This is a genomic window from Pseudoalteromonas luteoviolacea, from assembly GCF_001750165.1.
GTDB classification, from domain to species: Bacteria; Pseudomonadota; Gammaproteobacteria; order Enterobacterales; family Alteromonadaceae; genus Pseudoalteromonas; species Pseudoalteromonas luteoviolacea_G.
The window spans coordinates 230,685-288,355 of sequence record NZ_CP015412.1 but is presented as its reverse complement, the minus strand read 5'-3'; the positions used below and the strand labels follow the sequence as shown (position 1 = coordinate 288,355).

Genomic DNA, 57,671 nt, shown 5'->3' with positions numbered 1-57,671 from the left:
CTTTATAAAAATTACATGTTTAACGTTTACGTCTTCTGAGCCAAGCCAAAGGCAAACTTAGCAATGCCAAGAGGCCAAATGAACCAGAATCACCATCCTGATCATCGTCATCATTTCCTCTTACATCAATTAAGTTAACCGTGACCTCTGTATAAGTCGATACATTGCCCAATGTATCTTGCGCTCTTACACCAAACCTTATTACATTTTGGAACTCAAAATCCAGTTCGCCTTGCACAACAATATCGCCATTGCTGGCAACACTAAACGGCGCATTACCAATCACCATAAATGCATCAACAGGGGATACATCAGGATCTGGATCGAAAAACTCTAATTGGCCTATGATTGTGCCTAAGCCTGCATTTTCCAATACTTCAAAAGTTTGCCCACTTGGGATTGATGGAACACGATCTGGGTTCTGCTCATCATCGGGCACATCAATAACTTCAACTGAAACCTCAACATAGTCAGATTCATTGCCATCAGTGTCGATTGCCTTGACCACAAAAACAAACATTGGTTGTGTCTCAAAGTCTATTGTGTCAGTGACTCTGATGTTACCATTTTCATCAATATCAAATGGCACATTCCCTAATATAGTAAATGAAGCAATTGGTGAGTCATCTGGGTCTGGATCTTCAAACTCCAATACGCCTATTATCGTATCGATAGCTGAATTTTCTGTAACTTCAAACTTCTGCTCATCTTTAATAACGGGCGCCACATCTTCATCACCTAACTCGTCCAATACTTTAATAACGACTTCGGTGTAATCAGAATAATTTCCTAATGAGTCCATCGCGCGAACAAAGAAACTGTATTGACTTTGCATTTCATGATCTAGCTCCATGGTAGCAATGATTTCACCACTAGGCTCAATGGTAAATGGCACTTCGTCTAAAATCATAAAGCTTTCTACAGGCGAAATGCCTGGATCTGGATCAGTAAAGCTAAGCATGCCAATAGACACCCCGGCTTCATTATTTTCCATGATTTCAAAAGTCTGCCCCTGATCAATCACGGGTGCGCGCTCAGGCGCTTCAGTGATGACTAATGAAAATGTTTTCTGACTTTCCAACTCGCCGTCGCTGACTGTTAGTGTCATATCTGCGCTAAACTCAATAAATGGACTGCCAGCAAGCACGCCATCAATAAACGACATTCCGGGTACCGATGGCTCTAATTGAAGCAATAACGGACTGCCCTCTACGTCTTCGACCTTGGAATTAAAGTCAATTTCTGTGAGTTCGCCGATAAATAGCTCAATATTTTCAAGCGGCTCAATGACAGGAGCATCATTGACTGAGTTTACTTTAATACTGACTGCAAACTGATTATCAGGAAGCGTGTCATTTGTTGGCTCTGGCTGAGCATCAGCTGTCATACCTTGGAATATAAATGTGTCTTCACCAAAATAGTTTTCATCAGGCATATACATTACATTCGCATAATCCGCTGACGTCACCACAGCCCCCTGCTCTAACTTATTTTCGCCTAACATCAACATACCGTTTTCAGGAAGCTGCACTATTTCGACCGAGGCAAATGCGCTAGAAAGGTTATCAACAAAAGCCAACCCAACACTCACTTTTGTATCTTCATCTGTTGAAAAAGCCCGTTCAATTTGATTGTTTATAGGCACTTTGTATGCACTGCGCCCGTGGGTAAACGCAAACAGTTCATTGCCTTTGATAGTAAGTTTGACAATATTAGTATTCGCGAGACCTGTGCCGTCAGCCATCCAGTTTTGTCCCCCATCAACGGAAACAAAGACCCCTAAATCTGTACCAACAAATAATCTTTGTGTATTTTGTGGATCTACGGCAATCGTCATCGCTGGAATGTTCGGCAGGCCATTATCACTGGCTTGCCAATTTTGACCGCCATCCGTTGATTTCCATACATGTGTTGCATCGAAATTTGATACGGTGGCATAGATAACCTGATTATCGGACGGATCAAATGCCAGAGAGCTGATCGTTACAGCCGATTCTGGTGTTGCGGTTGTCCATGTCGAAGCTGATGTGGCTTGATCAGCTTGGTAAGACACATAAATAGATCCGCCATTTGTTCCAGCAGCAACGGCAGTTTCAGTATTTGGCGCTATTGCGATTGAGTAAACTGAACCATTTAACGCACTGGATGCCGCAGACCAATTTGCAGCTTGATCATCCGTGCGCCACAGCTGACTACCACCAATCCATAAAACTTGAGGGTTAGAGGGAGCCATTTCAAAGCGTGTAATAAACGGGAAGCCATTATCGCCTGATATACCATTTATCGAACTGGTGAAGTTTTGCCCGCCATTTGTCGATTTGCGTAATGATAAACCTGTGGTCTCTGCAAAGAGGATATTGGGGTCTGTCGGATCTATCGCAGTCCATCCCCCATCACCGCCCAATATTTCAACCCAACTATTAAAGCCACCATCTTCACCAACCAGTGTACCGTTGTCCTGCGTACCGCCAAAGTAGCTCGTTGTGCTGGGTTTAACCGTACCATGATAAAACTGTGTCACAGCATAACCATTATTCAGTGTGGACCAACTCACACGTTGGCTTGCATCTGCATTCGCATTACCGCACACTTCATCAATAGTCAATCGTCCGCCAAGGGCATTATCTGTTCTTTGTATACCACCATCATTTGCCACGTATAAGGTCGTATTATTTACCCCATCATAATCTGGGTGGAATACGAACTCATGGTGATCTGCATGGGCATATTGAGGGTCTGTGGGGCTTAGCCACCAAATACTGGCAGGCACGAACGTCTGGCCTCCATCATCTGAACGGAATGTATCTATCCCCCCTGTCCAAACTACATCAGGATTGATAGGATCAACCGCGATTATATTATCATACCAGCCCTGATTAAATGATTGAGCAGTTCCACCTGTACACAAGTCCAACAAACCAAAATAAGGGTTGCTAAGCAGCAAACTTGTAAACCTATCTGCTGTGTCTCTTGTTACCGTCGTTACCCAAGTAACCCCCATATCGGTAGACTTGTAAACAGCATCCATTGCATGGTCATTGCGATTTGCTGCCAATGCATAAATAATGTTGTTGTCTGACGGTGCTACCGCAATCGTTGTTCGGCCCTGATTTGTTCCCGCGATCACTTGTGTCCAGTTCTCTGCTGCATCAGCACTTCTGTGTACACCTCCGGTGCTAAATGACCCACATGCGGAAAGCAAAACATCGGTGTTTGACTGAGATATAAGCTTAAGATCTGTACAGCCAGCCGAGGCGCCTTGAGGTACGAACTTAGTTTCCCAGCTAGCCCCCCCATCTGAGGATTTATGCACACCCGAACGTGTAGCTGCATAAAGCGTATTCGCATTATTTGGACTAAAAATAATTTTATTGACATATTGAAAGTCAGTATTACTTGCGGTGCTGGACATTTGAGTCCAAGTAGCACCTGCATCTTCAGATTTGAAAATGCCATCACCACGCAGCGCGTCAAAATTGAATAGGCCCTCACCTGTTCCTGCATATAGTATATCTGAATTGCTCGGATCAAATGTCAAAGTGGTCACAGCAAGGTTGGTCGCCAGATCACTCAGAGGCTGCCATGATGCGCCTGCATCCGTTGTTTTCCAAACTCCACCTGCAACCCCTGCCGTATACATAATATCGTGATTGGTCGGGTGGATAATTAAAGTTCGTGTTCGTCCACCAATATTGCCAGGCCCTAGTTCCTGCCACTGCCCTAACTCTTGATTTTGCCCATCCGGTGCGTTTAACTGAGGTGTATAATCCGCAATCACACTATTCGATGGTATGGAAAAATGTGTCATTTGCTTAATTTGCTTCAGAGCTTCTGAATACTTTTCTACTGGTAGTGAGGTTTCACCGACCGGCAGCCTTTGAAGAACATAAAACTCTTGCGCCTCTTTAGGTTTATCATATCGCTTAGGTGACTGTGATTTAGACTGCGCTTTTTTCTCTAGAAATTCTGCTTGACGCTCGTATGGCGTTAATGTTTTCTCTTGCAGTGCGAGATATGCAGCTCCGCCGAGTGCAATCGCCACAGCAACACTAACAGGATGAAGAAGTCTCATTGATTTATCCCTTTTCATATATAAATGATTAGAGTGCCTATCAAGGCAAGAGATCGAGACTTCTTAAATATAACCGCGTGTAATAATCCGCTTCGCTAGATTTTGCATTCAATATGCCATAACCTGAGATCATCACTACATTTAACATCGTTCTTTAAGATAGGTATCCGACTAGAGTGTAGTAATAAAAAACCATTAAACCACAAAAAGTTTGTCAACCCCTCTCCTATGCACTTATAGGGAAAATGCAGGTTCTATACAGGCTTTTGATAATTAACACATTACTTTTAAATACGAAGGGCCGAAAAGGTAGAATAATCAATAAAGAACTATAAGCTTTTGTTAAGTCGCTTAGGGCTAGTTCCCAAAGAGTAACTGCCAAATACTCGGAGGCTCATGCAACTTATGATATTCTTCTCTGAGTATATCAATCTCTTTCAATGCTTGACGTGCTTCAGTAGAGTAAGAGTTTCTGGCAAGCCCTTTGGCTTTTTCTGCTAGCTTGATAATACGATTTAGGCCTTCGATAGATTTTTTTGTCTTTTCTTTGGCAAAGCTCTGGGCCTTAGCCTGTTCAACTAACGCGATAAATTTGTCTAAATGCGTTATCATGACATCTTGCTGTTGTGCTTTGATAGCCAACTTGTACTCATGGCCCATTTTTTTCATAATTTGATTAAGCTCACTTGTCTGTGCACACACAGTAAAGCTAGAAAACAGTAAAACAACAAGAATAAACTTCATAACACTCCCCTCAAAGTTTGGGCTAGTATATATAAATGAGCTTTGTATTCAAGGTAAATAATGTGCAATGAAAAATATGATTTTTATAGTTAAAAAAGTTTTAATATTCATAGTTTTAACTTACATTATTTATTTCCCAGTCACAAATGCACTCGAACAAGAAACAACACAGCCTGTTAAGGTCACGTTTGTCAACCCAGGTTCCAGCGGACTTAACCCCACAGGTAATTTTTGGCTAAACGTTTCAAAAGTAATGAATGCAGTGGCACAAGATACCAATATGGACCTCAATATCTTATACGCTGAGCGCAACCATATACTGATGAAGCAATTAACTAAGCAGGCGCTAGAGTCAGATGCAGATTACATCATTTTGGTTGATGAAAAGCGCGTAATTACAGAAGTATTGCTGAACTCAACTAAAACCCATCCAAATATATTGTTCCTGTTAAACAGTCCAACGCAGCTCGAAATTAACAGACTCACAGCCAAAGGTTTCGGAATAAAAGCCGCAATCTTACCTGATAATTATCAGGCAGGAAAAGAACTCGCTAGAGAGCTAGTTCATTCAACGCAGTCTGCCAGTGGCGTTAACGAGTCATTCTCGATGTTGGCTTTTCTCGGAGATGTAGCAACCAATGCCGCACTTGAGCGAGAGCAAGGTTTACTTAGCTATACCAACCGACTCCCTCACATCAAAGTTATTGATAAAGTTGACGCTCAGTGGTCTAAACAAAGAGCACACGAACTCGCTAGAGGTCTTTTACGAAGATATCGAGATGTCGAGTTAATTTGGTGTGCCAATGATGCTATCGCATTTGGTGTGAATCAGGCTGCGGTAGAACTGGGAGTCAGAGAAAAAATTAATATTGGTGGGATCAATTGGGATAATGGGCATGAAGAGAAGCTAGATGTGTCCATTGGAGGCCATGTCCTCTTAGGTGGCTACTTGCTCATTGAGCTTAAAAAGTATCAGCAAGGTCTAGTAAACTATATTGGCACGCAAAAAGTAGCAATTTTTAGGCCTTACAGCCATACCTTCGAACCAATTTACAAGGCAATACATGAAGATAACTTAAATCAAATAGACTTTTTACAATTTGTCAATCAAAAGAAAAATTACACAATTATGACTCTAAACAAAGAATTAAATTTTTAACCTACTTTTAACCACCACTGAAAAATTTTATTTACCATACCAACACTAAATGAAATTGCATTTCAAATTAAGTTTTAGTTATAGAAATATTAACCTTTTATTTTTTCCGGGCATTTTTTGCACTATTGACAGTTTTTGCAATACCTGTTTTAGTTAAATTGGTTAACAACATGTAACTAGGACAAACAAAATGAAACGTAATATTCTAACAAGCACGAAATATACTTTACTTGCCCTTGGCGTTGCGTCTGCGCTTGGTGCTGCGACTGCACATGCAGCAACATCTGAACGTATGATAGTCACTTTAAAAGAAGAATCTATGGCAAATGCATTCCCAGTCGCATTGTCAGAAGCAGAATTAGTTGATTATAAATCACAGTCGTTAAGCTTATTTGCGAACAATATCAATGCTCAAGCAATTAAAACGCTGCCAAGCATTAACGCTGTAGTTATGGAGTTAAGCCCAGAACAACTATCAGCACTCGAGAAAGATGGTAATGTCGTTACCGTAGAGGTGGATCCAAAACGCTACGTACCAGAGCTTATCGACGCAGAGATTGCACCTTTTGCAGAATCAACACCATATGGTATTAACATGGTCCAAGCGAAATTGGTGAGCGATGCAGCAGCAGCGAACCGTAAAGTTTGTATCATGGATACAGGTTACATGCGCAGCCACGAAGACCTTGTAAGCGCAGGCGTAACAGGTGATGATGGTTACGGCTCAAATGATACTGGTCTTTGGTATAACGATGGTAACGGTCATGGTACTCACGTTGCGGGTACTATCGCCGCTCTAGGCGGAAACGGTACTGGTGTAGTCGGTGTGAATGCATCAGGTAACCTTAAGTTACACATTGTAAAAGTATTTAATGATTCAGGTCGTTGGGCATATGGTTCAGACCTAATTGAAGCAATTAACCAGTGTGAAGCAGCAGGTTCACACATCACTAGTATGAGTTTAGGCGGAAGTGGCAGCTCTACAGCAGAGCGCAATGCATTCGACCAAAGTTATCAGCGTGGCATGCTTCATATTGCAGCAGCCGGTAACGGTGGCAACAGCTCTCTTAGCTACCCAGCATCTTATGATAATGTTGTCTCTGTCGCCGCTGTAGATAGCTCTGAAAATAAAGCCTCATTCTCACAGTACAATAGCCAAGTTGAAATTGCAGGCCCTGGTGTTGGCGTAAACTCTACGTGGAATAACGGTGGCTATAGAAGTATCAGTGGTACATCTATGGCGACGCCTCACGTTTCAGGTGTTGCAGCACTTGTGTGGAGCAACTACCCTAACTGTTCAAATGCTCAGATCCGCGCAGCTCTAAATGCAAGCGCAAAGGACAAAGGCGCAGCTGGTCGTGATACTTCATACGGCCATGGTATTGTTCAAGCAAAAGCTGCATACGATTACTTGGCACAAAGCTGCGGTGGCGGTGGTGACCCAGTTCCAGTAGCTGACTTCTCATTCTCAACAAGTGGTTTAACAGCGACATTCTCAAATACTTCTACGGCAGGTACTTACAATTGGACATTTGGTGATGGTAACGGTAGCTCACAGAGCTCACCTACTCATACCTATGCGCAAGCAGGTACTTACAATGTAACACTCAAAGTAACCAATTCAGCTGGTGACTTTGATTCAATCGTTAAGCAAGTAACTGTAGAGGATGCTGTCATACCTCCTGGTTGTACTGGCCTTAGCGAGTGGAGTGCATCTACATTCTATCGTGTTGGTGACCGAGTGTCTTATAACGGTTATGAGTACAGATCAACTTGGTGGTCTCGCGGTGCTCAGCCAAATATATTCACCAATGTTTGGAGCAGAGTTGGTAAATGTAACTAATTCTCATATTATACTGAGAATATAACACTAGTTATCAATATAACCCCGACACAAGCCCACTGTGTCGGGGTTAGTTTTTCTTTAAAGAGGTAAACCCCAATCAACCCTGCGCCAATAATCCCAATAGCTCTTTTAAGCGCTTCTAAAATACCAGGTTGAATACTTTGAAGCGCGATAAATTGAAAGGTCACTGCCATAGAAAAACACACTGAAGCAGCGATCCAAATTGGCAAATGCTGACGAATATCTTTTAAATTTAATGAAGGTCGGTACAAAAGTGAATTCAGCACTAGCACGATAAATGTGACATATAAAACATGAAAATCGACACGGCTATGTTGCAGCGCTTGCTTGTCCAGAACAATACAAAGCCCCCAACAAAATGATGTGACGACAATATAACCTGCTCCAGGTTCACGAATAGAAAAGCGCCCTCCTTGGAGAACAAATGATGCTATGACCAGCACTGTCACCGCTATTAACTCAACTTCCCTAAGCGCTTCACCTAAATAGAGCCAAGCAACCGAACCGGAAATAACTGGAGTTAAGCATAGCATGGGCAGCATCAGCGCAACTTTACCTACTGCCAATGCCCGTATAAAGCATACACTCCCTACACCCGCCAATACCCCACTGAGCGTCGCTGGGAAAAAATAGTTAGATTGCGGAAATTCTCCACTGACAAAAACCCAATAAAAAAAGTAAGCCGGTAGAACGATGGCACTAAAAACAACCGACATTATTGGCGCAGAGAAATGAGCAGACAATCGTTTTCGGGTGTAGTCAAATCCAACCCAGCAAAAAGCACTAAAAATGGCAAATTCCATATCCTACCCTAACAATTACTCAAAGCTATTTGTGTTTGCCTTTTCATGTATGAATTAATTTTTGGATGCGCTGGGCGCCAACCAGACAAAAATCGATAAAAATCGGCCCATATAAAACTCCAACAATTGCGCCATTCAGTTTCTAGCGCATCACAATCTATTGAAGAGTTTTGCGCCTTTAGCGTTTGTTTTAATGAACAAAAATAATAGTCTAATAAGACTGAAGCTTCACTTTCCATTTGTCGCGCATCGAATACTGTTGTAAACAGTAACATCACATCAGACAGGCCATTCCCTAATCCCGTATGCTGAAAGTCATAACCGATAACTTGCAGTTCATTAAATGCAAAATTCGCCAGTTTAGCATCACCATGAATAAGTGTTTTGTAGCGAGTATTGCTCAGCGTTTCATCTATTACATATGCCGCTTTTTTAAGAGGTAAATTAGACATTTTTGAAAATTCGTCGGGGCGAGTTGCAAGATGCCAGTAATTACCAAAGCCAAGGACACCAAAATGTGTATTAACTATATTTTCGCAAATCCAGTTTGCATGGAACGAAGCAAGCCAGCTAAGCATCGATTTAACATGAGCATTTGTGGCCGTATCAATATTGCCAAAACCGAATGCCTCAAAATCTTCAAGCACAGTCACAAAAGTACCATCAGACTCTATTAATTCTAAGGCTTTCGGCGTTAAACAAGCGCTCGGCAATGCCTCTGCAAACTGACTATAAAAATATTGCTCTTTTATATAGCTATTTACTTTTCGTTGTAAAGAAAAGGCGGTTTGTTTTATATTTACATGAGACAGATTTTCCGGCACTTGGCTGATTTTAACAGCATACTTTTTATTGCCGATCTGAAACTTTTCCAGCGTACCACAGCCATTCCAAAGTGTTTTCGTATCCGAGCTATGTCTGTTTAGGTTATTTAAATACTGTAAGTAGAGAGAGTGCTGCATAAAAAACCAATCACTTTTTTATGCAGTGTAAACGAAACGCCCGCTTATATAAATAAACGGGCGTGAATTGAAAGCCTATTGATTTACAGCAGATTGGAGCGATTCAGTCTCTTGCGTACTGTTTACCAAGTTCAAATCAAAATCAAATTCATCTACTCGAATAGCCACTTCGCGTTTGCGATTATAATCGACTAATTTAACGTACTCTTGCTCACTAATAATACTCGCGACAAATGCATTGTTGAGTGTATCGCTAAACGTGACGCCCGATTTGATTTCACGCTTCTTAAGCGCACGCTTAACCTTAGCCAGTGAATCTAAGCAACCCATTTTTGCTTTATAAGCTTGCTCATTGATGTGATGTCCATCACCTTCAATTGGCTTAACTAGATGAGTTAGCTGCTGTTTAAAGTCAGTATCTAGCTGAGCTGCTTTTGCCAACTCCCTGATCATATCATCGCTAATTTTTGGCATACGATGCGTGTAGTTCATTGTCGCAAAACGCATAAAACGTCTTGCGGCCTTATTAGGGAAGTTATCTAAAAACTTGTGAAGCGCATTTTCGGCTTCCATTAATGCATAACGAGTCGCATAGTGGAAGTAAGGTGCTGCTTGCGCTCTGTCCTGCTCAGATACTTTTTGCTCGAAATATCTGATGGAAGCCATTGCCGCATAAACGAAACTCATTACATCGCCCAATCTCGCTGACAGTAATTCGGCTTGTTTTAACTTTCCACCGAGCACCAACAAAGAGAAATCAGCGTAAACAGCTAGCTTAGATGCGAGTTGATGAGCCGCTTTTTCGTACTGTATAACTTCCGGTAATCGTGACGTGCCAGTGGCTAAAAATGGAAAAACACCAAGCTTAAATGCGCGAAGTCCATTACCTATACTATACCCTACCGTCTTCCTAAGAATTTTATTGAACTCTTTATCTGCATTAGGCTGCTCACTGTGAATTGACTCAACCATCGACTGCAAGTATGGATGACAGCGCATCACACCTTGACCAAAAATCATAAGATTTCGCGTTAGGATATTAGCCCCTTCAACTGTAATAGCTATAGGTTGCGCAACATAACCGCTTGCCAAAGTGTTCTGTGGACCTGTTTGAATTGCTTTACCTGCCAATACATCCATAGCTGAATCAAGTACGTCCCTGCCAAGCTCTGTCATATGGTATTTCGCAATCGCAGTAACAACTGATGGCTTCAAGCCCATACCCAAGCCTTCAGTTGTCAATACACGCATAGATTCTTGTAAGTAAGCCTTGCCTGCAATATCAGCCAACTTTTCTTGAATTCCTTCAAATTGGCCAATCGCAAGTCCAAACTGTTCTCGGACAGCTGCATACTCAGATGCAGATTTAAGCGCAACTTGGCTCGTCGATACACCCAATGCAGGTAAAGAGATGCCTCGCCCTGCGCCCAAGCAACTAACAAGCATTTGCCAACCACGGCCAATATTTTGTTGACCACCGATGATGAACTCCATCGGAATAAACACTTTATTGCCTCGAGTGGTACCGTTGTAAAAACGTATACCCATGGGATCGTGACGGTTGCCAAGCTCAACACCTGGATGAGATTTTGGGATCAAAGCACAGGTGATACCTAAAGATTCTTTGCCTCCCAATAAACCATTAGGATCAAACACTTTAAATGCCAAGCCAAGCACAGTCGCAATCGGTGCAAGCGTGATATAACGCTTATCCCAAGTCACCTCAAGACCGAGCACCTCTTTACCTTCAAACATACCCTTCGTTACAATTCCCTGATCTGGAATACCACCGGCATCAGAACCTGCCTCAGGGCTTGTCAGTGCAAAACAGGGAATTTCACGTCCATTTGCAAGTCTTGGTAAATAATGAGCTTGTTGCTCAGCTGTGCCGTAGTGAAGAAGTAACTCACCAGGACCTAAAGAGTTTGGTACCATGACGGTTACGGCAACAGCCGAAGATTTGGTTGCAATAGTTCCGACAATCGTTGAATTTGCATAAGGGCTAAACTCTAAGCCACCATACTGCTTTGGAATTATCAAAGAGAAAAATCTCTCTTTTTTTAGGAAATCTAAGATATGTTCGGGCAGGTGTTTCGAGTTTTGAATGTGATTCTCATCGATCATTGACATCAGCTCTTGAACTGGGCCATCTAAAAATGATTGCTCTTCCGCTGACAATTTAGCCTCTGTCACTGCTCGCAGTGAAGCAAAATCTGGTTTTCCTTGATATACAGAGCCTTCAAGCCATACATCTCCTGCATCTAACGCTTCTTGTTCAGTAACTGAAATGCTTGGCAATATTTTTCTTAGTTGTGTTCTTAAACTCATAATAAACTCATCCGACCAGATAGATATACCTACATTACGGCATAAAAATCAATTTAGATCAATTGCTCAAATGAAATATTTAACTGATTTTTTACTAAAAATACTAATTTAGCTTCAAAACCTACTAAGAATTAATAGCTTACAAGTGTACGCTGAATTTATATTTTTTTTGCATGAATAGGCATAAATTAGAAAAGAAAAACTATAAATCTAAAAAACTGCATATTTTGCGTTCGTTATTGTCATAAGTACTTGCGGACAAATTGAAATTTCTAACCCTCTTCTTCCGCCACTCACGTAAATTTCATCGTAACCCTCTGCACTTTTATGCACCAATACAGGAATACGCTTTTTATGAGCAAATGGACTGATCCCACCGAGTAAATATCCAGTCGCGGCTTGCGCGCTATTTTTGTCAGCCATATGCGCTTTTTTGCCTGACGCAGATTTAGCAAACAATTTTAAATCAACTTGCTGTGTAGCTGGTGTCACACCAATAAATAACTGACCATCTACTTCTATCACCAAGGTTTTAAACACCTTATTTTCATCAAGTTGTAACTTTGAAGCCGCTTCTTGTGCATAATTAAGAGAATTTGGATCATGTTTAAATTTGAGAACTTGAAAATCCACTTTATTTTTTTTCAAAAGATTTATTGCTGGAGTCATAAAAACCCTTATTTTTCAGTATTTAATAAAAAGTGAATGTGCCACTTTTTATGTCAAATCAAGGCGAATCGATACTATTCTATTTTTTGTAATCTTTTAGTCAAAAATTGTACTAAATTATGCTCGACATTGAGCCAATGTCGACTAAAGTTGTATGTATCAGCATATTTTATAGTCCTTAAATAATGCTGCTTATGCATGATTTGGTTGCACCAATACATGAGTACGTTATATGTATACAAGTCTGTCGAGTATTACCGGTGTCAGTTTGAGTCTTTTGACCACCGTGTTGTTTTTAAATAGTGAGTACGACGCTTGGATAGACAAACTTGAATGTAATCAAAAGTGCGAGTTATTTGGGTGTCAATCTGGAACACTGATTTCAGGAGAAAACCGACGAGACTTATTATGTCGGTGCAACGATGATATGGATTATCTCGTAATATTAGACTGAGAGTAAAACGGCGCCATAGGCGCCGTTTTGATTCAATTCATTACCAATTACTTGGTTAAATCATCAAAAAACTTTTTCACACCATCAAAAAAGCCCTGTGCTTTAGGACGATTTTTACTGGTGTCACCACTCATGCTTTCTTCAAGCTCTTTGAGTAGCTCTTTTTGACGCTCGTTTAAATTAACTGGCGTCTCAATAACAACTTTACAAATTAAATCACCAACAGAACCACTGCGCACAGACTTAACGCCTTTACCACGCATACGGAACATCTTTCCAGTTTGACTTTCTGAAGGGATCTTAAGATTCGCTCTGCCATCTAATGTCGGCACTTCAATTTCACCGCCAAGTGCTGCCGTTGTAAAGCTGATTGGTACTTCACAGTACAAATTATTACCATCACGAACAAAAATCGGATGCTCACGAACACTAACTTGAACGTACAGGTCACCGGCTGGCGCACCATGCATGCCCGCTTCACCTTCACCAGATAGACGAATACGGTCGCCAGTATCAACCCCAGCTGGGATTTTAACTGATAGTGTCTTAGTTTTCTCTACACGACCTTGTCCATGACAGCTGTCACACGGATCTGAGATAACTTGCCCAGTACCTTGACACGTTGGACAAGTCTGTTGAACAGCAAAGAAACCTTGGCGCATCTGTACTTGACCTGCACCATGACATGTAGAACAAGTTTTTGGCTTTGAGCCAGCTTTTGCACCACTGCCGTCACACGGTTTACAACTTACCCATGTAGGCACTTTAATTTCAACGTCTTTGCCTTTTACAGCTTCCTCTAAGCTTAAATCTAAGCTGTAACGAAGATCGGCACCACGTTGCTGTCTTGATTGACGACGACCACCGCCGCCACCAAAAATATCACCGAATACGTCCCCGAAGATATCGCCAAAGTCGGCTCCGCCACCGAACCCGCCATGGCCTCCACCACCGTTTTGTTCAAACGCTGCATGGCCGTATTGATCATACATCTGGCGTTTCTGACTATCCGTAAGGACCTCGTACGCTTCCTTTACTTCTTTGAACTTAGCTTCTAAAGCTTCATCACCCGCAGTACGATCTGGGTGATACTTCATTGCTAGGCGCTTATAGGCCTTTTTTATATCACGTTCACCGGCGTCTTTTGAAACACCTAATACTTCGTAATAATCACGTTTGGACATAGTTATCACACTACTCTTACAAGACAACTCACCGACACATACGTTCGGTTGTGAGCCAAAATTTAAAAACACGAAGGGCGCGTCTAGCGATGTCGCCGCGCGCCCTTAACAGTCAACAATTACTTGTTGTCTTTAACTTCTTCAAACTCAGCATCAACAACATCGTCGTCTGCTTTTGCAGAACCTTGTTGTGCGCCAGCGTCAGCACCAGGACCTGCTTGCTGTGCTTGTGCATTTGCTTGAGCGATTTCCATTAGCTTTTGAGATTTCTCTGCAAGCGCCTGAGTTTTTGCATCGATGTCTTCTTTGCTGTCGCCTTTGATAGCTGCTTCAAGCTCAGTTAAAGCACCTTCAATTGCAGTTTTATCTTCAGCTGGAAGTGCATCACCCGCTTCTTCAACTTGCTTGCGAGTAGCGTGAACTAAAGCGTCAGCTTGGTTACGTGCACCAACTAACTCTTCAAACTTCTTATCTTCTTCAGCGTTTGCTTCAGCATCACGTACCATTTTCTCTACTTCATCATCGCTTAGACCTGAAGAAGCTTGGATAGTGATCTTTTGCTCTTTACCTGTATCTTTATCTTTCGCAGATACATGTAAGATACCGTCTGCATCAACATCAAAAGTAACTTCGATTTGTGGTGCACCACGTTGAGCAGGACGAATACCTTCAAGGTTAAACTGACCAAGAGACTTGTTATCAGTTGAACGCTTACGCTCACCTTGTAAAACGTGAATTGTTACTGCTGACTGGTTATCTTCAGCTGTCGAGAATACCTGTGACTTCTTCGTTGGGATAGTCGTGTTTTTCTCGATTAGGGCAGTCATTACTTGACCCATAGTCTCGATACCTAGAGAAAGTGGGATAACGTCAAGTAGAAGAACGTCTTTCACGTCACCAGAAAGAACACCACCTTGAACCGCCGCACCAAGTGCAACTGCTTCATCAGGGTTTACATCTTTACGCGCTTCTTTACCAAAGAACTCAGCAACTTTTGACTGAACTAGCGGCATACGTGTTTGACCACCAACTAAGATGATGTCATTAACGTCGCTTACAGAAAGGTCTGCATCAGCTAGAGCACGCTTAAGCGGTTCAATAGACTGAGTAACTAGATCTTCAACTAGTGATTCAAGCTTAGCACGCGTTAGTTTAACGTTCATGTGCTTAGGACCCGTTGCATCCGCAGTTACATAAGGAAGATTAACTTCAGTTTGTTGTGCAGATGAAAGCTCAATTTTAGCCTTTTCAGCAGCTTCTTTAACACGCTGCATTGCAAGCGGGTCAACCTTAAGGTCAATGCCTTGCTCTTTCTTGAATTCTTCAACTAGATAGTTGATAACACGGTTATCAAAATCTTCACCACCAAGGTGTGTGTCACCATTTGTAGCAAGTACTTCAAACGTGTGCTCACCGTCTACTTCGTCAATCTCGATGATTGAGATATCGAAAGTACCACCACCTAGGTCGTATACAGCAACGACATTATCGCCTTGCTTTTTATCCATACCGTAAGCTAGAGCAGCGGCTGTTGGCTCGTTGATGATACGCTTAACATCAAGACCAGCGATACGACCAGCATCTTTAGTTGCTTGACGTTGTGAATCGTTGAAGTATGCAGGCACTGTGATAACAGCTTCTGTTACTTCTTCGCCTAAATAGTCTTCCGCTGTTTTCTTCATTTTCTTAAGAACTTCAGCAGAGATTTGTGGTGCTGCACGCTTTTCACCGCGGACTTCAACCCAAGCATCACCATTGTCAGCTTTAACAATGTTGAAAGGCATGATGCTGATGTCACGTTGTACTTCTTCGTCTTCAAAGCGACGACCAATTAGTCGCTTGATTGCATATAATGTATTTGTAGGGTTAGTAACTGCTTGACGCTTTGCCGGTTGACCTACTAGCGTTTCGCCTTCCTCTGTAAATGCAATAATCGACGGGGTAGTACGATCGCCTTCAGCGTTTTCAATAACGCGCGTGTTCTCACCATCCAATACTGCTACACAAGAGTTAGTAGTACCTAAATCGATTCCAATAATTTTACCCATGTGAATCTTCTCCGACCTCAAAAAATTCGTTGTTCTGTTAGATGACTTGATAGATAGGGGCGGCAAATTCTAATTCAACCTTTAACAAGAAAAAAATTTCATTTTTTTTCAATTTTTTTTATTTTTAGGATGAACAGAGCAAAAAGCAGACAAAAAAACCTGTATTTATCGGATTAGAGTTTATATTCTAAACCCAAAATAACGAGACATGGATTTACTATGGATTTTGAAACTATCATTTCTTCTTGCGAGCTTAACGAACAACCAAGTCATTTAAACGTACCAAGCACATGGAGCCAAGGTCGAACCGTTTTTGGTGGGCTAAGTGCAGCATTAATGCTAAAGCATATGTTCAATCAATTGAATGACGATGACAGAAGGTTATTGTCGTTCAACTGCAATTTCATCGCTCCATTATTTGCCACAGAACCTTTTACTATTAATACAACTATATTGAGGAGCGGGAAAAGCGTTACTCAAATAGAATCACGCATAGAACAACGAGGCTCAATATGCTTGGTATCATTAGCATGTTTTGGACAACAACGCCCTTCTAATATTAGTGTAGAGTCACAAAGCACGCCTAGCACTCTCAATACGCATATAAATGATGCAAACACAATACAGTATGTTGAAGGTATATTTCCTGCTTTCATTCAGCATGTAGATTTAAATATTCAAGCTGGCGCAATGCCATTTAGTAACGCTGAATCTACCGAACTCCACGGTTGGATGAAATTTAAAAAAATGCCTCAAAAAACTGCACTTGAATTGTATATATTGGCACTAGCAGACGCATGGCCACCAACACTTCTTCAACTGTGTGATAAACCGTCTCCTGCTAGCACGGTATCTTGGTATATAGAGTTTCTCCAACCCCTGGAAACAAGTATGCTTGATTGGGTTGGGTATGAAGCGATCACACATCAAGCAAGTGATGGATATGGCATTGAAGACGCCAAAGTTTTTTCTAAAACAGGAGAACTACTCGCATTAAGTCGCCAAACAGTTGCTGTATTTGATAGTTGATCTTCTTGGTTTGCTGGAACACAATAGAGTATAGATATTTTTTATTGTGTTTCGGATTGTGATAACTGCTTGCCAACATTGTGATTATTTAGTGTCTATCGCACATATGGACAAGCATCAAAGAGCCATATGCCCACATTGTGGTAACACTTTAGCTAATTGTAAAATTGACTACAACCAGAGCATTAACGCGTTTGGCCTATCCTCTATACTATTCCTTCTAGTTAGCTTACATCCGCATTTTATTTCGTATGCGCAACATGGCCTCAAACAATCCATAAGTTTAATTGAAGCAATATCATTGCTCGCAACCAATTTTAGTGCGCTACTTGCTGGGTTACTTGCATTTACAATTTTGTTAATGCCCTTAGCTGCTCTCATACTAATAATGTTGGCGCACTCCCCATTTTGGCGCCACCTCAACCCCAGTAATGCCCGTATAATTGTCAGAGCATTAATGCTGCTTAAACCGCTCAATTTAGCTGATATATTTCTGGTTGCAGTATTGATAAGTGCATTTAAACTAACAGAGTTTGCAGAAATAGAAGTAGGTCTTGGGTTTTGGTCCTATATTTTATTTGTTTTATGCTTTATTGAAACACTCTCATTACTCAGTAAAGAGCAGCTATGGGAAAGAGAGCAAATAACCTATTGTCCAGATGAAAAAACATGCGCACCCAGAGCTCTACAGCAGTCATTGAAAAAGTGTCATGTATGTGGACAGTTAAGCAAAGATGAATACTGTCCGAGATGCACAACTAAGCTCAAATTTCGTAAGTCTAATTCACTAGAAAAAAGCGCTGCTTGGATGATAACCGCAATGGTACTTCTGGTCCCTGCACTCGCATTACCTATCATGGATACGATTAATCTAGGGCTTCATACCAAAGCTACTATTTACAGCGGTGTAGAAGTAATGTGGCATTCAGGCTCATACCCAGTAGCAATTCTCATTTTTGTTGCGAGCATTTGTATTCCAATTGTAAAAGGCATCACTCTCTTCTATCTAATATACCAAGTCAAAAAGTGTACTAAACCCAAACTAGCAAGCAAACTATACAGAGCGCTGGAGTTTATGGGTAAATGGTCAATGATTGATGTATTTGTAGTTATTCTACTCGTCTCACTTGTCCAGCTAGGGACTGTTTTAAGTGTCGAGCCTCAATCAGGTATTGTGTTTTTTACAGCTATGGTATTATGCCAAATAATATCAGTTAATCATTTCGATCCTCGCTTACTTTGGGATAATTTAAATAAAAATGAATGAAAAAGCTTATATCGAATCCAAGCCCAAGTTTTCTGTTATTTGGATTGTTCCTGTGATCGCAATCATCATTACTGGCTGGATGCTATATCAACACCAAGCGAATAAAGGCCATACTATTTTTCTAAAAATGGATAATGCCGATGGTATTATTGCTGGTAAAACCGAAATAAAAGTAAGAAGCGTACAAATCGGTTTAGTAGAGTCCCTTAAATTACAAATTGATCAGAATGCTGTTATCGCAACAATTCGAATCTTCAAAGATTACGATTCACTATTAACCAAGGACGCAAAGTTTTGGACTGTAAAACCGCGCGTCGACGAGTCCGGAATATCAGGTTTAAATACGCTGCTATCTGGGGCCTACATTGAATTGCTACCCGGGGAAAGTACAGATACAGCCACCCTCTTTACAATGCAAAACCAGCCAGCACTTATTGCACCTGATATCGAGGGAGTCAGATATAAGTTAAAAGCTGCAAATGCAGAAGTGTTAGATGTAGGAACAGGTATTTTCTTTAGAAATTACAAAATAGGTCAGGTTGAAACCGCCAGTTTTAATGAAAAGACACTAGAAATGGATTATGGCATTTTCATAAATTCCCCTTATAACGAACTGATCTCAAAAAATGCTATATTCTGGGTAAACTCTGGCGTTGAAGTCGATTTATCTACAGAAGGCATCAGGGTATCAACTGGCTCTCTGTCTAAACTTATTAAAGGCGGAATTTCCGTGGACTACCCTCCAAATACTGAGGCAGATACAATCGCTGAACAAAGTACGCAATACAAACTGCATAAAAACTTTGCTGTCGCATTGGAAAGAAGATTTGATCTGTTTGATTTGTATCTTGTAGAATTTGAACAATCCATCAAAGGCCTTAAACCTGGGGCGCCTGTAGAATACAGAGGTATGCGAATCGGCACCGTCGAACAAGTGCCTGCGCAATTGGTAAGAAATGGCCAGCCCCTTTACTTTCAACAAGATAACACTTCTATCCCTGTATTAATTAAAGTTGAATACGGAAGAATATACGAAGTTGACCAACAAGCTAAAGAGTATTGGCAATCAAATATAGAAAAATGGATTAAAAACGGACTTAGAGCATCATTAAAAAGTGGTAATTTGTTAACAGGTGCGGTATATATAGAGTTAGACTTCTACAGTGCGGCTAAGCCAGAAATAATTGCTAAGCATTTGGTATACCCTGTATTACCAAGTGTGCCAAGCGGTTTTACTGCTCTTTCGGAGCAGGTCATGGCATTGCTTAATAAACTTAACAAATTACCGTTAGATGATACCCTCAATGAAGCGCATAAAACGCTAACCGCTTACAAGCAGTTAGGAAATGAAACAGAGCGTTTGATTAAAAATTTAAACAACAAAAAAGTACCAGAAAAAGTGGACAAGAACTTAACTCAATTACAAGGCACGTTGACTCAGCTAACTTCAAGCTTAAAACAGTTTGAAAAAACATTATCAACATACCAACAAGGTTCAAGCGTAATGGATCAACTCACTGATACTCTTAGTGAGCTAGAAAGTTTATCCAATACACTGAAACCTGTTACCAAAGGTTTGAATGAACAGCCGAATATGCTGATTTTTGATAAGGATGCTGCGGAAGATCCAATACCGAGGAAACGTCAATGAGATTAGCAATACAGGCTTGTTTGTTGTCTTTGATATTGGTCGGTTGCAGCAGCAATACCATCAATCATCAGTACTATAAATTCTCAGAGCTACATAATGACGCACCTTTGAAGCACGAATCTAATACTCAGGTTATCTACCTAGAAGACGTATCGCTCCTCGGGGTCGCTAACCAACAAGCCATTGTACAGTACACCCAGTCGAATGTGGTCAATATCGCAAGCTTTCATTTTTGGGCTGAGCATCCTGAAACAATGCTAACCCAACTGACGCAAAATTATTTGAGTAAACAAGGCCTAACTGTTGTGCCAAGAGATTTATCAGGTGATTTAGAAACCAACCGATATAGCTTGAAATTTGTGGTTAACGAGTTTGCAGGTCACTATGAAAAAGGTGCCGTTTTGAATGGCAGCTGGTATTTATATGAGCTGGGAAATAGCGTTAATCGCTTGGTTCAAAGCAAACGATTTGCCATAGACAGTCAACTAAAATCTGACGGTTTCAATGCGCTGGTAGCTGCACATCAGCATAATTGGGAAAAACTACTCAAAGACATCGAAAGTGAGTTAGTAAAACGACTTAATCGAGATCATAAGTAAATAAACAGTCTGCTTTATCAGTCGACTGAACGTGTATTTTTCCTACTTGCTTGAACCCCAGTTTATTTAAAAGTTTTTTGCTCGATATATTATTTATGTCCGTCACAGCGTGCAACTGAGTAAGTTTAAAATGTTGATGAGCAACAATAAGCAATTGTTGACAAACTTCTTTCGCATAGCCCTTTCCAGTGTATTCATCTATAAATGCATACCCTAAGTCTGGATTCTGTAGATATGATCTTTGATAAAAGCCAGCTATTCCAATTGCCTCACCTGATGTTAAACAGACAATATAAGGAGCACAACGTTCTAGCTCATACTGCATTAAAAATGCTTGTTTAATATACTCCTTGGCGCTAGGCTCATCTTTTACACGCTTATCACCAATATTTTTAATAAAACTCTGCTGATTCAGTAATTGTATAATAAAACTGACATCATTAATGGTGGCTTTTCTGACTCTACATCGAAGAGTGACCGCAATTACGTCCTCTAACATAACGACTCCTAACTTATAATTATGCTTAAAGGCAGTGTGTTCATGCACTGCCTTTATTGCTGCCGGTTTAACGACAAAAGTCCCTAGCTACAAAAAGATTGTAAGCTATTCAAAGCTGGTTATTTTATAAAGAGCTTCCATTGAGCTAACCTTTTTCTGATTTGGGATATCAGCAAAAGGCTGATCTGCAAATTTATGTCCTCGTAACTGAATATTTAAACGAGGTGCAGCAGCATTCAAGAAAGTACTCTCATAGTAAGATTGAATATTCGCTTTTGTAATACGCTGAGCAGCTTTGATTAACTGTGCTTTAGAATCAAAAGTTAAGGTGTTTTTATACCAATCGGTGATAATCGGCTCAGCTTCCTCTGACAGGTTTTTAGGCTCTTCTGTTAAATTAGCAAGTGCAGAAGCTTTGATCTGATTAAACTCGTCGTCTGTTAATTTATCCAACTCTTTCTCATAGTCGATTTTAAACTTATCAAATCGAACTTGCATAGACTGGACATCTTTAACCGGCGTTTGGATGAATAAACCTATCGCAGAACGCTCATCAATACTAGTAGCAAATGCCCCAACTGCATAAGCCAATTGCTCTTCTGTACGCAGAGTATTAAATAAAGATTGCCTTAAATGAGATTGCAAGATTAACGCCGCTGCCTTTTGCGGATATCCAGCTTCCGGATGGACGGCGACATCAACAATCGCAACATCTGCAACATCAACATCTTTTTGAACTACAAGCGCTTCGTTTAATTTAGGCTGCCAAAAGCCAGCGCGTATATAGTTTTTCTGGCTTGCCTCGCTGCCAATTTTTGACTCAATACGAGACACCACATCCAAGATATCTTGTTTATCATAATTCCCGTAGCCAAATACACGAACTAAGTTGTCATTCAGTAATTTCGACTGTACTTGCTGGAAATCTTTTTTCGTTAGTCCCTTCGCAGCAGTAATGAGACGTTCAGCATCGAAGTTTCCCTCTCTAACTGTCTGTCTGTATACGTCAAACGCTTGATAATAAGGGATTTGCTTACCTTTATTTTGAAGGCCTCTCACATATCGATCAATGGCCTGATCAAGTTGTTTTTGACTTGGCTTAATTTCTAACCCTTGAAGCGCTTGATCAAGAAGCTGAGATTGTTTATCTGTAAAGCCCGAAACAGATAGCACTAAGCCAGTCGAATTACTTACGTTTAAGCTCATCCCAGCCACATGCGCCTCTGTGATCAACTTCGCTTTCTCGATTTGATACAGATCAGCCCAAAGATTAGACACAACTCGTGATTTAATATCATTAATCGGTTGCTTGCTGTTTAAGAATATTTCAAGCTTTCCTTTTGGCTGTTCACTAAATCGTTCACTTGGTTTTAACCAAGCATGAATTCTTTTTCCTTCATATACTTGCTCAACGTCAGACGACTGACGACTCTTAATTTCAAAGTCTTCCGGCAGTAATTTATTCACGCTAGGTAGTGCTAAGGCAAACTCGCTATTTTGCTTCCAAGACGCTATTTCAGCATCATTAATAGGCTCTACTTTATACTCACCATCGTAAAAATGGAGTTTACTGTCCACTGGCTCATCTTTACTGATATACCAAACACGGATATTCTTGGAAGTTAGCTGTTCTAGCACCTCATTCACTGCATCTGGGTCAAATTTAGCAAAATGATAACTGGCGTTCACAGCATGAGTCAGCGGATAGTCCTGCATATTTGCCGCCAACGTACTCACATAAGAGAACTCATCACTTTTTTCGAGAAACCTAAACTGGTTACTCAAAGATGTTTTAATTTCATTGAAATACTTACTGTCAACACCTTGTTCTCTGATTAAGTTAATGTATTGCATCACTGTCGCAACAATCAGCTCTCGTTGCGCCATGCCTTGTTCCGTCAATTGTATATCAATATTGAGTGCACCATAATTCCCATAATGATTTGGTGAAGCATGCGATGTTAAAGACGATATTAACCCTTGCTCTTTTAGCACTTGTGCAGGGCTGCCTTGCATTTCATTACTGAGTAAATAACTTACAAAATAGTTTGGTTTAACAGCAAAGTCGGATAGATTATTTTCGATAATAAATTCAACTTTTAGTGACTTTACATCTTTATTCGGCCTGTAGTGGATGCGTTTCTTGCCAACAACATCAAAATTTAATTGTGTCGATACTGCAGGTTCAGTTATCTGTTTATTTTCAATAGAACTAAAATGCTTAATGGCTTTTTTTTCCATTTCAGCAATTGGCTCATTTGACACCATGGCCAATTTCATAATATTGGCTGAGTAATACTTATTGTAAAACGCCACTGTTTCTTCGTGTAAGTTACTGCCCTGCTTATTACCCAGTGTTTCCAAATTACCAATTAAAAACCGATTTGAAGGGTGTTCACCTAAAAGTTGACGAGCCAGTTTAAACTGGCCAAAAAAGTCCATTTCACGACGCATCGACCACTCAGCATTAACTGCGTTCTTTTCCTTTTCAGTATATTCAGGATAGAGCTTTGGAGATTTAAAAAAATCAGAGAATCGTTCTAGTGATTCATCAAACGCATTGTTATTAATTTTAACCATATAGTTGGTGACATCTAACCAAGTATATGCGTTGTGTGTGCCACCGTTTTTTTGAACAAATGCTGCGTACTCATCTGGATCAGGAAATTTATCAGTGCCAAGAAACAACATATGCTCTAAATAATGCGCCATACCTTGCTGAGACATAGGGTCATGCAATAAACCAACTCCAACGCTCAGAGCTGCAGCAGACTTCTCCGCACTAGGATCGGAAACAAGTACAACTTCAATCCCATTTTCCAAAGTCAGAGTTTTATATTCTCTGTCATCGTTTGGACTGACAACCAACTGCTCTGAGATAAGCGGAACTGAAGGTTTTGTTATATTAGTCGTTGAACAAGCTGTCAAAATGCCAAGTGAAACAGCACTTATTGCCAATAGTTTTTTCATAAAGGTTCCAATATAAAGCAGCTACACACCAAATCATTTCTGTAATTTGTATCTACTTATCATGTTAAACATATTTATATACTGATATTAAAGTTCTATACGTACAAGTACAAGACGTGGAAAAGTGTAACTGTTTGTTAAATATAGACAAGAACAATAACGCTTACCCTCATTTTAAACTACATACACAAACATAAAACTGAATCCCGGCACAAAAAACACACTTAAAAGTTAATTTTTATGATCTAAAGTGTTTTTTTTACTTTAAAAACGCTCTACACTGCATGCAAAACGCACAGCGTTAATGCTGGCAAAACAAGGTAAGTTAATAAAAATTACAGGGGCAAAATTATGAATGAAGAGCAAATCTGTGACTTTGGCCTACATGCTGGAGAGCCATATAGTAGATTACCTGCTTGTTTTTTAAACTGGATGGTTGAAACCAACCATGAAAAACGAGATTTGGCAAAAAATGAGCTCAATAGACGAGAAGAAGCAGTATCCAACTCTCGATGCGTACAAAGCTGAACAACTTTGTAATGTCATTTTCGTGTAATTGCTTTAAACTACGCGCATAAATAAGTTCAGATTTTTAAAATAATTTATGCGCATAATTATTTCTTTATTTTTACTCTCTTTTTTAGCTGGCTGCCAACTTATCACAGCTGGTAACAATGCAAAATACCTAACCGTTTTGCACACCAATGACAACCATGGACGCTTTTGGCATAACGAAAGTGGTGAATATGGCATGGCAGCACGCAAAACGCTTATCGACCAACTAAGAAATGAAGCCGAAGAAAATGGGCACAGCGTAGTGTTACTATCTGGTGGTGACATTAACACGGGTGTCCCTGAGTCCGATTTACAAATTGCAGAACCTGATTTCAAAGGGATGAGTATTATTGGTTATGATGCAATGGCTATTGGTAACCATGAGTTTGATAACCCGTTAACTGTGCTGGACAAACAAATTGCCTGGTCTAACTTCCCTCTTTTATCGGCCAACATTATAGACAAACAAACTCAGCAGCCAGCTTATCAAACTTATACCGTAATTAATAAAGGCCAGCTTAAAATTGCTATTGTAGGCTTAACAACTGTAGACACTGCAAAAATAGCAAACCCTCAATATATAGGGCACCTTGACTTTATTACTCCTGCGAAAGCCACTCAGCCCCTAGTTGATATGATCAAAGCCAAATATAAGCCAGATGTCGTCGTGGCGGTAACACATATGGGCCATTACCATGACGCAAGCCATGGAATTAATGCACCCGGAGATGTCACATTAGCAAGAAGCTTAAACCCAAATACGTTGGATATGATCATTGGTGGTCATTCGCAAGAACCGATATGTGTTGATAAAAATGGTGACCCCGATACGTCGTTTTCTGCTGGTAAAGCATGCTGGCCTGATAAACAAAACGGTACTTGGATCATGCAAGCTCATGAATGGGGTAAATACGTTGGTAAAGCTGTATTTAAAATAGAAAAAGATAAAAAAACACTACTTAGCTATGAACTGGTTCCTGTTAACTTAAAAAATGAACAAGGCAATTTCATTGCAGGTGAAATTGAAAAAGATGAGTCACTCTATGAGTTTTTATTACCTTATCAACAAAAAGGGGCTGAGAAACTCGCGGGCGCGGTTGGCAAAATAAGCGCATATCTAGATGGCAGTAGAGATCTCGTCAGATTTAAGCAAAGCAAACTTGCTAATTTGATTATTAATGCTCAAGTAGAAGCCGTGGGTGCTGACTTTGGGATTATTAGTGGTGGTGGTATACGAGCAAGCATTAACGCTGGTGATGTTAACTATAAAGATATATTAAAAGTTCATCCATTTAAAAATCGTGTCGCTTATATAGACTGGCAAGGCCCAGAGCTAGTCGAGTACTTATCTGTAGTGGGAAGCTTTCCACCAGACGCGGGAGCCTATCTTCAGTATCATAAAATTGAATTTAGTATGGAAAACTCTAAAGCCATAATTAAATCAATAAATGGAAAGCAATTTGATATTAATGCTACATACCGAATGAGCATAAATAGTTATAATGCTGCGGGTGGTGACGGCTATCCAATACTTACCGAAAAGAGTAATTTTCAAAATACAGATAGCACAGACGCACAAGTGCTCAGAGCATATATTGAAAAACACTCCCCAATAGACATAAATAGCTTATAAATTTTTAATCGTTTAAGCATACGGCACGGCGCCGTATGCTTAATATTTACTTACCTATTATATTTATATCGTTGTCTACAATGTTCGTAAGCGCATAGCTGTGAAGCTTCGAACGAGAGCCTTCTCCATGTGCTTTTGGTGGATAATACTTTGCTTTTAAGTCAGGCGAGCTTATCAATAGCTCATCCAAAGATGCTCGAATCTCACTCAATGTTTTCTCAAGGCTATTTGAAAAGTTAGGTCTCTTTCTGATTGTATGGCCCAATGCAACCAGCCTATGAAAATACTTATCTGCCATATCTAATAACTCATCGGGAAGATCTTTATTTTGATTCAAAGACGCATCTGGGTAATCCTTGCAATATTCTAATAAGGCAAGATAAAAACATAATGGTTTATTTGCCAGTTGGACTTTGGTTTCTTTATCAGACGTTAACTGCAAAGTTTTCGAATATAAATCTATTTGTAGTACGGTTTTTTGCGGTAATACCGGCTTTATATTATCTCGAACCTGAACCTTGTATTTTCTTCTAGAGATGTTTTTTAATAGCGCAAAATTCAATATGGCAAATACTACAGGAAAAATTAGTAAAAATTTATTTTGTTCCGTATTCAGTTTAAAAAGCATGTATGTCCTATTGCCAGGTGCATTTAAATGTTCAACACTCAGGCCTTCAGATGGCAATAGAGGAGTATTCGAAATCGACACCAACTCAACTCGACTATTTTGTTCGCTTAAACTGTAATTGATATCTTTAATATAACTGGCTAACGCGTCGGGATCACCAGAATAATTTAACATAGGATCTGCCAATGGCAGACGGTGTTTATCTAATGAGACTCTCAACTTAACTTCTTGTAGGTCATGATAAATAACATCATCAATTGTCGACTTTGACATTAAAATAAAGATCGTTAAAAAGAACATTAAATAAGACGTAAACGTAGCGAGCTTCTTTAGTTTTTTCATTCATTTTCTCCCAAAAACTCATAGGGAAAAACGTTACACTGCCAATATTGCTTGATACTATCGAAATAACTTGAGCCTGTATCCTTCATAACTTGGTGTAACAGGCCTTGTAAGGAGCAGGCCAATTCGGTGTTATCATTCACCATCTTTAAATACCATTTACTACCACTTATATTGCTTCCAGTTGGCGTAATATAGTTTTTTGAAAAATACTCTTCATCTTCCTCATTCCAATAGGTAGCAATTATGTCTAACTCTCCAGACGATAGCTTGTCCCTCAAGATTTCGTGAGAAGTTACATATTGTATGTCTAGTGCATCAATATCTATATCTAACGCTTTAAAAGCCTGTTTAGGTAAAATGTGCCCTGAGCGGCTAGTAGGGTAATCTAACAACCCAATTTTCTTATCTAAAAAATATGCTTTTTCTAGCTTAGGCTTCTCTCGGTTAGAGATAAAAAACGCTGTATATTCAGGGTAACCAATCACCGAGCGATAGCTATAAGTTGACTCTGCCATTAACGCCTTCATTACGTTATCTTTTGACAGCGTCAAATCAGCCAACCCTTTGGCAATAAAATCAATTTGCTCAGCTAAGTTACCGCTCCAGTAAATATTCACTAGCCCATATTGCTTAGCCAAAACTGGATCTGCACACAATTTAGGTGCCAGAGTATCCGCAAGCTTTTTTACTGGTACGTGCACATTAAATGCTTGACTATTTGACACTGAACGAGTTTGACACTGAATATGCTTTTCCAGAAGGTTCGGTAGCACCACGACAGATGGACTATTTAATTGCTTTGCGAGGTAAAAACAGGCCAAAACGGACAGAAACAAAACTGTAACAATGGTTGTATTATTGCTTAATTTGAGATTGTATTTCACATCAACTAGATTCTTTTATTCCCTACAAGCTTATTAGATCAATTTTCTTTACTTATTGCAATAGGTAATTTTACCAATCAAAAGTAAACCTTTGATTTATATACTTTATCAATAAGAAATTATGAATTCTATTGACTCCTTTTTTTTTCCTTAAAAAACCGGACAATTGACCGCATTGGAATACAAGGTCTTTATCTGATTTACACTTTGTCGAGTAAATGATGTTTAGAAGTTCAATTAAAGTTTTAGCACTAAGTACTAGCCTCCTAATGAGCAGCTCTGTCATTGCTTGGGGCCAAAATGGACATCGAGTGATCGGTGAGCTTGCACAAAACAACCTCAGCCCGGTAGCAATGTCTCAAGTACAGCTCCTTTTGGGAGATGACTCATTGGCCGAAGTGTCTACTTGGCCTGATGAAATGCGCTCAAACCCGAATCCGTTTTGGAAAAAACAATCTAGTAAATGGCATTACATCAATATTGATGACCCTTCAAAAATGCATCATCACGATAATGGTACGATCAAACATAAACATGAAGTTGAACACATTCTTGATGGTATTAATTACGCTATAAACGTTTTAAAAAACTCATCCTCTTCAAAAGAAGACAAGCAGTTTGCTCTAAAGTTCCTAGTTCATTTAGTGGGTGACGCCCATCAGCCTTTTCACGCTGGAAGAGCCGAAGACCTTGGCGGAAATAAGATCGAAGTAGAATTTTTTGGAAAGTCTACTAACCTTCATAAAGTTTTCGACACGGAGCTAGTGGAGCATCAGAAGCTATCTTTCACAGAATTTACTCGCTCAGTAACAACCTCGAATAAACAATTAATTGCTAATTATTTAAACAGCTCACCTTCTGATTGGTTATTAGAATCGAATGCAATTGCTGAAGAAATATATAAGAGCAATGAAACTGAAATAAGTTGGAGTTATATATATAAATACACGCCAACTATAAAACAACGCCTTCAACAAGGCGGTTATAGATTAGCAGGTTTGCTTAACCAAATTTTTGACACTCATTCAAAGCCTTTAATTAATGCGCTTGCTACAAATAAAAGTTTTGAGAAATGATATTTAAACTAACTACTAAACCTAATAACACGGGAAACAACATAATGAAAACGCAACTACGCAAAACGGCACTTTCTCTAGCGGTTATCGCTGGCCTTGGTGCTAGTGGTGCTGCTAGCGCGAACTCTTTAACAGCAACTATCAAAGGCACGGTCGTAGGACCAAAAGGAAACCCTGATACGTCGTCTGTTGTCACTATCATTCACGAACCTACAGGTTCGAAGAAAACTTTTTCTCCTAATGAAAGTGGTGTGTTCAATGCGTCTGGTTTGCGCGTAGGTGGTCCTTACACTGTCGTGATCGACTCTCAAAAGCACAGAGACAAAACGCTAACAGATTTATTCCTAACACTAGGTAAGACATCTGCTTTAGATATCGAACTTAACTCTGATGTTGAAACAATCACAATCACAGGTTCTTCTCGTCATTCAATTATCAATGCATCTAAAGACACTATCGGTAGTGTATATGGTGCTGCTGATATTGAACGTGCGCCTTCATTTGACCGTGACCTAAAAGATATCGTTCGCCAAAACCCGCTTGTGAACATCTCTGATGATTCTCGTGGTGAAATGTCAGTAGCGGGTGTAAACCCTCGCTTCAACAGCATCTCTATCGACGGTGTTAAACAAAATGATGACTTTGGTCTAAACGACAACGGATACCCGACTAACGGCTCTCCAATTTCTCTACTTGCTATCGACCAAGTTTCTGTTGATATCACACCATTTAACGCGAAAGCGTCAGGCTTTACAGGTGCATCAGTAAACGCGGTTACTAAGTCTGGTACCAACGAGCTTTCTGGTGAATTCTTCTACGAATATGAAGATGACTCTCTAGCTGGCACACCAAAGCGTGAAGATGGTACAGACGTTGATTTAGAATATGAGCGCAAAACATTTGGTGCAGCACTGGGTGGTAAAATCATCGAAGACACACTGTTCTTTTTTGTTGCTTACGAAGAGTCAACAACGCCATTCGTGACAGAATGGGGCGTACAAGGTTCTGGTGCAGCCAATGAAGTTGATTGGCTAACAAACGCAAATATTGAAGAAGTTCAAAGCGTAGCTAGTAGCAAATATGGTGTTAACACAGGTAATGCACCAAGCGGTTTAAATAATGACAGCGAAAAGCTATTGCTAAAACTTGATTGGAACATCAACGACTATCACCGTGCTGCATTCACATATCAAGACTCAACGGATAACTCAATTACACCGCAGAATACACGTGACGACCGTTTCTCTCTATTAAGTAACTGGTATGATAAAAAAGGTGAAATTACCTCATACGCTGCACAATTCTACTCAGATTGGACTGATGAATTTTCAACTCAAGTTAAAGTGTCATACAAAGATACTAAGACTGATCAATCTCCTTTCTCTGATGCGCTAAATGATGCTAAAGTTGGTCAAGTTCGTATTGACTTTGACGATAACAGACTTTACTTCGGAACGGATCCATTCCGTCACGCTAACCAGCTAGAAAATACAACAACAACCATTGACGTTGAAGGTGAATACCTGTTTGATTATCACACACTAAGTTTTGGTATTGGTGTTGAGAAGATTGATGTATTCAACCAGTTTGTACCTTTCTCACGCGGTGACTGGACATTTGACTCTTTGCAAGACTTCAAAGATGGCAATGCAAGCCGAGTTTCATATTCAAATGCACACACAGGTAACCCAAATGACGCTGCGGCAGACTTCGAAGTGCAAAACCTGCACCTTTTCGTAGAAGATCGTTGGGATATTCGTGATGACTTATGGATCAATGCAGGTGTTCGTTACGAGCGCATTTCAACTTCAGGTTTAATCCGTGAAAACAGCACATTCAATAGCTTATATGGTTTCTCAAACACTAATAGCCTAGACGGTAAAGACATCATCCTACCTCGCTTTGGTTTCAACTGGTCAGCAGCGGATAACCTAACAATCAGTGGTGGTGTGGGCCGTTATTACGGTGGTACACCAAATGTTTGGATTTCTAACTCGTATTCAAACGACGGTCAAATCAACGTACGTGCTAACACAGACGATGTCGATCTAACAAAACCTGATTTCACTCAACCACCAGCTGGCGCTACCCTTGCACCGGGTGATGGTGACGTAAACCTTATCGACCCTAATTTTGAATTACCTTCAGAGTGGCGTTACGGTATTACAGCAAACTACTCAGCGGATTTCTCTAGCATTGGCCTTGGTGATAACTGGGACCTTGAAGCAAGCTTCATGTATGTAAAAGAGAAAGATGCTGTTCGTTGGCACGAACTATACCGTGAGACACAAGAAGTGGTAGTCGGTCCTGACCTGCGTAATATCTATCTTGGCACAGACGAGCGCGACCGTGCTGATATCATGCTAACAAATGGTGACGGTGGTACACGTAAGACATTTACATTCAGCCTTGCAAAAGCGTTTGAAAATGGCTTGTATGTGAATGCTTCTTACGCAAACCAAGATGCATCATCTCTGGTTGGCGGTACGTCTTCTACTGCAAACTCAAACTATGAGAAATATAACACAGCTGACAGAAACAACCCTGTTGTTGGCCGCAGCCGTTATGAAATTGAACATAGCTTCAAACTAAATGTGTCTTACTCTACTGAGCTATTTGCAGGTTACAAGTCTACTTTCTCACTACAAGGTGAGCGTAGCTCTGGCAGACCTTATAGCTGGGTATTTGCAAACGGCTTCGATACATTCGGTGGTCAAAACAACTTTGACGACGGTGAATTCCTAGCTTACATCCCAACAGGTGCTGATGATACTAAAGTAAGATATGCTGACGGGTATAGCTATGAGCAATTAAAAGCTGTAATCGACGCAAATGGATTAGGCGGTCACGCTGGCGGCATCGTTGACCGTAATACAGTAACAGGCCCTTGGACAACGCGTTTAGACTTTAAATTCACGCAAGAAATCCCTGGCTTCATGGAAGGTCATAAAGGATCTGTGTACTTCTCAGTTAAGAACCTACTTAACCTAATTGATAGCAGCGCAGGTAAGGTTCACAGAACTGATTTCTTCAACAACCGGGATTTAGTTGGTGTTGAATATGACCAAGCAACTAATCAATACGTATACAGCGAAGGATATGAAGACGAAGCGCCTACAACATTTGACGCAGAGCGTTCTTCATGGCGTATCAAGTTAGGTGTTAACTACAAATTCTAATATCTAACTTAAACATGTAATTAGATACCAAAGGCCAGTTTAATACTGGCCTTTTTTCGATTATATAGCCCGCTATTATTTTCAAATCCCACCTAACTTTATTGTTCAATTCATACAACAGACACACTTTTTTGAATATAATATTCTCGCAATTTAATCTTTTAAGATAAAAGTGCATCAATGTTTTTGAAAAGGACAAATTCAAATGAAATTAAAAACACTAGTATTAAGCATAACCCTGTTTGGTGGCATTGCTGCTATCCCCGCTCACGCAACCCAACAAGAAGCAGCTACAGCAAGTGCTGGCGAACAGATTTTAGACTTAGCTAAGGACCAACTACTCTCTGGTGTAGGTTCACTACTTATAAATAGCTTCTTTGGTTCTGGTGGGCCAAATTATGTCATGCTCAGTGAGGCCAGTTTACAAGCCATTCAAGAGCGCGTAAGAGCTGAAATTATCCGAGATGCTGAGTTTGAATTTATTTCAGAGTTTAATTCTCTCGAATCATCAATGGAGCATTATTCAGACACGGCCAGATATGGTCGCCCTGACCTTGCTTTACTAAGTAGCTTACTGGTTAAGTCAGAAGATGTGATTAACCACCGTGCGCTTAACGCTCGCTATAACAATGACTTTTACTATATGGCAGATACCTATGCCCTTGCAGCATCCGTAACAGTCGCTATCTACACTGAACGCTATTTACAGGGTTACGTGTCTAAAAGCGTAGTTTCTACCAAAGCACATAACCTTGCCAATATACTCGACACTATGCTTAGGCAAAAAAAAGCTGCTGATTTACCTTTACGCGAGAAATGTATCGCACCGGATCCCTACGATCAAGTTATAGAGTACAAATGCTCGCTCCGAGATCCTCATGGCAATACCCTTGCGTCTTATGTTATCGAGCCTCAATATCCAGATGATGAAGTTTATTGGGAAAACTTAAAAAGAACAAAAGAAGCTCAGTACAGAAAAACTAAATTTGATGGTATTCAATCGGTTATAAACAAACTACGTAGTTTATAACCTTATTTGGTTTGGTGCATACGTTATGATGCGCCAAACCTCGACTAAGATTTATCAACACTTTGTGATAGTTTTGCAATAAGCATTTTAAGTGTGCTTTTTTCACTTTCTGAGAAATTAGATAATAAACTTACTTCCCATTCTTGTGCTTTAGGTGTCAACTGTTTATACAAATCAACCCCCTTATCTGTGCACGCCACTACCGTTGCACGTTTATCTTCAGGGTGCTTGGTAAGTGCTAAAAATTGCTTCTCCTCTAATTGCTTTATGGCACGGGATACCGTGGACTTATCCATATTAGCTAACTCACAAATTTGTTTTGCTGTGGCAAATTCAATATTGATCACATGTGACAAGACTCGCCACTGAGCCTGCGTTAAGCCCGCTTCTTGGCCGTAGACTTGTGCAAAGTCATCACTTACCTTCGTCGATAAAGCGACCAGTTGGTATGGCAAAAATTGGCTAATATCTAAAATATTTGAATTACTCACGGTGCAAAGTGTCTCTCAATCTTGTAATTATTAATTTACAGTACATCTTTCTCAGGATGTTTGCAATTACTCTCACATGAGAGTATCTTACAGAAAACATCAATGGAGTCTACGTAAAATGAGTACAGAATTCGACTATTTGACAGGATTTGGTAACGAATTTGAAACCGAAGCCCTACCAGGTGCGTTACCAGTAGGACAGTTTTCACCGCAAAAAGTGAAATACGACCTATACGCTGAGCAATACAATACCACCGCATTTACTGCCCCTCGCGCTGAAAACCGTAGAAATTGGTTCTATCGTATCCGCCCTTCCGTTTTACAAGGCGAATACCAACCAATGGATAACGGTTTAGTCAGAACAGGCCCTATCACTGAGGTACCAACACCACCGTCGATGTTACGTTGGAACCCTGTGGAAGTACCAGCTGAAAAAACAGACTTCATTGATGGCCTGATTACAATGGCTGCAAACGGCAGTGCAAATGGCCAAGTAGGTATTGGCATTCATGTATACGTAGCCAATGCCTCAATGGAAGGTCGATACTTTTACAACGCAGACGGTGAGTTGCTATTTGTTCCTCAACAAGGTGAACTCGTACTGCATACTGAATGTGGCAAGCTGGCAATTAAACCTGGAGAAATTGCAGTTATTCCACGAGGCCTTAAATTCCGCGTAGAACTTATCAGTGAACAAGTACGTGGGTATATCTGCGAAAACTATGGCCACCCTTATATCTTACCTGAACGTGGACCGGTTGGCGCAAATGGATATACCAACGAACGTGACTTCCAATATCCTGTCGCTGCTTTTGAAGACCTAGAAGGTGACTTTGAGCTTGTTGCTAAATTTAACGGCAATCTATTCCGTTGTGATATCGGACATTCTCCACTGGATGTTGTTGCATGGACAGGTAACAGCGCACCATACAAGTATGACCTGTCTCGCTTTAATGTGATGAATACGGTCAGCTTTGACCACCCGGATCCTTCGATTTTCACAGTGTTAACCTCACCATCAAGTCAAGAAGGTGTAGCAAACGTTGATTTCGTTATCTTCCCACCACGTTGGATGGTCGCAGAAAATACATTCCGCCCTCCGTATTACCACCGTAATATTATGAGTGAGTTTATGGGGCTAATTGAAGGTGTATATGACGCCAAAGAGCATGGTTTCGTTCCAGGTGGCATGAGCTTACACAACTGTATGTCTCCACATGGCCCTGAAGCAGATGTATTTGAAAAAGCCTCAAATGCAGAGCTTGAACCTCAGCGCTACGAGAACACTTTGGCATTTATGTTTGAGTCTCGTTATGTTATTTCTCCAACGAAATACGCATTAGAAGGCAAAGAGCGCCAGCCTAACTATTCAGATTGTTGGAAAGGCATTAAAAAGTACTACAAAGGTGCATAATAGAGAACTTTGCTCTCACACACGTATTTTTACTGGCCACAACACTGTGGCCTTTGTCGTGAATAAGGATTTAAAATGAAACTATATACTTACTTTCGATCATCTGCAGCCTATCGTGTTCGCATCGCGCTCAACCTTAAGGGCATTGAGCATCAACTTGAAGCTGTTAATCTACTAAAATCTGAGCAACAACAAGCGCCATATACAGACAAAAATCCGCAGGGTCTTTTACCAGCAATGGAAACTGAGCAAGGCACTTTAGCACAGTCTTTAGCTATCCTAGAATGGCTAGAGGATACCCATCCAGACACACCACTTTTACCATCAGATCCTTGGCAAAAAGCGCAAGTTCGCAATTTCAGTTACGCCATTGCATGTGATATCCACCCTATTGACAACTTGCGAGTACTTAAGTATTTAAGTGGTGAATTGAACGTAACTGATGAACAAAAAACGACATGGTACCAACACTGGATTATTGAAGGCTTCAAAAAGTTAGAACCAACATTAGGCGAAGGACCATTCTGTTTCGGAGAGAAACCTACACTGGCAGATCTTTGCCTTGTACCACAGGTTTTCAATGCGCTTCGCTTCAAGGTAGATATGACACAGTTTCCTAAGATCGCAGCGGTTTACGAGCACTGTAATACATTAGAAGCATTTATTAAGGCGGCACCCGAAAATCAACCGGATGCAGCTTAAATAGAACGCAGATCGTGGGGCTTTATTTTAATGCCCCATGAACTTGGTCAATATGGGCGAGTAAATCGTGGCCTAAATCTGTCAAATATCCACCATCAGGTCTATCAATTACCCCTTTCGCAAATAACCGCTCTGCCGCAGCTAATATACTCTGATCCGCACTGCTATGTATCTTAAGGCCTTGGTGTAAACTACTCCTTGGAAATTTTGCCAATAGTTCTAGTTCCGCCATTAACTGAGTGTCAAATGCCATACTTCCCCCTATTACAATCAAGCTACCATTCGGGCATGACTTGTGCTTACATTTAAATATAATCGGTCAGACGGTTTTGCCGCTGACAATCCTTTTGAACAGCCGTTACCATTACTAAATTAATACCGTAACATTAGTGCCGATAAACGAACTTCGACCTAATAAACATTAGCCCAGACTATGAGTAATGCCATGTATAAGATCAATTTTTTATCATTTTTAATACTTTTTTTATGTTGTTTCCCGCTAAATGCAAAAGAAAATTCACCACGGGTATTTATCGACTCACCGCTGCGTGTTTGTTGGTTCAATTCATCCCAATATAGTGAAGGCGCGTTAATCAAACAGTTTGATAAGCTTTATGTGTGCAGCCACAAATATGCTAATCAACCTGATAGCCCACTAGTTTGGCTAAAGCTTGATAAAGAAGGCATGCCTAAAAGGCTGGATCTAAGAGGTAAGATAAGAGTACACTAGCGCGTCGCGAATTTTAGGTTTAAACATGAGTACACAGCAACCAAATAACCCCCTTCATGGAGTCAAACTGCAAGATATAGTAGAACGGCTCGAGGCAGAGCTCGGCTGGGAAGAAATGGCGCAACACGTCAATGTAAACTGCTTTAAAAAAGATCCATCTGTTAAGTCTAGTTTAAAGTTTTTACGTAAAACCCCATGGGCCAGAGAAAAAGTTGAGCAGTTATATTTAGACACGTTTCATGGCTTTGCTTGGCCAACTAGCCCTCAGAATAAGTAATTACCTGTTAGTAAGAGGTAACTCCCTCTTACTACACTACTGGCCGACCTTTAGCTGCTCATAACTTGATATGATTTTCTTAGTTACACGGGGAGATAACTTTTTATTACAGGCAAAATAAAGCTCTGTATTTAAATTCTGCAAAGTCAAAACAGGCTCCAATAACTCACTAAGTGGTTCGTGTTGGCGTTTAAACTCAAACTGATTGTCACTTAAAATAACCAAATCGACAAACTTTCGCCTCGTTGCAAGTAGCTCAAACACACGGTCAAATGAATTTATCAGTACCAAGTTATACCCTTCAATAAACCCATTTTTGACCAAAAATTGATGGCTGTAGTTATCTTTAATCACAGCAACTTTATACTGTTTTGTATCTTCAATTGCTTCTAGGGAAATTTGCGAGGACTTGAGTGCATAAAAAGAGGTCGTAAACTTACTAATTGGAAAAATCCAATTAAATTTTTCACCCCGTATCTCATTCTTAGCCATTGAAAAGATACAAGTATTATCATCTCGTGCAGCAGTATTATAAGCTGTCGTCCAACTCTCGACAGAAATACGATAATTTATCTCAGATTTATCTAACACCGCTTTAACTTTGTCTACCGCAGTACCAACCAGTTCTCCCTCCCCATTTAGGTATTGGAACTTTGGAAAGTTTTCGGTCACTATATTAAGCGTATAATTGGCCTGAGCGACCGCTACAAATAAAAGGAAATAGCATCCAAGCACCCACCGATACAACTCAGAACTCCAATCAGACTAGATATATGTTTATAAACTATAGGTAAGAAATACAGCTCTGTGAAATTTGCACACAATATATAAACAGATTACGACTCGCGGAATAGCAAGAAAAAGGGGGGCATGCCCCCTAATTAGACACTTTATGCTTTATTCATCGCATCAATTAAGAATGCTGAAATCTTAGCACCTTCACGTAAAGTTGTTTCCGAACTAGATTGTCCTGCAAGGGAGCTGTCAGTAAATGGCGCAATTTCCATCATGTCAGCACCTGTAATTGGGAACTCTTTAGCCAGCGCTTTTAAAATCGTAAGCGCCTCTTCAGGTGTTAATCCGCCTGTCTCTGGTGTTCCCGTTGCCGCAGCAAATTCTTCATCAAGAGCGTCAATATCAAAGCTTACGTACAGCTCATCAACATTGTCTTCTTTTAGTTGCTCAATAACACCTGCAACAATCGCGTCGGCACCTTTTTCGCGAATTTCATGGGCCCAATGCTGTTTCACACCAAAAGTGCCTTCCCAATGCTCCTTCGCTTTTCCACTTGAACGGATGCCAAATTGGATAAGATGGTGTGGGGCCGGTAAAAACTCAAGAATATGTGTACACCAAGAGCCAAAGCACAGATCAATACCTAATCTTTCTACTAGTAGGTCAGTGTGCGCATCAAAATGAATAATAGCCGTACGTTTACCCTGTTCTCTTTTTGCTTTTAAGTATGCCTTTGTAAGTGGGTAACTGATAGAGTGGTCACCACCAATACCAAACACACCTTTGTCTGGGTAGTGCTTATAAAAGCCATCACAAACATCTTCTGTAATTGAAAGCGGTGCTACAAAGTACTCACTGTTCTCGTCTTGATAAAGCGCCTTTTGACAATTCGAAATCGTACCTTCATTTAAATACTTGTCATGAAGTAAGTGAGGAATGACACGAACATCACCTAAATCGAATGCTGATGTTTGCGGCTGTTGCTCTATTAAAGTACTTCTCAAAAAAAGTGGACCCCAATTTGCGCCACGCAAAATACCGCCACCACAGTCTGAGCTAATACCTAAAATAGCGGCTTTATGCGCGCTATCATCAATCTTCTGTAGAGAATCTTTCCAAAGCGCTTCAACACCTTCTGTTTGGCCATATAACTTTTGTCTAAGTGCGTCTTTTCGCTCTTTAGCTGTATTTACAGTAAAGACACCATCACCCGGTGGGCACAAACAATTTTCTAGTTTTTCAAGGTATTGTGATTTGCTGTTGCTCATAGCGTGCTCCTCAATAATTTGCATAATCATGCTAAATTAACTCTACTTCAAAAACGTAATCCGCTATTGAATTCAACTCACTTATATGAAAATGCCCCCTCAAAAACTTCGAAACAATTTAAAATAAACTGCTTTAAAGTCATAGAGTTAAACATTATCAAAATTGAGCTAAGAGAAAATTACAATAAGAATAACGCTGATATAACATGGTAGGAATATAAGTCAACCGCTGAGAGTAAAATGCCTTTCTCTTACAGCGGCTGAATATTCACAGAAGCTGTGTAGTTATTCGTATCCTCTGGGCTTTTTAGTTTTAATAATCGCAATGTAGCCATGCCAACTGGCATACGACAATAAAGGCATGATTATGATAAAACCAGCTGCGCCTGTTAAGAACCCAATGATGACTAATGTCACAATGGTTAAGCCCCAAACAATCATTGCTGGTACGTTAGTTCCAACGGCATGAATGGAAGACACCACCGCTGTCATAATGTCAACTCGGCGTTCCATCATGATCTGTGGTGTAAATGCAGAAATCGCAAACACTGCCATCATAAGCACACCGCCAACGATAGAACCCAATGCTAAAAAAGCAGATAACTGCTCAAAATTAGGGTTTGGTACATTTGGATAGAGTGCATGTATTAACGCAGCCAAGCGCATCCACACAATCATAATAACCATCAATAAAATAGCAAACCCCCACTCACCAGCAGGGTTTCGGAACATAGACTTTAAGCTGTGCATCAATGTTGGTTTATGCCCTTTCTCTAACTCCCATGCGACGTCGTACAACCCAGCGGCAAATGCTGGCCCAATCAATGCAAATGCGACTGAAGCAGGTAAAATAACCAAATGCGTACCCGACTGAAAAACAAGCCACATAATAAATGCTGGGATAATGCTAAAAACTAAACCGTAAACTAGACTGAGTATTGGTGCTCTAACAATATCTTTGCACGCTAGTGACAGCCAGTGAAATGGTGCAAGTGCGGCGATCTGATTGCTCTCCAAACACCGTGCGAACTCCGGGTTTTTGTCTACTGAGTGAGATGTTGGCATAAAATTGTCCTCTCTACATTGCTATATTAAGGTTTAGATTAGCGAAGCCCAACATGCAAGCATAGCAATAGTTCATATAAAGATTTATTGATCAAATCGATATTATGAGCGCACTAGTAACAAGTTTACCTTTATTGAAACCAAGCTCGCTTTTAAAGTGACCAATTGGCTAACTTGAATTAACGTAGCGGACATGTGTCCTGTACTTAAAACTCACTAACTTTAACCATTACGTTTTAGAACATAAAAAGGTTTTTTATGGAAAAGGTATTTCACTTAGGGTTGACTAAAGCAGACCTTCAAGGGGCTAAACTCGCAATCGTACCAGGCGACCCCGAGCGCTCAAAGCGTATTGCACAGCAGCTAGATAATGCAATTTGCTTAGCGCAAACGCGAGAGTTTCACATCTACCTAGCGACAATCAAAGAGCAACCGGTCGTAGTATGCTCGACAGGCATTGGGGGTCCATCTACTTCAATTGCCGTTGAGGAGCTCGCTCAGCTTGGTATAAAAACTTTCCTTAGAATTGGTACAACTGGCGCAATCCAACCGCAAATTGACGAAGGTGATATCCTAGTTAGTACTGCATCTGTCAGATTAGACGGTGCGAGTCAGCACTTTGCGCCATTGGCTTACCCTGCTGTCTCTGATTTCCATAGCACACAAGCTATGGTGCAAGCATGTGAGTTCGAAGGTGTTCCTTACCATACAGGTATTACGGCATCGAGTGACACCTTTTATCCAGGTCAAGAACGCTATGATACCTTCTCAGGTTATGTCTCTAAAGCATTCCAAGGCTCATGTGAAGAGTGGCAAAAGTTAAACGTTATGAATTATGAAATGGAGTCGGCGACCCTTTTCACTATGTGTGCAGCATTAGGACTTAAAGCTGCGTGTGTCGCAGGCGTCTTAGTTAATCGTACTAGACAAGAAATCCCTGATGTTGACCACCAGCTTGTCGAAAAGCGTGCGGTATCAGTTGTTATTAAAGCGGCTGAGATATTATTGACACAAGCAAAGTAGGCTAACGCCTACTTTAGCCTAAAATACGTGGTGAATAAGAGGCACATTGCCTTTTAGGCTGGTGAGTACAGCTTGCGCCACGGATTTTTGATTCTCGTACCCTGCCCTTTCAACCAAAGTAATTCGTTCTACATTCGCTTCGTCTAAGAGCTCTCCAGATAGAGCTAATTGACTCAATACACTGTTCATTGGGGATAGACTCGGACTGTATGCCGCATTTTCTGCATACCTGCCATAAAACGCCCTGCCATCAGTCAACACCAACTCTGCAGCGCATAAATTTTCTGTATATGGCACATACGCAAAGCGTAAATGCTGTTTGAGAGTATCAGAAATAGGTAAATCGATCTTTAAATTAGAAACAGTGTTGGCCATTAACGAAGATGCATTTCCTAGATCATTTGGGCCAAAGTCACATGGCAGCAACTCACTCAGGGAATATTTCCCATTCGGGAGTAATATTGTTAAATCTCCAGCAGAGCTTAACTCATTCATAAACTGACGACAGAACCCACAAGGCGCAGCATTAATCGCAATTGAAGTGATTTCTTGAGCCCCATTTATCCACGCGTTATTAATGGCTGCTTGTTCAGCATGTACAACCAAAGACAATGCCTGATGTTTAAATTCTAAATTTGCTCCGAGGTATAAATTACCCGTGACTTTATCGAAGGCCACAGCGCCAACAAAAAATTGTGAGATAGGTGCTTGGGAAAATTTTGCGGCGACTGGCAACAAGGCTTGCTGTAGTTGCTCAACATTACACTGAAGCTGCTCTGTCAATTCTAGAACGATTTGCGTATGCAATATGCCATTGTATTGCTTCGCGATATCGAAAATATATTCTTCTGTTTTGTTGTCTTTTATTACCATAATTTAATTATTATAGAATATGGCATGCCAGTTTACGCAGGTTTTATGCGTTACTCAACCATTCCTTTGCAGATTTAAAACATTCAAAGTTTTCTGCTTGAATGCCAAATCTTTTGACTTTTTGTAGGAAAAGATCGTGCATGTAGCCTTCAAATCCAACTACACGTGCTATTTGTATATTTGTCAGGTAATGCGCCACCTTTGGCATGACATTTACTATATCTATTGCTGCAAACTTGTGTTCCAGTTCCGAAACATCCACCAATACTTTTCGACTACCATGTTGCTCAGAATACGCTTTAGCGGCTTTGTAAGCATTCACCACATCCTCAGCTCCGGCTTTACCACGCACTGTCATCAAAATTAGTGACGTAGATTTATCATAAGTGATACTGGTTGATAGTGCTGACATATAGAACTCTGCAAAATACCGATTAATAAAATAATGAGGGCAAGGATTTTAATTTAAAGCACGCGCCTGTCAATGAAATAAGATTTAAAAATGAGAAAAAAATCAAAAACCAATCACAAAGGATTGGTTTTTGATTTCATTAAGTTATAAATGTGTGACTTTACAACACAAGTTGAACATAAGTATTAGCCTGTATTACGTAAACCTGCAGCGATCCCCATCATAGTGATCATCAATGCGCTATCTAGGTTAGGAGTATCAGTATCACGCGTCCGCTTAAGCAGCTCTACTTGCAATAAGTTGAGAGGATCCGTGTATGGATTTCTTAATGAAATTGACTCTTTAATCCATGGCTGAGCAGACAATAAGCTCCCCTTTGGCGCCAAGCGGATGACTTGCTCAGTTGTTTCATTAAGCTCAGCTCGTAGCTGTTTGCCAATAATTTGTAAGTTTTCAGGTACCAAGCGTTCGTCATAATACTCAGATAACCACAGATCGGATTTACAGAACACCATTTCAAGCATTTCTAGCCGAGTTCTGAAAAATGGCCAAAGTTCGCTCATTTCTTCAATCAGTGCTTCACCACCTAAATTCAGAACCGCTTTCAAACCTTCATTAGCGCCAAGCCAAGCCGGTAACATCAAACGATTTTGACTCCAAGCGAAAATCCAAGGTATTGCTCTGAGGCTCTCTATTCCCCCCTTTGGATTTCGTTTTGCAGGGCGCGAGCCTAATGGCAATTTTGCTAATTCAATTTCTGGCGTTGCACTTCTAAAATATGAGACAAAATCAGGCGTATTTCGCACATATTTGCGATACCTTTCACATGATGCCTCACTAAGTAGGTCCATAGCCTCTCGCCATTGTGTTTTTGGTTTTGGTGGGGGAAATAAATTGTTCTCAATAATTGCACTGGCATATAAAGATAAGCTCTGAATTGCAACCGGCGTGAGACCAAATTTAAAGCGGATCATTTCTCCCTGTTCCGTCACCCTTAAACCATACTTTAATGAACCTGGAGGTTGAGACCTCAGAGCTTGGCGGGCAGGAGCCCCACCTCGACCAATAGTGCCGCCGCGTCCATGGAATAACTTCATTTTAATTCCATGCTTCTCACCCAGTTCAATAAGAGATTCCATCGCTCGATATTGCGCCCAACCAGCCGCCATCATCCCAGCATCTTTCGCAGAGTCTGAATAACCAATCATGACATATTGTTGATGGGATAAATGGCCTTTATACCAGCTCGAGCTAAACAGCTCAGTCATGACCTTATCTGCACGATTCAAGTCATCCAACGTCTCGAACAATGGAGCAACAGGTAAATTAAACCCTACACCACTCTCTTTTAACAAAAGTTGAACTGCGAGTACATCCGACGCATATTGCGCCATAGAAATAATGTAAATACCTAACGATGCACGGTCTTGCTGTGCAATAACATCAAATGTATCTACCACTTCTCTAACCGCATCGCTCGGACGCCAATGTTTTGGAATGATTGGTCGCCTAGAACTTAATTCAGACAACAAGAACGCTTGTTTGTCTTGCTCAGACCACTGTGCATAATCTCCAACACCCAAATATCTTGTTAACTCGGAAAGCACTTCTGTATGGCGCGCAGAGTCTTGGCGAATATCAAGTTGACACAAGTTCACACCAAAGCAGTTCAAACGCCTTAGTACATCTAATAACAAACCATTGGCCACGACCTCCATACCCAACTCATTTAATGAGTTAAAACAAATTAACAATGGCTCTTTTAGTTGCTCTGTATCTTTGATTTTGTCTCGGCAGGAAGTGGGCAGGCCTTTAATTTTACTTTCTAAGAAATCAATCGTTTCACGTACATCTTTTTTTAAGCTTTTAAGCAAAGCTCTATACGGTTCACTCGTCTCACCTGTACGCATAAGTAGCGGCTTATTGGCACCGCTCATAGATAACTCTGCACTCAACTTATCCAAGTCTCGATAATATAGGTCTAGCGCCATCCAGCGACCGTGATCTAGCACACTCTGAGTCACTTTCGCCGTTACATTAGGGTTGCCATCTCTGTCCCCCCCCATCCAAGAAGCCAATTTAACAGGTGAAAAGCTTTGCGGTAAATCAATGTCCAGATACTGCTTAGCCATCTTGCTGAGTTCACTTACAAACTGCGGTATTGCATGCCACAAACTGTTTTCCACAACAGCAAACCCCCACTTAGCTTCCTCTAGTGGCGTGGGACGATTATCCCTGATTTCATTCGTGTGCCATGCTTGACAGATTAACTGTGCTATCCGAGCTAAAATGGTATCTCGTTCTACAACTGAACATTCGAGACTTTCAAGCTCCTTTAAGCAATCACTTAGCTCAACATGCTTACTGATGATGGTACGTCGCGTGACCTCTGTTGGGTGGGCAGTTAAGACTAGTTCGATTTGCACAGTCGACAACACTTGCAAGGCATCTTCTCGAGAGCATTTACCTTCATCAAGATGCTCAGCCAGTTCTTTGATTGTGCCTTCAATGGTGTCGAACGATCCTTTGGGAGCTCCTGATTTGGATATCGTATGATATTGTTCAGCCACGTTCGCCAAGTTTAGGAAATGATTAAATGCTCTGCACACTGGTAACAACTCCTCATTACTCAGCGCCTTAAGCGTATCAATTAGCATTTCTCTGGCTTGATGATCGCCACCTCTCGAGGCCTTTGCCAAATGCCTGATCTGTTCCACTTTTTCTAGTAGTTCCGAGCCTTGAGCATGCTCTATGGTTGCACCTAGACATTCACCCAGTAGGCTCACATTACGGCGAAGATTTGTATATTGCTGATCCATACGCTTTCCTTTGAATACATTTTATGCAATCCAATATACTGTTAAACCTACATAAATGAAAAGACCATTTGGTTACACTTTTTGACCAAAGCAATGTACGTTGAAAGATACATACACTGCCAACAGACGTTTGGTGATCTAAATCGAAAGTAATACCGTACACTACAAAAACATAAGTTGGGTACGTTCACTATGGCTCAGAAAACTGCCGTTGTAATTGGTGCAAGCGGCGCAATCGGTAAAGCGCTGGTCAATCTACACTTACGCCACAATGATCATGTTGTTGCTATAAGCCGTGAAATTCTAAGTACATCTCATCCACATTTAAAAAAATTTGAAACCGACTATACAAAAGAGAATATAGAAGAGCTGGCAACTAGGATATCTCGTATATATCCCGCTATACACTCTATCAGTATATGCAATGGTGTATTACACACGGATGAGAATATGCCAGAAAAACGTCTAGAGTCTTTTGATATTGATTACTTTGGCATGCTTATGCACGTCAACACGACGATCCCTTTCATGTGGCTGCAAGCATTCATGCCTCACTTGATATCGACACAAACACCGTGCGTTGTCACGGCACTGAGTGCTCGAATTGGCAGTATTTCAGATAATCAACTCGGTGGGTGGTACAGCTACAGAGCATCCAAAGCAGCGCTTAACATGCTTTTCAAAACTGCAAGTATTGAACTACAAAGGCGAAAATGTAACGCCAAACTAATGCTGTTTCACCCCGGAACAACTGACTCCGCTTTGTCTAAACCATTTCAAAGCAACGTACCCGACGGTAAATTATTCAAGCCTGAATTTGTTGCAGAGCAACTCAATAAATTTCAGAACAACAGAGAGTTTAACGGCGCCATCGACTTCATTGACTGGCAAGGTAAGAACATACAATGGTAATAAAATGATTGTTAATAACCAAGACATACTCAATCTCCCTGAGCGCTACAGAGCGCATTTCATAAACAGCTTATCGGGATATAAAAGTGCGAATTTAATTGGAACACGCGATTTAAATGGGAAAGACAACTTGTCTATCGTCAGCTCTGTTTTTCATCTAGGCGCTAATCCACCTTTACTGGGTGTCATATTCAGACCTCACAGCGTCAGACGTGACACATTAGAGAATATATTAGAAACCGAAACGTATACGATAAACCATGTGAACTCACTCATTTGGCAAGAAGCGCACCAAACATCTGCTCGATATGACGTAGGTCAATCTGAATTTGATGAAACAGGGCTAACTCCCTATTATCATGAAAGTTTTGAAGCTCCTTTCGTTTCACAAAGTCAGGTTAAAATTGGTTTAAAATTAAGACAACATCAGACTATTGAGCTCAATAAAACGGTACTCGTTATAGGCGAAATTGTACATGTTGAAGTAGCTGATATTGCTGTAAAAGAAGATGGCTTTATCAACCTTGAACAATTAGATACAGTTGCGGTATCGGGGCTTGACTGCTACCACACCACCAGCAAGATAGACAGGTTAGAATATGCAAAACCTGATCGTCCCGTTAAGCGCAAAGCATAAACTTTTATCGCGCGGCTACAACAAACATTAATCTATGCTGGAACACATTCCAGCATTTAACCAATCGCGTTATATTTTTGTATTTTTAAGCACAGCTAACAGGTCACTCAATTCAGCAAAGTATTGGTTTAATTCCTCTTTTTGATTTTTAGATAATGTTTCTCGAAGACTCAGCATGAACTTTATTTGAGTTCGAATACGCCTTTCTCGTTGCTCAATGCGATGTTCAGGCCAATTACGAGGGTGATTTACAACATAGCGCCCCAGTTTTTCAATGTCAGCTTCACCTAGCTGCCTTTGGACTAATAGTGACTCTATTGCAGTCAGTCTATTTTGATTATTCAATACCCTTAATTCTTGATAAAAAGATCCCTGATCAATATGTTTCGATATCATATCTTTTTGTTTTTTATTCAAACTTCCCAAAATATCTTCAAAGCGTGTTAGGGTCCGAGTCTGCCTTTCTACATCATTTTGTCTCAATTGCATTTTTTCTTTGATACTGTCGATAAATTGTTTTTTTTGCGAGTTATCTAGCGACATCAGAAACTCAACAGAAACAGGCTTCAGGCCAACAATGAGCTCATACCAATGCGCATTGACCTGCATACTGAGCTCATATAATTGCTGCTCATCCATATCCTTCCAGCTATTTTTAAGCACATTTAGCCACCCTTGATAAATTGGCAAGTAACGTGACTGATGCATCACCTGTAGTTGACCAAACTCTTTCAAAAACCACGCTTGTTGATCGTCTGTGAGCTCCACATATTCTTCAAGCTGGTTTAACGCTAGCCTGTCTGAGTTTTTATACACAGTCCCGTAAAAACAACCTGACAGCATAAACAATGCTAAAAATACTAAAGTGAATCTAAACACCACCCCTCCAAACACAATTAATTATCATTTGCAGTTGACAAACAACTTAAAGTTATTGATAATCATTCTCAATGAGGCAGTATTTTGGATTATACGCACAAAGCTTGCTTCATTAAGTGAATTACTATTCGACCCAGTATATTCACAAACTCATTTACTTGCTACATTGCTCATATCGGTGACGGTAGATATGAAAATTAAAAAGCCCGAAAGGGCTTTTTTTATTTCCCTTCATAAGGTTATAGTCTAAACTGCATAAATATAATATGTGCATTAAACTAAACAAAAAACCCTGTGCCATAAGGAGAAATTAAGATGCGAAAGTTAACCCAAACACTTTTATTCTCAGGGCTAATTCTCAGCTCTACGCCAACACTTGCAGGGTTAGAAGAAGGCATAGCTGCTGCAAATCAAGGTCAATTTGATGTTGCCATTAAAGAATTTCAATATTTGGTAGACATGGGCTTTGCACCAGGCATGTATGAATTGGCCAAAATGTATGACGGGGGATATGGCGTACCGAAAAACCCTAGAAAAGCCGCTGAACTACTTCAACGCGCCGTGAAACTAGGCAGCGCAGATGCTATGTTTTCACTTGCTGTTCTTTATCAAGATGGACGTGGCGTTAAACTAGATAAGCAAAAAGCTGTAGACCTGTTTACTCAAGCTGCCAAAAAGAACTTACCTGCTGCACAATTTAACCTCGGTGTAATGCATGCCAATGGTGACGGTGTAGTTCAAGACTATGTAAAAGCGCGGTTTTGGTACGAAAGAGCAGCAGCCAACAACTACACACTCGCCATGTACAATCTAGCCCTGCTCTATTATCAAGGCTTAGGTGTGCAAAAAAATGTGGAGCGCTCGTACATTTGGAATCTGCTTGCTGAATTCAATGGGTATGCACAAGCCGCAGAAAGCCGCCAGTTAGATGAGCAAAGCTTGTCTCGCTCTCAGTTAGAAAGAGGTCAACGTATCGCTAACGATATCTACCACAAAATTCAGGCTAATACCTATATTGCTGGGAGCGGATTCGCTGAATAATAATTTGATATTATTTTAAATATAGCCACGTCAGCAATTTGTTTATGGCATGGCTATATTCCGCAAACAGCTTACTTCGCCAAATTCGGCTGTTCGACTTAAATATTGATTTGGCATGGCTAAAAGTCACCAACCCTTCTGTACCGTGATATTGACCCATCCCAGAGTGACCAACCCCGCCAAATGGAAGATCAGTCACAGCGACGTGCAACAGCATATCATTAATGCTGATTGAGCCAGCTAATAAAGACTGTCTAATGTCTCTTTGTGCTTTAAGGTTGTCTGTATATAAATAGCTAGTTAGCGGGCTGCCTTGGCGCTGAATTATCTTTTTAGCATCGACTAAATCTCGTACTTTTATTACGCTGAGTATTGGCCCAAATACTTCCTCTTGCATAATGCGTGAATCTAAAGGCGGGTTAAATATCAAGTGCATACCAAAATCATCTGCGCGAATATTTTCAAGCGGCTTTGAATGATAAACTTCCACGCCCATATCAATAACATCTTCAATAAGAGACTCTAATCTTCGGGCATGATGCTCATTTACAATACCTGTTTGTCTTTCCATATCGTCACGTTTGACGAGCTGATGTTTGAGTTTCGCAATAAAGGATTCATAAATAAACTCTTCAACAAGCACATAATCAGGTGCGACACACACCTGCCCCGCATTCATTTTTTTTGCAAAAATAATGTCTAACACTGCTTTATCTTGGTTTGCATCAGCTAAAACTATCATGGGTGATTTCCCACCTAGCTCCAAAGTAACAGGCACTAAATTTCTTGATGCTGCTGCATAAACCTGCTTACCGACGTCTGTAGAGCCTGTAAAAAATATGTGATCAAAATGCTGATGGCTAAACATAGAGGCAATATCAGGTCCTCCCTCTACTACGATACAATCGCTCTCAATTGACTTGAGTACATCTTTCATCACTTCATTAACGGATGGTGTATATTCGCTGAGTTTTATCATCACTTTATTGCCCGCTGCAAGCGCAGTCGCCAGCGGAACAAGCGCTAATTGAATTGGATAATTCCACGGTGCAATAATGCCGATAACACCTTTGGGTACGTACTCAACCCACACTCTAGAGGGAAAAAACTGCCAGCCTGCAGATCTAGAGTGAGGCTTCATAAAAGACTCAATTTTCCGGCACAAATAGCGAATATGACTCACAGTTGGAATGATGTCAGCCACAAGTGTGTCGTATTCAGCTCGAATACTGAAATCATTATTAGCGGCTTCAACAAACCGTTGCTTATTTGCAATAATTGCGGCACTTAATCTTTCTAACTTTTCTTTTCTCTTAGAGCTTGTTGGAAATGGATCTAAATAGTGCGCAGACTTCAATTTAATAAACTCATTTACTATTCCATGTTCTTGGACTTGGCTCACACTATTTGCCTCTCTAATTTATCACGACCTAAACAGTTACTTCTGAAATTATATTGACCACTTGGACATGCAGATTAAATCGATTTCTCCAATGAGAATTTGCAATCAGAGAAACCACATTCACAGTAGCAAATAGACTACCTATTCCTCAACTCGTGCACCTTGAGACGTCAATATGCACTTATCTACTGTAGATTCTCACTGTTTATGTAACATCATCAAAAAGGCCACCTTATACCTGGTGGCCCTTATACACCTGAAAATGCCTACAACGTTAAAATACAAAAACCCAACGAGCAACCGTTAAGGTTATAAGACTTATCATTGCAATAGCAATTAGGTTTAATACAAATCCCGCTTTTATCATATCCCTAATTTTTATTTCACCAGATCCAAATACTATCGCATTTGGCGGAGTTGCTACGGGCATCATAAAGGCACAGCTTGCGGCCATTGCCGCAGGGATGATCCATACCAATGGCGTTCCCGTCACTTGTTCTGCAACCGGACCAAGTAAAGGTAAAAAGCCTGCGGCTGTGGCTGTATTGCTTGTCAGCTCAGTTAAAAATGTGATCAAAGCAGCCACAGCAATGACACTCAATACAAGTGGAATAGCACTCGCACCTGCTAATATATTTGCGATGTATTCAGCAAGGCCAGATCCTTTTATTTGGCTCGCTAAGGTTAACCCGCCACCAAATAATAAAAGTATGCCCCATGGCACTTCTTTCGCAGCAGGCCAGTCCATAACTTTTTGCTCGCCTTTACTGTCTGCTGGTAAAACAAATAACATGATAGACGCTGCAACCGCTATTCCCGTATCTGTAATGTTTAACCCAGTCCATGTTTGTAAATAGGGCCTCAAAAGCCAACCAAATACTGCAAATAAGAAGACATACAGAACATTTTTCTCCGCAATCGTCATTCTGCCCTGCTCTTTGAGTTGAGAGGAAAATATTTCCGTCATCTGACTATTATTTTGTTGCGGAGCAAGTTTAAATGCAAACTTGGTTAGCCAAAGCCAACATAAAAAAATCATGCCAAATGTAAATGGCACCGCAACTATCATCCATTGTCCAAAGCCTATTTCTATTTGATGGTTGTCCCACAAATACGCGACCATTAATGCGTTAGGTGCAGTGCCAATAATAGTTCCAACACCACCTAAACTTGCACTATAGGCAATAGCTAACAACAAGGCTTTTGCATAGTTATCACAGTGAGCACCGTTTTTTTGTAAAACATGAATCACAGACAAAGCAATAGGCAACAACATCAGCGTGGTGGCCGTATTATTTATCCACATAGATAAAAAGCCGCTTACAAGCATCATAGCCAACACTTGATATTTAGGGTTTGTGCCACTTTTGAGCATGGTCTTTAGCGCAATTCGCTTGTGCAACTGCGACTTTTCCATGGCTATCGAAATTAAAAACCCACCTAAAAATAAAAAGATAAGGGGATGCGCATATGCCGATGAGGTACTCTTTATATCATTAATGTCCGCCAGCGGAACAGCCAATAAAGGAACCAATGACGTAACAGGGATTGGGACTGTCTCACTTACCCACCAAACAGCGAGCCACATCGCTAAGCCTGCAGTGCGCCAACCTTGCTCTGATAAGCCTTCAGGGCCTTGAGTGAGACATGTCAGTAAAAAAAGGAAGGGGCCTAGAAATAGCCAAAATTTGTTATATAAGGAACTACCTTTAACCATTGTATCCGTCATTTTTCTATTTTTTAAAATTGTGCACTTAAAATAAGGAGGCAGTATGAATGAGCCCCTGCATTTCCACAAGTCCACAACCTCTATAAGTTACATAAAATCGACCTTTAAATTACCACAGTGCTAAACAGGTAATTGAAAACGCTGCTGCTTTTTTTACAGCAGCGCCTCACCTCATCTTGCTTTAATCGTCAATGTCACACCAGATGCTTGCGTATAACCTCGCAAATCGAAATACCAATTACCAGATTTTGGGAACGAAATAGTACAAACCTCCTCATTTCCATATTGATAAGGCCGGCATTGAAATTGGGATGTCGAGGACTGAGTTCCGAAATTGACATATAGATCTGCATCGCCCGTTCCACCAGAGATGTTCACAACCAACTCTTGATAACCACTCCCTAAAGGCAGAGAAGTTCGCCACCACTGCCCAGAAGATACATTAAGATCCGTGTAAGTCTTGTCGATTGGCGTCGGTTCGATTGGTGGTGGAGTTACACTGCCCGCCGTTTTTGCTAACTCCGCAATATACGCGCTCGCCAACTTAGCAAAATGAATTGAATGTTCAGCGTCATACTCTGTATCGTTTGCAGTGTGTATTAAGCGATTCGACTCTCTCATCCGTGACTCAAATGGAAATGACGCAGGAAAGCTTTGCTGATACCAAGACGCATGATCAGAGCAACCATAACCGCAGCGATCAAAACCATAACTCACGTTCGGTAAATATTTATCAAGTAGCTGGCTCATAAAGTTATTTTGCGCGCTATTGGTATAATCAGTAATAAATACGATATCGTGCTGGCCACCTTTATGCCCAGACATATCAAATTGTGCCATACCAACTACATTTTTACCCGACGCTTTATAATCTTGGGCAATGGCTTTGGACCCTCTTAGCCCAACTTCCTCTGCTGCAAACCCCATTATTTTCACCGTTCTTTTCGGCTTATAATTGGTATCCACTATGGCCTTGAGTACTTCACTGAGTACAGCAATTCCCGACGCATTATCATCTGCTCCAGGGGCTCTGCCACTGCTTGGGTTACTGCCATTAATTGAATCTAAATGCCCGCCAATAATCACGATTTCATCAGCCATTTCGCTCCCGGGCACAGTCACTATCACGGAAGACTGAGCCCATGTATGTGTATAGTGCTCAACAGCGATATCTGAGCGCGAACTGGCTAAGCTCTGCCAATGATTTTTAACCCAGTTTGATGCATCCACACCAGATTGTTGGGTGTAATAGCGGTTATAAAACCCTGTCATATTACTCACCGTGTTAACTAACCCTGTCGTCGATACATTTCCCATTAAAGCTTGAACGGTTTCAGGGTTATCAATCGAATATGTTAACTCTGGCTGGTGTTTATGAGCATACTCTAACGTGCTCAAATAAGCCTTTGCTTCCGCTTCACTATCATGAGCGACAAAGCCACCACATCTGTGATACTGCTCATGCATAAAGTGACTGAGGTTTTCATGCTCTTCCTCATGCATTAATAAAATGTCAGCTTCTTGGTGATTGTTACTCGTTTGAGTATATGAACGGCCTTTAACAGCGTTTTCTAATTGGTAGTGATGACTTGCTGATGCACCTAACGTAATCCATTTTTTTTCAGAGACTGCATTTGAGAAAGAGGAAAATGTAAGACACGCCAACAAACATATGCATTTGTTTGTACGCATAATATATCCTTTGAAAGATGTCGATAAAGGCGGCATGTCGCCGCCTTTATCAAGTAAGCCCTAGTTTGCTTTGATATTCAGTGTCACGCCACTGGCATTACTATAACCACGTAAATCTATGTGCCACGTTCCTGATTGCGGGTTCGTAAAAGAGCAAGATTCACTATTTCCATTTTTATATGGACGACATTGATATGAAGATGTAGAAGATGCAGAGCCGAAATTGACGTATAGATCCGCGTCACCAGTCCCTCCTGAAATCGATACGGTCAAGTTTGAGTATCCTGCGCTCAACTCTTGTGTATATCTTGCCCACTGCCCTGTAGACACAGACACATTAGTTTCTGTGCGATCTATAGGTGGAGTAGTGTTGCTTCCATCAGAGTAACTTCCCGTCAGTGATACGCCAGATATTTGATTCCAAGCTTCAACCATCACAAAATAGGTACCTGCTTGAATATTCGTTATTGAACAGGATTCATTGCTGGTAGAGGAAGTACTCTTGCAGTCATAGGCCTGCAAAGTTGGTCTACCGCCGAACTTGACATATAAATCTGCGTCTCCTGTCCCACCAGTAGTAGCAAATTTAAGATTACTTGAGCCTGTTGGCACATTTAATACAAAGAATTGCTGTGATTTAGCTGCACCACTAATGCCCGTTCGAGCTACACCGTTTGTCAATTCTTCGTCAGTAGGCGGTGTACCACAACTACTACCTGAGCTGAGTTGAGATGTGACCCCCACTAACGCCAAAGCAGCTTGAACATCATCAGGGTTGTAACCCAGGTCACATGCTGCATCCATTACCCCATTGCCTGCCAGATCCCAATCTGTACTAGCCGTCCAGTACATCTGATTCGCTTTCGCCATCACCACAAACGCTTTTTTAGTGTCCCAGCCAGCCGTTGTTGCTAAATGATAAAAGGCTTTGTTGAACACTCCTGATGAATGGTGCACATCCATGCCGGAAGTAAAGTTTGATTGATGATCAATTGAACGACCATCTTTTGTTGGATCATTCATATACCGAAGTGCACCACTGCCTTTGAATATATCTTGCCCAACCAACCAATCATTGCTCCCTCTCATATAAAACTCCGCAGCTTCGCCAGCCATATCAGAAAACGCTTCGTTCAAGCCTCCTGACTTATTACGGTAGATTAGCCCGGAATTCTGTTCTGTAAAGCCATGACTCACCTCGTGCGCAGACACATCCAAACTGACAAGTGGGTAAAATCTATCTTTACCATCACCAAAAGTCATTGAACGTCCATCCCAAAACGCATTTTCATAATTATTACTATAGTGAACTCGCATTTGTAATTGGAAGCTCAGTGGTGCCGTACCCAACCAGTCACTGTACATATTGAATACCACATTACCAAAGTAATGTGCATCGTTAAGCGGCGAATAGGCACCGTTGATTTCTTTAACCGTATTTTCTGGGCAAGTGAAGCTATGTGCATTAGAGCCGCTGCTTCCATGGTTTAAATGAATGGTCTTTACATTGGCATTGTTCATCGTACAGGTGTTACCTGACTGACTAACATCCAAGTGGCCATAGTCAGTACCATATTGATAACGTCCTGTTTTTTGATTGCCTCCTGGACCTGTGGCGTTTGCATGTTGAATATTGTCGTAACTAAGCAACACTTCTCCGGTGTGCGCATCAACAATTTGATACGGCCTAGATGGCGAGTCACCGTAAGTGACATGTGACAACTCATAAACCAAACGAGCTTGATTATTTTTATCTACCCATATACCGAGTCGCTCTGTTTCATGGAATGTCTGTTGCGTCAACTGCGTTGCTGGTAATGAGCCTGTCGACATAGCTTTAGCCTGCGCGACTGCCAAGCTAGGTTTGACTGACATGACATCTGCATTAATGTCGTATACAGCAGCACCATGAGCGTGCTTCAACAGACCCTGATTATCAAAAGTTAAGCTCACCGTATCTCCAATAACCGGTAAACCTTGATACATTTGCTGATAACGGTGTGTCACTGAACCATTCTTGTGTTTAAAGCTCTTTAGTATTTTTAGTGAGTCATCCGCAGAAAGGCCGATTAATTGATTTGCTGGTGTTGAGAGTAAACTCATAGATCCAGACTGCAGCATAACATTTAAGTTGCTATGTTGATTTAAATACTGCTTTTGTGCGGCGTGTGTCGCACAACTCAACACTGCAAGTGTGGCGAGAGATAATTTAGTTATTTTATGGTGTTTCACTTTATGCTCCTTGATTGTGTGTATAACATTCAAAAATGACTTGAATGTGCACCTTAAATTGGATGCATAGTTGAGACTAGACAAATAAAACAAAAAATAAACCTTTAATTTACATAAATTAAACCTTTGCTTCTTCCTGTTTTTTAATTAATATTTTCATACCCTTAGCTTAATTCAAACAAAATTCACATATTTAATATGACCAAAATGTAAACAAAATACTACAAAGAAAGTATATAATACTCAATAACCCTTTGAGCATTTAATAATGGCTTTTTATGAGTACATATTGCTAGTATAAATTCGGCAGAATTGCTTGGTGATTTACATTGCAGATAAAGCGATTAATAGATAAATGGATGAGATTGGTTAAAATTCGTATGTATAACGTAATCTTAATTGCCTGCCTTTTTGAGGCACCCTACCATCATATCTTCTTGGGTCAAAAGCGTCTGTGGACTTATCAAAAATATTCTGAACTTGTAGTGCAACTCCTTGTTGATCGTCAACTTTCCAACTTACTGTTGCACCAAATAACCAATGGCTTGGCTGGTGATAGGGTGAAAAATTAGGGTCGTCAGGTAACACAGCAGGAATAACCATAATACTATCTCGCCATATACCGTTGAAGGAATATTGCACATCTCCCAAGCTATAGTTAAATACTAAAGATCCGAATTTTTTATAGCTGGGATTAAAGGGTAAGTCTATATATTGAGTGAATGTACTAGATAACCAAGCTGTTTCATTTATATGTAATGTCCCACTGAATTCAAAGCCTTGCATACTAGTTTCAAACACATTATCAAACGTAAAACGAGATAACGCTTCATCTACGGGAATTAAATTAATAAAGTCCTCAAGCTCATTGTCAAATAAAACTAAGTCCAATTGCCAATTACTACTTTTTGCATGCCATACAAGCTCTGTTGTTTTGAGGTATTCTGCTTTTAAATTTGGATTACCGATAGTCACCTCATCATTTGAGTGAAGCTCGTTACTGACTGGTACTCTAAATGCCTCTCCATATTGTAATTTAAAAGTATGTATAGGATTAAATTGGTAGATTAACGCTAATCTTGGAGACAGTTTGCGGTCAATATCAATCACATCATCAAACCGAAGTCCAGTAAACATTGTGACCGACTCAGTCAGTGCATATTTAACTTGTGTATAGACGGCGTAAGAATCAAAACTTGCTTCTAGCGGTTTAAACGGTTCATGGTTGCTAATCACCTGGATGCCTCCAAGGTAATATGGTTCATCTACAAAAATTTGCCCAGTTTCAGGTTTATAGTAGTTGGTATATACATCTGCACGAGACTGCTCTTCCCATGAATATTCAGCGCCAAAAATAATGTTAAGTGATTTACTATATTCATAAACAGTCTCACTGTTTAAAGTAATGTCTCTGGATTGCCATCGAGGTCCAACAAAAAAATCATGCTCTAGCTGAAGCTCTTCAGCACTTGCGATCAAACCTGCACTTTTTATATCGTGCTTTAAAAATTCCAGCCTAGTTGTGTTAGCCCAAGACTCACTCCACGATGAATTGACTTCTAATTGCATTCCAAGATTACGGCTGGTATGTCTATTATCTCGGGATTCACCTGAAAGATTGATAAATTCATCTAATCGAGTTTCTGTGTTGTGAATTGCGAATCGCCAGTTGCGCCAGTTCAGTTCAATCTCAACAAAGCGAC

The 57,671-nt window shown here is 40.6% G+C and carries 45 protein-coding genes (1 of these 45 only partly in view); 19 read left to right on the top strand and 26 right to left on the bottom strand.

The annotated features are described in order from the left end of the window. Positions 1-19: 19 nt before the first annotated feature. Both S4054249_RS21955 and S4054249_RS21950 read right to left on the bottom strand, forming a co-directional pair. On the bottom strand, positions 20-4,072 hold the full coding sequence (locus S4054249_RS21955; RefSeq protein ID WP_052961142.1) for a rhombosortase-dependent cadherin domain-containing protein: 4,053 nt from the start codon (positions 4,070-4,072) through the stop codon (positions 20-22). Positions 4,073-4,429: 357 nt separating this feature from the next. After that, a complete protein-coding gene (locus S4054249_RS21950; protein WP_046358074.1) occupies positions 4,430-4,816 on the bottom strand; it encodes a cytochrome b562 in 387 nt (128 codons plus the stop codon). Positions 4,817-4,883: 67 nt separating this feature from the next. Between S4054249_RS21950 and S4054249_RS21945 the strand changes: the two genes are divergently transcribed. Both S4054249_RS21945 and S4054249_RS21940 read left to right on the top strand, forming a co-directional pair. Next, a complete protein-coding gene (locus S4054249_RS21945) occupies positions 4,884-5,975 on the top strand; it encodes an ABC transporter substrate-binding protein (RefSeq protein WP_052961141.1) in 1,092 nt (363 codons plus the stop codon). 190 nt (positions 5,976-6,165) lie between these two features. After that, positions 6,166-7,818: a S8 family serine peptidase gene (locus tag S4054249_RS21940; RefSeq protein WP_046358073.1), complete on the top strand. Its 1,653-nt coding sequence runs from the start codon at positions 6,166-6,168 to the stop codon at positions 7,816-7,818. An 8-nt stretch (positions 7,819-7,826) separates the two neighbouring features. Here S4054249_RS21940 and S4054249_RS21935 read toward each other — a convergent pair whose 3' ends face one another. The 6 genes from S4054249_RS21935 to dnaK form a co-directional block, all read right to left on the bottom strand. Next, positions 7,827-8,645 carry an SMR family transporter gene (locus S4054249_RS21935; protein WP_046358072.1) on the bottom strand — a complete coding sequence of 273 codons (819 nt, stop codon included), beginning with the start codon at positions 8,643-8,645 and terminating at the stop codon, positions 7,827-7,829. Positions 8,646-8,653: 8 nt separating this feature from the next. Then, entirely contained in the window at positions 8,654-9,607 is a 954-nt protein-coding gene (locus S4054249_RS21930) for a hypothetical protein (protein WP_046358071.1), read from the bottom strand. 75 nt (positions 9,608-9,682) lie between these two features. After that, complete coding sequence (locus tag S4054249_RS21925) at positions 9,683-11,935, bottom strand: acyl-CoA dehydrogenase (protein WP_046358070.1); 2,253 nt, start codon at positions 11,933-11,935, stop codon at positions 9,683-9,685. Positions 11,936-12,145: 210 nt separating this feature from the next. Then, positions 12,146-12,604, bottom strand: a complete 459-nt coding sequence (gene ybaK, locus S4054249_RS21920; RefSeq protein WP_046358069.1) for a Cys-tRNA(Pro) deacylase — start codon at positions 12,602-12,604, stop codon at positions 12,146-12,148. 501 nt (positions 12,605-13,105) lie between these two features. Continuing rightward, complete coding sequence (dnaJ, locus tag S4054249_RS21915) at positions 13,106-14,242, bottom strand: molecular chaperone DnaJ (RefSeq protein ID WP_039610309.1); 1,137 nt, start codon at positions 14,240-14,242, stop codon at positions 13,106-13,108. 119 nt (positions 14,243-14,361) lie between these two features. Then, positions 14,362-16,290, bottom strand: a complete 1,929-nt coding sequence (dnaK, locus tag S4054249_RS21910; RefSeq protein WP_046358068.1) for a molecular chaperone DnaK — start codon at positions 16,288-16,290, stop codon at positions 14,362-14,364. Positions 16,291-16,509: 219 nt separating this feature from the next. Between dnaK and S4054249_RS21905 the strand changes: the two genes are divergently transcribed. The 4 genes from S4054249_RS21905 to S4054249_RS21890 all read left to right on the top strand — a co-directional run bounded on the left by S4054249_RS21905 (position 16,510) and on the right by S4054249_RS21890 (position 20,836). Beyond that, positions 16,510-17,319, top strand: a complete 810-nt coding sequence (locus S4054249_RS21905; RefSeq protein ID WP_046358067.1) for an acyl-CoA thioesterase — start codon at positions 16,510-16,512, stop codon at positions 17,317-17,319. Positions 17,320-17,425: 106 nt separating this feature from the next. Further along, positions 17,426-18,586 (top strand): paraquat-inducible protein A, encoded by a 1,161-nt coding sequence (locus tag S4054249_RS21900; RefSeq protein WP_230851954.1) that lies wholly within the window; start codon positions 17,426-17,428, stop codon positions 18,584-18,586. Then, on the top strand, positions 18,579-20,237 hold the full coding sequence (gene pqiB, locus S4054249_RS21895) for an intermembrane transport protein PqiB (RefSeq protein ID WP_046358065.1): 1,659 nt from the start codon (positions 18,579-18,581) through the stop codon (positions 20,235-20,237). The genes S4054249_RS21900 and pqiB overlap by 8 nt, the downstream gene beginning before the upstream one ends. Further along, entirely contained in the window at positions 20,234-20,836 is a 603-nt protein-coding gene (locus S4054249_RS21890; protein ID WP_052961140.1) for a PqiC family protein, read from the top strand. The genes pqiB and S4054249_RS21890 overlap by 4 nt, the downstream gene beginning before the upstream one ends. Here the strand turns inward: S4054249_RS21890 and S4054249_RS21885 are convergent. Together S4054249_RS21885 and S4054249_RS21880 are read right to left on the bottom strand one after the other, a co-directional pair. Then, positions 20,817-21,335, bottom strand: coding sequence for a GNAT family N-acetyltransferase (locus tag S4054249_RS21885; protein WP_046358064.1), 519 nt, complete (start codon positions 21,333-21,335; stop codon positions 20,817-20,819). The two genes, S4054249_RS21890 and S4054249_RS21885, sit on opposite strands and share 20 nt — an antisense overlap. Positions 21,336-21,440: 105 nt before the next feature. After that, on the bottom strand, positions 21,441-24,305 hold the full coding sequence (locus S4054249_RS21880) for an insulinase family protein (protein ID WP_046358063.1): 2,865 nt from the start codon (positions 24,303-24,305) through the stop codon (positions 21,441-21,443). 351 nt (positions 24,306-24,656) lie between these two features. On the opposite strand from S4054249_RS21880, the gene S4054249_RS26725 reads away from it, so the two are divergent. Both S4054249_RS26725 and ushA read left to right on the top strand, forming a co-directional pair. Then, the gene (locus tag S4054249_RS26725) at positions 24,657-24,833 is read left to right on the top strand and encodes a hypothetical protein (protein ID WP_167354864.1); all 177 of its coding nucleotides are present in this window, start codon (positions 24,657-24,659) and stop codon (positions 24,831-24,833) included. Between the two features lie 76 nt (positions 24,834-24,909). Continuing rightward, a complete protein-coding gene (gene ushA, locus S4054249_RS21875; RefSeq protein ID WP_046358062.1) occupies positions 24,910-26,493 on the top strand; it encodes a bifunctional UDP-sugar hydrolase/5'-nucleotidase UshA in 1,584 nt (527 codons plus the stop codon). Between the two features lie 46 nt (positions 26,494-26,539). On the opposite strand, the gene S4054249_RS21870 is transcribed toward ushA, so the two are convergent. Together S4054249_RS21870 and S4054249_RS21865 are read right to left on the bottom strand one after the other, a co-directional pair. Then, positions 26,540-27,463, bottom strand: a complete 924-nt coding sequence (locus tag S4054249_RS21870; protein ID WP_046358061.1) for a hypothetical protein — start codon at positions 27,461-27,463, stop codon at positions 26,540-26,542. Next, complete coding sequence (locus S4054249_RS21865; RefSeq protein ID WP_230851933.1) at positions 27,460-28,350, bottom strand: hypothetical protein; 891 nt, start codon at positions 28,348-28,350, stop codon at positions 27,460-27,462. Before S4054249_RS21865 ends, S4054249_RS21870 begins: the two co-directional genes overlap by 4 nt. 221 nt (positions 28,351-28,571) lie before the next feature. Between S4054249_RS21865 and S4054249_RS21860 the strand changes: the two genes are divergently transcribed. The 3 genes from S4054249_RS21860 (at position 28,572) to S4054249_RS21850 (ending at position 33,635) form a co-directional block, all read left to right on the top strand. Next, complete coding sequence (locus S4054249_RS21860) at positions 28,572-29,426, top strand: S1/P1 nuclease (RefSeq protein ID WP_046358108.1); 855 nt, start codon at positions 28,572-28,574, stop codon at positions 29,424-29,426. A 44-nt stretch (positions 29,427-29,470) separates the two neighbouring features. Further along, entirely contained in the window at positions 29,471-32,605 is a 3,135-nt protein-coding gene (locus S4054249_RS21855; RefSeq protein ID WP_046358060.1) for a TonB-dependent receptor, read from the top strand. Between the two features lie 205 nt (positions 32,606-32,810). Next, the gene (locus S4054249_RS21850; protein ID WP_046358059.1) at positions 32,811-33,635 is read left to right on the top strand and encodes a hypothetical protein; all 825 of its coding nucleotides are present in this window, start codon (positions 32,811-32,813) and stop codon (positions 33,633-33,635) included. A 44-nt stretch (positions 33,636-33,679) separates the two neighbouring features. On the opposite strand, the gene S4054249_RS21845 is transcribed toward S4054249_RS21850, so the two are convergent. Continuing rightward, a complete protein-coding gene (locus S4054249_RS21845; RefSeq protein ID WP_046358058.1) occupies positions 33,680-34,126 on the bottom strand; it encodes a MarR family winged helix-turn-helix transcriptional regulator in 447 nt (148 codons plus the stop codon). A 118-nt stretch (positions 34,127-34,244) separates the two neighbouring features. Here S4054249_RS21845 and hmgA point away from each other — a divergent pair, with 118 nt between their 5' ends. Next, a complete protein-coding gene (gene hmgA / locus S4054249_RS21840) occupies positions 34,245-35,540 on the top strand; it encodes a homogentisate 1,2-dioxygenase (protein WP_046358057.1) in 1,296 nt (431 codons plus the stop codon). 75 nt (positions 35,541-35,615) lie between these two features. Further along, positions 35,616-36,242: a maleylacetoacetate isomerase gene (maiA, locus tag S4054249_RS21835; RefSeq protein ID WP_046358056.1), complete on the top strand. Its 627-nt coding sequence runs from the start codon at positions 35,616-35,618 to the stop codon at positions 36,240-36,242. 22 nt (positions 36,243-36,264) lie between these two features. On the opposite strand, the gene S4054249_RS21830 is transcribed toward maiA, so the two are convergent. Beyond that, positions 36,265-36,495: a TIGR02647 family protein gene (locus S4054249_RS21830; protein ID WP_039610295.1), complete on the bottom strand. Its 231-nt coding sequence runs from the start codon at positions 36,493-36,495 to the stop codon at positions 36,265-36,267. A 180-nt stretch (positions 36,496-36,675) separates the two neighbouring features. On the opposite strand from S4054249_RS21830, the gene S4054249_RS27335 reads away from it, so the two are divergent. Then, positions 36,676-36,972: a DUF1496 domain-containing protein gene (locus S4054249_RS27335; RefSeq protein WP_080928458.1), complete on the top strand. Its 297-nt coding sequence runs from the start codon at positions 36,676-36,678 to the stop codon at positions 36,970-36,972. A 25-nt stretch (positions 36,973-36,997) separates the two neighbouring features. Continuing rightward, positions 36,998-37,249 carry a VF530 family DNA-binding protein gene (locus tag S4054249_RS21820; protein WP_046358055.1) on the top strand — a complete coding sequence of 84 codons (252 nt, stop codon included), beginning with the start codon at positions 36,998-37,000 and terminating at the stop codon, positions 37,247-37,249. 36 nt (positions 37,250-37,285) lie between these two features. Here S4054249_RS21820 and S4054249_RS21815 read toward each other — a convergent pair whose 3' ends face one another. From S4054249_RS21815 to S4054249_RS21805, 3 genes are all read right to left on the bottom strand, one after another. Further along, on the bottom strand, positions 37,286-37,921 hold the full coding sequence (locus tag S4054249_RS21815) for a transporter substrate-binding domain-containing protein (RefSeq protein WP_235611284.1): 636 nt from the start codon (positions 37,919-37,921) through the stop codon (positions 37,286-37,288). 218 nt (positions 37,922-38,139) lie between these two features. After that, positions 38,140-39,252 (bottom strand): arginase family protein, encoded by a 1,113-nt coding sequence (locus S4054249_RS21810; RefSeq protein WP_046358053.1) that lies wholly within the window; start codon positions 39,250-39,252, stop codon positions 38,140-38,142. Between the two features lie 285 nt (positions 39,253-39,537). Further along, complete coding sequence (locus tag S4054249_RS21805; protein ID WP_046358052.1) at positions 39,538-40,317, bottom strand: DUF2189 domain-containing protein; 780 nt, start codon at positions 40,315-40,317, stop codon at positions 39,538-39,540. Positions 40,318-40,575: 258 nt separating this feature from the next. On the opposite strand from S4054249_RS21805, the gene udp reads away from it, so the two are divergent. Next, complete coding sequence (gene udp / locus S4054249_RS21800) at positions 40,576-41,340, top strand: uridine phosphorylase (protein WP_046358051.1); 765 nt, start codon at positions 40,576-40,578, stop codon at positions 41,338-41,340. An 18-nt stretch (positions 41,341-41,358) separates the two neighbouring features. Here the strand turns inward: udp and cdd are convergent, their stop codons facing one another. From cdd to ppc, 3 genes are all read right to left on the bottom strand, one after another. Further along, complete coding sequence (cdd, locus tag S4054249_RS21795; RefSeq protein WP_046358050.1) at positions 41,359-42,213, bottom strand: cytidine deaminase; 855 nt, start codon at positions 42,211-42,213, stop codon at positions 41,359-41,361. Positions 42,214-42,256: 43 nt separating this feature from the next. Beyond that, complete coding sequence (locus S4054249_RS21790; protein WP_046358049.1) at positions 42,257-42,625, bottom strand: hypothetical protein; 369 nt, start codon at positions 42,623-42,625, stop codon at positions 42,257-42,259. Between the two features lie 185 nt (positions 42,626-42,810). Beyond that, positions 42,811-45,444, bottom strand: a complete 2,634-nt coding sequence (gene ppc, locus S4054249_RS21785) for a phosphoenolpyruvate carboxylase (RefSeq protein WP_046358048.1) — start codon at positions 45,442-45,444, stop codon at positions 42,811-42,813. A 192-nt stretch (positions 45,445-45,636) separates the two neighbouring features. Here ppc and S4054249_RS21780 point away from each other — a divergent pair, with 192 nt between their 5' ends. Together S4054249_RS21780 and S4054249_RS21775 are read left to right on the top strand one after the other, a co-directional pair. Next, on the top strand, positions 45,637-46,356 hold the full coding sequence (locus S4054249_RS21780; protein WP_046358047.1) for an SDR family NAD(P)-dependent oxidoreductase: 720 nt from the start codon (positions 45,637-45,639) through the stop codon (positions 46,354-46,356). 4 nt (positions 46,357-46,360) lie between these two features. Continuing rightward, complete coding sequence (locus tag S4054249_RS21775) at positions 46,361-46,993, top strand: flavin reductase family protein (protein ID WP_046358046.1); 633 nt, start codon at positions 46,361-46,363, stop codon at positions 46,991-46,993. 69 nt (positions 46,994-47,062) lie between these two features. Here S4054249_RS21775 and S4054249_RS21770 read toward each other — a convergent pair whose 3' ends face one another. Continuing rightward, the gene (locus tag S4054249_RS21770) at positions 47,063-47,872 is read right to left on the bottom strand and encodes a DUF6279 family lipoprotein (RefSeq protein WP_046358045.1); all 810 of its coding nucleotides are present in this window, start codon (positions 47,870-47,872) and stop codon (positions 47,063-47,065) included. 315 nt (positions 47,873-48,187) lie between these two features. Here S4054249_RS21770 and S4054249_RS21765 point away from each other — a divergent pair, with 315 nt between their 5' ends. Then, a complete protein-coding gene (locus tag S4054249_RS21765; protein WP_046358044.1) occupies positions 48,188-48,913 on the top strand; it encodes a tetratricopeptide repeat protein in 726 nt (241 codons plus the stop codon). A 10-nt stretch (positions 48,914-48,923) separates the two neighbouring features. On the opposite strand, the gene S4054249_RS21760 is transcribed toward S4054249_RS21765, so the two are convergent. The 5 genes from S4054249_RS21760 to S4054249_RS21740 all read right to left on the bottom strand — a co-directional run. Further along, complete coding sequence (locus tag S4054249_RS21760) at positions 48,924-50,315, bottom strand: aldehyde dehydrogenase family protein (RefSeq protein ID WP_046358043.1); 1,392 nt, start codon at positions 50,313-50,315, stop codon at positions 48,924-48,926. A 274-nt stretch (positions 50,316-50,589) separates the two neighbouring features. Further along, positions 50,590-52,044: an SLC13 family permease gene (locus S4054249_RS21755; protein ID WP_046358042.1), complete on the bottom strand. Its 1,455-nt coding sequence runs from the start codon at positions 52,042-52,044 to the stop codon at positions 50,590-50,592. A 171-nt stretch (positions 52,045-52,215) separates the two neighbouring features. Next, positions 52,216-53,736, bottom strand: coding sequence for a M20/M25/M40 family metallo-hydrolase (locus S4054249_RS21750; RefSeq protein ID WP_046358041.1), 1,521 nt, complete (start codon positions 53,734-53,736; stop codon positions 52,216-52,218). Between the two features lie 60 nt (positions 53,737-53,796). Beyond that, positions 53,797-55,968: a M4 family metallopeptidase gene (locus S4054249_RS21745; RefSeq protein WP_046358040.1), complete on the bottom strand. Its 2,172-nt coding sequence runs from the start codon at positions 55,966-55,968 to the stop codon at positions 53,797-53,799. 369 nt (positions 55,969-56,337) lie between these two features. Beyond that, positions 56,338-57,671 carry the 3' portion of a TonB-dependent receptor plug domain-containing protein gene (locus S4054249_RS21740; RefSeq protein WP_046358039.1) on the bottom strand. Its footprint extends 658 nt past the window's final position, so the window shows 1,334 of its 1,992 coding nt (coding positions 659-1,992); its start codon lies off the right edge, out of view — the gene reads right to left on this strand; the stop codon is at positions 56,338-56,340.

Coding starts and splice junctions, on each gene's coding strand:
- S4054249_RS21790 (WP_046358049.1), bottom strand. CDS start 42,625: ATGTCAGCACTATCAACCAGTATCACTTATGATAAATCTACGTCACTA.
- ppc (WP_046358048.1), bottom strand. CDS start 45,444: ATGGATCAGCAATATACAAATCTTCGCCGTAATGTGAGCCTACTGGGT.
- S4054249_RS26725 (WP_167354864.1), top strand. CDS start 24,657: ATGAATGAAGAGCAAATCTGTGACTTTGGCCTACATGCTGGAGAGCCA.
- S4054249_RS21750 (WP_046358041.1), bottom strand. CDS start 53,736: ATGCGTACAAACAAATGCATATGTTTGTTGGCGTGTCTTACATTTTCC.
- S4054249_RS21755 (WP_046358042.1), bottom strand. CDS start 52,044: ATGACGGATACAATGGTTAAAGGTAGTTCCTTATATAACAAATTTTGG.
- S4054249_RS21935 (WP_046358072.1), bottom strand. CDS start 8,645: ATGGAATTTGCCATTTTTAGTGCTTTTTGCTGGGTTGGATTTGACTAC.
- S4054249_RS21805 (WP_046358052.1), bottom strand. CDS start 40,317: ATGCCAACATCTCACTCAGTAGACAAAAACCCGGAGTTCGCACGGTGT.
- cdd (WP_046358050.1), bottom strand. CDS start 42,213: ATGGTAATAAAAGACAACAAAACAGAAGAATATATTTTCGATATCGCG.
- S4054249_RS21870 (WP_046358061.1), bottom strand. CDS start 27,463: ATGAAAAAACTAAAGAAGCTCGCTACGTTTACGTCTTATTTAATGTTC.
- S4054249_RS21955 (WP_052961142.1), bottom strand. CDS start 4,072: ATGAGACTTCTTCATCCTGTTAGTGTTGCTGTGGCGATTGCACTCGGC.
- S4054249_RS21950 (WP_046358074.1), bottom strand. CDS start 4,816: ATGAAGTTTATTCTTGTTGTTTTACTGTTTTCTAGCTTTACTGTGTGT.
- S4054249_RS21780 (WP_046358047.1), top strand. CDS start 45,637: ATGGCTCAGAAAACTGCCGTTGTAATTGGTGCAAGCGGCGCAATCGGT.
- S4054249_RS21925 (WP_046358070.1), bottom strand. CDS start 11,935: ATGAGTTTAAGAACACAACTAAGAAAAATATTGCCAAGCATTTCAGTT.
- S4054249_RS21900 (WP_230851954.1), top strand. CDS start 17,426: ATGGACAAGCATCAAAGAGCCATATGCCCACATTGTGGTAACACTTTA.
- S4054249_RS21830 (WP_039610295.1), bottom strand. CDS start 36,495: ATGGCATTTGACACTCAGTTAATGGCGGAACTAGAACTATTGGCAAAA.
- S4054249_RS27335 (WP_080928458.1), top strand. CDS start 36,676: ATGAGTAATGCCATGTATAAGATCAATTTTTTATCATTTTTAATACTT.
- dnaJ (WP_039610309.1), bottom strand. CDS start 14,242: ATGTCCAAACGTGATTATTACGAAGTATTAGGTGTTTCAAAAGACGCC.
- S4054249_RS21930 (WP_046358071.1), bottom strand. CDS start 9,607: ATGCAGCACTCTCTCTACTTACAGTATTTAAATAACCTAAACAGACAT.
- S4054249_RS21775 (WP_046358046.1), top strand. CDS start 46,361: ATGATTGTTAATAACCAAGACATACTCAATCTCCCTGAGCGCTACAGA.
- S4054249_RS21885 (WP_046358064.1), bottom strand. CDS start 21,335: ATGTTAGAGGACGTAATTGCGGTCACTCTTCGATGTAGAGTCAGAAAA.
- udp (WP_046358051.1), top strand. CDS start 40,576: ATGGAAAAGGTATTTCACTTAGGGTTGACTAAAGCAGACCTTCAAGGG.
- maiA (WP_046358056.1), top strand. CDS start 35,616: ATGAAACTATATACTTACTTTCGATCATCTGCAGCCTATCGTGTTCGC.
- S4054249_RS21855 (WP_046358060.1), top strand. CDS start 29,471: ATGAAAACGCAACTACGCAAAACGGCACTTTCTCTAGCGGTTATCGCT.
- S4054249_RS21905 (WP_046358067.1), top strand. CDS start 16,510: ATGGATTTTGAAACTATCATTTCTTCTTGCGAGCTTAACGAACAACCA.
- S4054249_RS21850 (WP_046358059.1), top strand. CDS start 32,811: ATGAAATTAAAAACACTAGTATTAAGCATAACCCTGTTTGGTGGCATT.
- pqiB (WP_046358065.1), top strand. CDS start 18,579: ATGAATGAAAAAGCTTATATCGAATCCAAGCCCAAGTTTTCTGTTATT.
- S4054249_RS21860 (WP_046358108.1), top strand. CDS start 28,572: ATGTTTAGAAGTTCAATTAAAGTTTTAGCACTAAGTACTAGCCTCCTA.
- S4054249_RS21940 (WP_046358073.1), top strand. CDS start 6,166: ATGAAACGTAATATTCTAACAAGCACGAAATATACTTTACTTGCCCTT.
- S4054249_RS21880 (WP_046358063.1), bottom strand. CDS start 24,305: ATGAAAAAACTATTGGCAATAAGTGCTGTTTCACTTGGCATTTTGACA.
- S4054249_RS21820 (WP_046358055.1), top strand. CDS start 36,998: ATGAGTACACAGCAACCAAATAACCCCCTTCATGGAGTCAAACTGCAA.
- S4054249_RS21810 (WP_046358053.1), bottom strand. CDS start 39,252: ATGAGCAACAGCAAATCACAATACCTTGAAAAACTAGAAAATTGTTTG.
- S4054249_RS21945 (WP_052961141.1), top strand. CDS start 4,884: ATGAAAAATATGATTTTTATAGTTAAAAAAGTTTTAATATTCATAGTT.
- S4054249_RS21890 (WP_052961140.1), top strand. CDS start 20,234: ATGAGATTAGCAATACAGGCTTGTTTGTTGTCTTTGATATTGGTCGGT.
- S4054249_RS21765 (WP_046358044.1), top strand. CDS start 48,188: ATGCGAAAGTTAACCCAAACACTTTTATTCTCAGGGCTAATTCTCAGC.
- hmgA (WP_046358057.1), top strand. CDS start 34,245: ATGAGTACAGAATTCGACTATTTGACAGGATTTGGTAACGAATTTGAA.
- ushA (WP_046358062.1), top strand. CDS start 24,910: ATGCGCATAATTATTTCTTTATTTTTACTCTCTTTTTTAGCTGGCTGC.
- ybaK (WP_046358069.1), bottom strand. CDS start 12,604: ATGACTCCAGCAATAAATCTTTTGAAAAAAAATAAAGTGGATTTTCAA.
- dnaK (WP_046358068.1), bottom strand. CDS start 16,290: ATGGGTAAAATTATTGGAATCGATTTAGGTACTACTAACTCTTGTGTA.